The organism is Duganella rhizosphaerae, from assembly GCF_040364205.1.
Lineage (GTDB): Bacteria > Pseudomonadota > Gammaproteobacteria > Burkholderiales > Burkholderiaceae_D > Rugamonas > Rugamonas rhizosphaerae.
Genome location: NZ_BPWK01000011.1, coordinates 167,860 through 216,865 on the forward strand (window position 1 = coordinate 167,860; position 49,006 = coordinate 216,865).

Annotated in this window: 42 protein-coding genes; 31 read left to right on the plus strand and 11 right to left on the minus strand. The window is 61.8% G+C overall.

Translation table 11 applies throughout. The annotated features are described in order from the left end of the window. Positions 1-119 precede the first annotated feature (119 nt). The 3 genes from RUGAMON1_RS22415 to RUGAMON1_RS22425 all read right to left on the minus strand — a co-directional run bounded on the left by RUGAMON1_RS22415 (position 120) and on the right by RUGAMON1_RS22425 (position 2,738). Complete coding sequence (locus RUGAMON1_RS22415; protein WP_445232619.1) at positions 120-641, minus strand: hypothetical protein; 522 nt, start codon at positions 639-641, stop codon at positions 120-122. After that, positions 638-1,642, minus strand: a complete 1,005-nt coding sequence (locus RUGAMON1_RS22420; RefSeq protein WP_445232620.1) for an HpcH/HpaI aldolase/citrate lyase family protein — start codon at positions 1,640-1,642, stop codon at positions 638-640. The genes RUGAMON1_RS22415 and RUGAMON1_RS22420 overlap by 4 nt, the downstream gene beginning before the upstream one ends. Positions 1,643-1,745: 103 nt before the next feature. Next, positions 1,746-2,738, minus strand: coding sequence for a malate dehydrogenase (locus tag RUGAMON1_RS22425; RefSeq protein ID WP_445232621.1), 993 nt, complete (start codon positions 2,736-2,738; stop codon positions 1,746-1,748). A gap of 247 nt (positions 2,739-2,985) precedes the next feature. Here RUGAMON1_RS22425 and RUGAMON1_RS22430 point away from each other — a divergent pair, with 247 nt between their 5' ends. From RUGAMON1_RS22430 to gltA, 7 genes are all read left to right on the plus strand, one after another. After that, complete coding sequence (locus RUGAMON1_RS22430) at positions 2,986-3,795, plus strand: GntR family transcriptional regulator (RefSeq protein WP_445232622.1); 810 nt, start codon at positions 2,986-2,988, stop codon at positions 3,793-3,795. Between the two features lie 227 nt (positions 3,796-4,022). Next, positions 4,023-4,445 (plus strand): succinate dehydrogenase, cytochrome b556 subunit, encoded by a 423-nt coding sequence (sdhC, locus tag RUGAMON1_RS22435; RefSeq protein ID WP_445232623.1) that lies wholly within the window; start codon positions 4,023-4,025, stop codon positions 4,443-4,445. Between the two features lies 1 nt (position 4,446). After that, complete coding sequence (gene sdhD, locus RUGAMON1_RS22440) at positions 4,447-4,812, plus strand: succinate dehydrogenase, hydrophobic membrane anchor protein (protein WP_332852420.1); 366 nt, start codon at positions 4,447-4,449, stop codon at positions 4,810-4,812. 2 nt (positions 4,813-4,814) lie between these two features. Further along, positions 4,815-6,593, plus strand: coding sequence for a succinate dehydrogenase flavoprotein subunit (gene sdhA, locus RUGAMON1_RS22445; protein ID WP_445232624.1), 1,779 nt, complete (start codon positions 4,815-4,817; stop codon positions 6,591-6,593). Between the two features lie 10 nt (positions 6,594-6,603). Beyond that, the gene (locus RUGAMON1_RS22450; RefSeq protein WP_090314620.1) at positions 6,604-7,314 is read left to right on the plus strand and encodes a succinate dehydrogenase iron-sulfur subunit; all 711 of its coding nucleotides are present in this window, start codon (positions 6,604-6,606) and stop codon (positions 7,312-7,314) included. A gap of 58 nt (positions 7,315-7,372) precedes the next feature. Continuing rightward, the gene (locus RUGAMON1_RS22455) at positions 7,373-7,654 is read left to right on the plus strand and encodes an FAD assembly factor SdhE (RefSeq protein WP_070268579.1); all 282 of its coding nucleotides are present in this window, start codon (positions 7,373-7,375) and stop codon (positions 7,652-7,654) included. 62 nt (positions 7,655-7,716) lie between these two features. Continuing rightward, positions 7,717-9,018 (plus strand): citrate synthase, encoded by a 1,302-nt coding sequence (gene gltA, locus RUGAMON1_RS22460; protein ID WP_332852422.1) that lies wholly within the window; start codon positions 7,717-7,719, stop codon positions 9,016-9,018. A 76-nt stretch (positions 9,019-9,094) separates the two neighbouring features. Here the strand turns inward: gltA and RUGAMON1_RS22465 are convergent, their stop codons facing one another. Further along, positions 9,095-10,192 (minus strand): PEP-CTERM sorting domain-containing protein, encoded by a 1,098-nt coding sequence (locus RUGAMON1_RS22465; RefSeq protein ID WP_445232625.1) that lies wholly within the window; start codon positions 10,190-10,192, stop codon positions 9,095-9,097. Between the two features lie 77 nt (positions 10,193-10,269). Continuing rightward, positions 10,270-10,689 carry a hypothetical protein gene (locus tag RUGAMON1_RS22470; protein ID WP_445232626.1) on the minus strand — a complete coding sequence of 140 codons (420 nt, stop codon included), beginning with the start codon at positions 10,687-10,689 and terminating at the stop codon, positions 10,270-10,272. A gap of 135 nt (positions 10,690-10,824) precedes the next feature. On the opposite strand from RUGAMON1_RS22470, the gene RUGAMON1_RS22475 reads away from it, so the two are divergent. Then, the gene (locus RUGAMON1_RS22475; protein WP_445232627.1) at positions 10,825-11,118 is read left to right on the plus strand and encodes a ribbon-helix-helix domain-containing protein; all 294 of its coding nucleotides are present in this window, start codon (positions 10,825-10,827) and stop codon (positions 11,116-11,118) included. Then, a complete protein-coding gene (locus RUGAMON1_RS22480) occupies positions 11,106-11,396 on the plus strand; it encodes a type II toxin-antitoxin system RelE/ParE family toxin (protein ID WP_445232628.1) in 291 nt (96 codons plus the stop codon). Before RUGAMON1_RS22475 ends, RUGAMON1_RS22480 begins: the two co-directional genes overlap by 13 nt. A gap of 9 nt (positions 11,397-11,405) precedes the next feature. Here RUGAMON1_RS22480 and RUGAMON1_RS22485 read toward each other — a convergent pair whose 3' ends face one another. Beyond that, positions 11,406-11,555: a hypothetical protein gene (locus RUGAMON1_RS22485; protein ID WP_445232629.1), complete on the minus strand. Its 150-nt coding sequence runs from the start codon at positions 11,553-11,555 to the stop codon at positions 11,406-11,408. A gap of 114 nt (positions 11,556-11,669) precedes the next feature. Here RUGAMON1_RS22485 and RUGAMON1_RS22490 point away from each other — a divergent pair, with 114 nt between their 5' ends. The 4 genes from RUGAMON1_RS22490 (at position 11,670) to RUGAMON1_RS22505 (ending at position 16,931) form a co-directional block, all read left to right on the plus strand. Continuing rightward, positions 11,670-12,890: a beta-barrel domain-containing protein gene (locus RUGAMON1_RS22490; protein ID WP_445232630.1), complete on the plus strand. Its 1,221-nt coding sequence runs from the start codon at positions 11,670-11,672 to the stop codon at positions 12,888-12,890. 117 nt (positions 12,891-13,007) lie between these two features. Further along, on the plus strand, positions 13,008-13,352 hold the full coding sequence (locus RUGAMON1_RS22495) for a hypothetical protein (RefSeq protein ID WP_445232631.1): 345 nt from the start codon (positions 13,008-13,010) through the stop codon (positions 13,350-13,352). 87 nt (positions 13,353-13,439) lie between these two features. Next, positions 13,440-14,771: a hypothetical protein gene (locus RUGAMON1_RS22500; protein WP_445232632.1), complete on the plus strand. Its 1,332-nt coding sequence runs from the start codon at positions 13,440-13,442 to the stop codon at positions 14,769-14,771. Positions 14,772-14,822: 51 nt separating this feature from the next. Further along, positions 14,823-16,931 (plus strand): peptidase domain-containing ABC transporter, encoded by a 2,109-nt coding sequence (locus RUGAMON1_RS22505; protein ID WP_445232633.1) that lies wholly within the window; start codon positions 14,823-14,825, stop codon positions 16,929-16,931. Here RUGAMON1_RS22505 and RUGAMON1_RS22510 read toward each other — a convergent pair. Together RUGAMON1_RS22510 and RUGAMON1_RS22515 are read right to left on the minus strand one after the other, a co-directional pair. Next, positions 16,879-17,256: a BlaI/MecI/CopY family transcriptional regulator gene (locus RUGAMON1_RS22510; protein ID WP_445232634.1), complete on the minus strand. Its 378-nt coding sequence runs from the start codon at positions 17,254-17,256 to the stop codon at positions 16,879-16,881. The genes RUGAMON1_RS22505 and RUGAMON1_RS22510 overlap by 53 nt on opposite strands. 85 nt (positions 17,257-17,341) lie before the next feature. Continuing rightward, positions 17,342-18,205, minus strand: a complete 864-nt coding sequence (locus tag RUGAMON1_RS22515; RefSeq protein WP_445232635.1) for an MBL fold metallo-hydrolase — start codon at positions 18,203-18,205, stop codon at positions 17,342-17,344. Positions 18,206-18,309: 104 nt separating this feature from the next. Between RUGAMON1_RS22515 and RUGAMON1_RS22520 the strand changes: the two genes are divergently transcribed. Then, a complete protein-coding gene (locus RUGAMON1_RS22520) occupies positions 18,310-19,227 on the plus strand; it encodes a LysR family transcriptional regulator (RefSeq protein ID WP_445232636.1) in 918 nt (305 codons plus the stop codon). On the opposite strand, the gene RUGAMON1_RS22525 is transcribed toward RUGAMON1_RS22520, so the two are convergent. Beyond that, a complete protein-coding gene (locus tag RUGAMON1_RS22525) occupies positions 19,224-20,549 on the minus strand; it encodes a leucine-rich repeat-containing protein kinase family protein (RefSeq protein WP_445232637.1) in 1,326 nt (441 codons plus the stop codon). The two genes, RUGAMON1_RS22520 and RUGAMON1_RS22525, sit on opposite strands and share 4 nt — an antisense overlap. A gap of 330 nt (positions 20,550-20,879) precedes the next feature. Between RUGAMON1_RS22525 and RUGAMON1_RS22530 the strand changes: the two genes are divergently transcribed. The 6 genes from RUGAMON1_RS22530 (at position 20,880) to RUGAMON1_RS22555 (ending at position 28,783) form a co-directional block, all read left to right on the plus strand. Next, complete coding sequence (locus RUGAMON1_RS22530) at positions 20,880-23,735, plus strand: 2-oxoglutarate dehydrogenase E1 component (RefSeq protein ID WP_445232638.1); 2,856 nt, start codon at positions 20,880-20,882, stop codon at positions 23,733-23,735. Positions 23,736-23,808: 73 nt separating this feature from the next. Beyond that, the gene (gene odhB / locus RUGAMON1_RS22535) at positions 23,809-25,053 is read left to right on the plus strand and encodes a 2-oxoglutarate dehydrogenase complex dihydrolipoyllysine-residue succinyltransferase (protein WP_445232639.1); all 1,245 of its coding nucleotides are present in this window, start codon (positions 23,809-23,811) and stop codon (positions 25,051-25,053) included. A 90-nt stretch (positions 25,054-25,143) separates the two neighbouring features. Further along, entirely contained in the window at positions 25,144-25,455 is a 312-nt protein-coding gene (locus RUGAMON1_RS22540; RefSeq protein ID WP_445232640.1) for a PspC domain-containing protein, read from the plus strand. A gap of 14 nt (positions 25,456-25,469) precedes the next feature. Continuing rightward, the gene (gene lpdA, locus RUGAMON1_RS22545) at positions 25,470-26,900 is read left to right on the plus strand and encodes a dihydrolipoyl dehydrogenase (protein WP_445232641.1); all 1,431 of its coding nucleotides are present in this window, start codon (positions 25,470-25,472) and stop codon (positions 26,898-26,900) included. 78 nt (positions 26,901-26,978) lie between these two features. Then, positions 26,979-28,076, plus strand: coding sequence for a cell division protein ZapE (gene zapE, locus RUGAMON1_RS22550; protein ID WP_445232642.1), 1,098 nt, complete (start codon positions 26,979-26,981; stop codon positions 28,074-28,076). Between the two features lie 17 nt (positions 28,077-28,093). After that, complete coding sequence (locus RUGAMON1_RS22555; protein ID WP_445232643.1) at positions 28,094-28,783, plus strand: hypothetical protein; 690 nt, start codon at positions 28,094-28,096, stop codon at positions 28,781-28,783. Positions 28,784-28,793: 10 nt separating this feature from the next. Here the strand turns inward: RUGAMON1_RS22555 and RUGAMON1_RS22560 are convergent, their stop codons facing one another. Next, on the minus strand, positions 28,794-29,597 hold the full coding sequence (locus RUGAMON1_RS22560; protein WP_445232644.1) for a PP2C family protein-serine/threonine phosphatase: 804 nt from the start codon (positions 29,595-29,597) through the stop codon (positions 28,794-28,796). A 148-nt stretch (positions 29,598-29,745) separates the two neighbouring features. On the opposite strand from RUGAMON1_RS22560, the gene RUGAMON1_RS22565 reads away from it, so the two are divergent. Both RUGAMON1_RS22565 and yoaA read left to right on the plus strand, forming a co-directional pair. Continuing rightward, entirely contained in the window at positions 29,746-29,946 is a 201-nt protein-coding gene (locus RUGAMON1_RS22565; protein ID WP_026334267.1) for a YdcH family protein, read from the plus strand. 30 nt (positions 29,947-29,976) lie between these two features. Beyond that, the gene (gene yoaA, locus RUGAMON1_RS22570) at positions 29,977-32,013 is read left to right on the plus strand and encodes a DNA repair helicase YoaA (protein WP_445232645.1); all 2,037 of its coding nucleotides are present in this window, start codon (positions 29,977-29,979) and stop codon (positions 32,011-32,013) included. Positions 32,014-32,124: 111 nt separating this feature from the next. Here the strand turns inward: yoaA and RUGAMON1_RS22575 are convergent, their stop codons facing one another. Continuing rightward, positions 32,125-33,099, minus strand: coding sequence for an NADPH:quinone oxidoreductase family protein (locus tag RUGAMON1_RS22575; RefSeq protein WP_445232646.1), 975 nt, complete (start codon positions 33,097-33,099; stop codon positions 32,125-32,127). A gap of 179 nt (positions 33,100-33,278) precedes the next feature. Between RUGAMON1_RS22575 and RUGAMON1_RS22580 the strand changes: the two genes are divergently transcribed. The 9 genes from RUGAMON1_RS22580 to pbpC all read left to right on the plus strand — a co-directional run bounded on the left by RUGAMON1_RS22580 (position 33,279) and on the right by pbpC (position 48,883). Next, a complete protein-coding gene (locus RUGAMON1_RS22580; protein WP_445232647.1) occupies positions 33,279-33,884 on the plus strand; it encodes a toll/interleukin-1 receptor domain-containing protein in 606 nt (201 codons plus the stop codon). A gap of 9 nt (positions 33,885-33,893) precedes the next feature. Further along, a complete protein-coding gene (locus tag RUGAMON1_RS22585) occupies positions 33,894-35,858 on the plus strand; it encodes a KGGVGR-motif variant AAA ATPase (protein ID WP_445232648.1) in 1,965 nt (654 codons plus the stop codon). 69 nt (positions 35,859-35,927) lie between these two features. Further along, a complete protein-coding gene (surE, locus tag RUGAMON1_RS22590) occupies positions 35,928-36,665 on the plus strand; it encodes a 5'/3'-nucleotidase SurE (RefSeq protein ID WP_445232649.1) in 738 nt (245 codons plus the stop codon). Next, positions 36,662-37,537 (plus strand): protein-L-isoaspartate(D-aspartate) O-methyltransferase, encoded by an 876-nt coding sequence (locus RUGAMON1_RS22595; protein ID WP_445232650.1) that lies wholly within the window; start codon positions 36,662-36,664, stop codon positions 37,535-37,537. Before surE ends, RUGAMON1_RS22595 begins: the two co-directional genes overlap by 4 nt. A 29-nt stretch (positions 37,538-37,566) precedes the next feature. Further along, positions 37,567-38,505, plus strand: a complete 939-nt coding sequence (locus tag RUGAMON1_RS22600; RefSeq protein ID WP_445232651.1) for a peptidoglycan DD-metalloendopeptidase family protein — start codon at positions 37,567-37,569, stop codon at positions 38,503-38,505. Positions 38,506-38,512: 7 nt separating this feature from the next. Further along, the gene (rpoS, locus tag RUGAMON1_RS22605; protein ID WP_116987905.1) at positions 38,513-39,520 is read left to right on the plus strand and encodes an RNA polymerase sigma factor RpoS; all 1,008 of its coding nucleotides are present in this window, start codon (positions 38,513-38,515) and stop codon (positions 39,518-39,520) included. A 79-nt stretch (positions 39,521-39,599) separates the two neighbouring features. Next, positions 39,600-40,937, plus strand: a complete 1,338-nt coding sequence (gene rlmD / locus RUGAMON1_RS22610; protein ID WP_445232652.1) for a 23S rRNA (uracil(1939)-C(5))-methyltransferase RlmD — start codon at positions 39,600-39,602, stop codon at positions 40,935-40,937. A gap of 105 nt (positions 40,938-41,042) precedes the next feature. Then, on the plus strand, positions 41,043-46,784 hold the full coding sequence (locus RUGAMON1_RS22615) for an alpha-2-macroglobulin family protein (protein ID WP_445232653.1): 5,742 nt from the start codon (positions 41,043-41,045) through the stop codon (positions 46,782-46,784). Next, a complete protein-coding gene (pbpC, locus tag RUGAMON1_RS22620; protein WP_445232654.1) occupies positions 46,781-48,883 on the plus strand; it encodes a penicillin-binding protein 1C in 2,103 nt (700 codons plus the stop codon). The genes RUGAMON1_RS22615 and pbpC overlap by 4 nt, the downstream gene beginning before the upstream one ends. The last annotated feature ends 123 nt before the right edge of the window (positions 48,884-49,006 follow it).

The following is a 49,006-nucleotide window of genomic DNA, read 5'->3' on the forward strand; positions in this document are numbered from 1 at the left end:
GACCTCTCCTTCGTGGGTATCGTCTATTATTGAAGTTAAAACCGTGGTGCTGGCGCCCGTGCCGGCGCGCCCCTTTTGGAACTTATTTGGAGCTTATTTGTTACTTATTTGTAGCTAAATTAGTGGAACGTGACCTTGGTGCTGGTCGGCTCCGTGGCGCTGGTGACGACCGGTTTCAGTTGCTCGGCGTTGCGGCATTCGTTGGCCAGCTGGCGATTCTGCTTGGAGTCCAGCAGCATGCCCTTGGCCGGAATGCCGATCCAGATCAGGCCGTACATCTTGTTTTCAAAGCGCTGCGCGCCGGTGGTGGTGCCCACGCGGGTCAGGCGGTGCAGGCGCTTCTTCCAGCGCAGCGCGATGTGCGCGTCGTCGTTGACGTTGGCGTAGATGGTGATCTTGTTGCCCAGTTCGCAGTCGAATTCGGTCACGGCGTCGTCGGTGACGGCCGGTTCGTCGGCGTCTTCGTCCGGCGCCTTGGTTTCGACCGGCTTGGCGGCGGCTTTGGACTTGCCCGCCTTCTTGACGGGTTTTTTGCCCGATGCGTTGGCTGGCGCGGTGGTCTGCGCCTGCGCGCCGGCGGCCAGGGTCATGGAGGCCAGCGCGAAGCTGCAAGCGATGAGTAGTTTGGAGATGGACGTCATGGTGTTTCCAGTGTGGGGTCGGTGGGGCTGCCGTTGATCAGCGTGTTGGCGGACTCGGGCAAGCTCAGCCCGGCCAGCTTGGCGCGCTGTAAAACGGTCCAATAGTATCTGTAGCTTGCACGGTCATGCAAGCGCCCGTTTTGGGAAATTGGCCCCCATTGCTTCGCCTCTGCTTCAAGCAGGATGGCGGCCGCCTCGCTGACCTCGGACAGGCGCGGCGTGAAGGTCTTGATAATTGGTTTGATCTGGTTAGGGTGGATGCTCCACATGCGCGTGTAGCCGAATTCGGCGGCGGCGCGCTGGGCATCGTTGGCGGCGACCGCCGTGTCCTTGATCTCGGTGGTGACGTTATGCGACGGCACCTTGCCGTGCGCGTGGCAGGCGGCGGCGATCTCCAGCTTGGCCCGCACCACCAGCGGGTGCGTGAACTGGCCCGGCGTGCGCATCGCGTTGGCCGGGATCGCGCCGTAGTGTGAGGAGACGAAATCCATGATGCCGAACGACAGGCACTGCACCTGGGGCAGGGCGGCGATGTCGTAGGCTTCGCGCAGCGCGCCGTGGGTTTCGATCAGCACGTGCACCGGCAGGTCCTTGCGGCCGGCCTTGGCGGCGTGGGTGTTGATCAGCTTGATGGCGGCGGCCACTTCCTTGGCGCCGTGCACCTTGGGCAGCACCAGGTAGGCCAGGCGCTGGGCGGCGGCGCAGATGATCTCGACGTCCTGGGCGAAGAACGGGCTGGCGACATCGTGCACGCGGGCGCCGATGCGGTTGAATTTGTTCTCGTCCGACAGCAGCAGCTCCGTCACCAGGCGGGCGTGGGCTTCCTCGTTGCCGGCACTGGCGCCGTCTTCGCAATCGAGGGTGATGTCGAACAGGGGGCCAAGCTCTTGTTGCAGGGCGATCGATTTGCGCATCAGCTTTTCGGAGCCGGCGTAATGGTCGCAAGCCGGCAGCAGCAGCGGCTGGCGATTGCCCTGGAATAAAACCTCGGATGGGTGCATGCGGGAATCTTGAGTGGATACAGACACCGCGCTGCTCTCGGCAGCGCGGCGGGTGCGGCGGATCGGTGGTTTAACCGGTTCCACGTGCGGGTGGTGTCAGAACTTAGGCTGGCAGCAGGTGCTTGACGCCTTCACGCTCTTCGGTCAGTTCTTTCAGCGTCAGGTTGATGCGCTCTTGCGAGAACGCGTCGATTTCCAGGCCCTGGACGATTTTGTATTCGCCGTTTTCGGTGGTCACCGGGAAGCCGAACATGGTGCCTTCAGGGATGCCATACGAACCATCCGAAGGAACGCCCATGGTGGTCCACTTGCCGCCGGTGCCGACGTGCCAGTCGTGCATGTGGTCAATCGCTGCGTTGGCTGCCGATGCTGCCGACGACAGGCCGCGCGCTTCGATGATCGCTGCGCCGCGCTTGCCGACGGTCGGCAGGAACACGTTGGCGTTCCATTCCTGGTCGTTGATCAGGTCCTTGACGTTTTTGCCGTTCACGGTAGCGAAACGGTAGTCGGCGTACATGGTTGGCGAGTGGTTGCCCCATACGCACAGCTTTTCGATGTCCTTGACGGCGGTGCCGGTCTTGGCGGCCACTTGCGACAGCGCGCGGTTGTGGTCCAGGCGCAGCATGGCGGTGAAGTTCTTGGCCGGCAGCGATGGCGCCGATTTCATGGCGATGTAGGCGTTGGTGTTGGCTGGGTTGCCGACCACCAGTACTTTGACGTTGCGCGATGCGACGGCATCGAGCGCCTTGCCTTGTACGGTGAAGATCTGGGCGTTCGCTTCCAGCAGGTCTTTACGCTCCATGCCTGGGCCGCGTGGACGGGCGCCAACCAGCACGGCGTGGTCGACATCCTTGAAGGCGGTCATCGGGTCGGAGTGGGCGGTCATCCCGGCCAGCAGCGGGAAGGCGCAGTCGTCGATTTCCATCATGACGCCCTTGAGCGCTTTCTGGGCTTTCTCGTCGGCGATTTCCAGCAGTTGCAGAATGACTGGTTGGTCCTTGCCCAGCATGTCGCCATTGGCGATGCGGAACAGCAGAGCGTAACCGATTTGACCGGCGGCGCCGGTGACAGCAACACGCATTGGGGTTTTAGCCATGATGAATCTCCAAAGTGGGAATTAAAACGTTCTCGAAGCAGGACCGGTGCCGGTCCGGGAAAACCGTAATCATACTGCAAATTGAGTGCTTAGAATGTATGCCGAAGCGTCAGCTAATGCGTCTCGCCGGGGAGTGTAGGCCTGTGGATGGCATCTGTCAATCCTATCTTATGTCTTATATAAGACAGATAAGTTATTGCTTGTTTTTGCTGGACGGCACCGGGCATTTGTGGTGAAATCTTGGTCTATGAATTCAGTCCCGCCCAATCCGAACAGCAATTCCACTGCCGTCAGCACCGGCGGGGCTGCCGGACCGTCTGCGGGCTCCGCGGCCGCGCCGTCGCCGACTTTCTCCCCACTGTACCAGCAAATCAAGGCGCTCATCACGCAGAGCCTTCAATCGGGCGAGTGGAAACCGGGTGAATTGATCCCCAGCGAAGTGGAGCTGGCCAACCGCTTCAAAGTCAGCCAGGGCACGGTGCGCAAGGCGATCGACGAGCTGGCGGCGGAGAACCTGGTGATGCGCAAGCAGGGCAAGGGCACCTTCGTGTCCACCCACCATGAGGCGCGCGCCCATTTCCGCTTCCTGCGCCTGATGCCCGACGAGGGCGTGCCGCACTACCCGGAAAGCAAATTCATCGAAGTCAAGCGCATGCGCGCGCCGGCCGACGTGGCGCGCCTGCTGGACCTGAAGTCCGGCGACGCCGTCATCTTCATCAAGCGCGTGCAATCGTTCGACAGCCTGCCGACCATCGTCGAGGAGCTGTGGTTGCCGGGCATGACCTTCAAGGGACTGACCGCCGAACGGCTGGTCGAGTACAAGGGGCCGATGTACGGCCTGTTCGAATCCGAGTTCGGCACCCGCATGATACGCGCGACGGAAAAGATCCGCGCCGTCTGCGCCGGCGCCGAGGATGCCGAATTGCTGCACATCCCCGTCAATACGCCGCTGCTGGCGTCCGAACGGGTGTCGTTCACGTATGGCGACAAGGCCGTGGAATTGCGCCGCGGCTTGTATTCCACGGAGCGCCATCATTATCACAATGAATTGAATTGAGGAGACCCTGAAGCACTAAGAAACCGCTTCAGGCAGCGTAAACAGGGCGCCGTCACACCCCGGTAGCATTGTTGCGCTGATAATACGTTGAGCTACGGAAAGTAGCCGCCGCTTAGTGTTGCCAAACACTATTTTAGTTATATGTAACAATAGATATTGGTTATGAGTGCGAAAATCGGCGAAAATCGCAGTCTCGATATTTTTGTTTAAGCTTAGGAGGTCTTGTTATGTCAGAAGCCGTAAGGGAAACCCCAAAAAAAGAACGGCCGGAGTTCCGTAACATTCATGTTACCGAATTGTCCAACTACCGCATGCCTTTGGCGAGTATTGTCTCCATCCTGCACCGCATCAGCGGCTTCATGATGTTTGGCTTGCTGCCTTTCGTGCTTTATCTGCTGGAGCAGAGCTTGCGCTCCGAGATCTCCTTCGCCTACTACCAAGGGATCGTTTCCTATCCGCTGGTCAAACTGATCATCCTGGCCCTGGTCTGGGGTTATATGCATCACTTCTGCGCTGGCGTACGCCACCTGGTGATGGATGCCCACATCGGCCTGGACAAGGATTCGGCCCGCAAATCGTCGGCCGGCGTGCTGATCGTCAGCCTGACGCTGACCGCAGTCGTCGCCCTCAAACTGTTTGGAGTTTTCTGAGATGGCAAATAACAATGTTGGACCTAAACGCCTGGTAGTCGGCGCCGGCTACGGCATGCGCGACTGGCTGGCACAACGCGTGACCGCCATCATGATGGTGCTGTACACCGCCATCCTGCTGATTTCCTTCCTCACCGGCCAGAACTTCACCTATGAAGGCTGGGCTGGCCTGTTCGCCCAGCAGTGGTTCAAGCTGATCAGCGCCGTGACCCTGTTCGGCCTGTTCTTCCACGCCTGGATCGGCGTGCGCGACATCTGGATGGACTACGTCAAAGCCGTCGGCCTTCGCCTGACCCTGCAAATCGCCACCATCCTGTGGTTGGTCGCTTGTGCCGTTTGGTCGGTACAGATACTCTGGAGTGTGTAATCGTGGCAGCTATTAAATCTGCAATCCCTACCCGCCGCTTTGACGCGGTAATCGTCGGCGCCGGCGGCTCCGGCATGCGCGCATCCCTGCAACTGGCTGAAGCCGGTCTGAACGTGGCGGTGCTGTCCAAAGTCTTCCCAACCCGCTCGCACACCGTGGCGGCGCAGGGTGGCATCGGCGCCTCGCTGGGCAACATGGCTGAAGACAACTGGTTCTGGCACATGTTCGACACCGTCAAGGGTGGCGACTACCTGGGCGACCAGGATGCGATCGAATTCATGTGCCGCGAAGCACCGAAGGTCGTCTACGAGCTGGAACACTTCGGCATGCCGTTCGACCGCAATCCGGACGGCACCATCTACCAGCGTCCGTTCGGCGGCCACACCGCCAACTTCGGCGAGAAAGCCGTGCAGCGCGCCTGCGCCGCGGCCGACCGTACCGGCCACGCACTGCTGCACACCCTGTACCAGCGCAACGTCCGCGCCCGCACCCACTTCTTCGTTGAGTGGATGGCGATCGACATCATCCGCGACGCCGAAGGCGACGTGGTCGGCGTGGTGGCACTGGAAATGGAAACCGGCGAAACGATGATCCTGGAAGCGAAGACCACCATCTTCGCCACCGGCGGCGCAGGCCGCATCTTCGCCGCATCGACCAACGCCTTCATCAACACCGGCGACGGCATGGGCATGGCGGCACGCGCCGGCCTGCCGCTGCAGGACATGGAGTTCTGGCAGTTCCACCCGACCGGCGTGGCCGGCGCCGGCGTCCTCATCACCGAGGGTGTGCGCGGCGAGGGCGGTATCCTGATCAACTCCGAAGGCGAGCGTTTCATGGAGCGTTACGCGCCGACGCTGAAGGATCTGGCGCCGCGCGACTTCGTGTCGCGTTCGATGGACCAGGAGATCAAGGAAGGCCGCGGTTGCGGTCCGAACAAGGATCACGTCATGCTGGACCTGCGCCACATCGGCGCCGACACCATCGCCAAGCGCCTGCCGTCGATTCTGGAAATCGGCCACAAGTTCGCCAACGTCGATGCGACCAAGGAACCGATCCCGGTCGTGCCAACCATCCACTACCAGATGGGCGGTATTCCAACCAACATCCACGGCCAGGTCGTCACGCCTGGCGCCGACGGTTCGCAGAAGGTCGTCAACGGCCTGTACGCGATCGGCGAGTGCGCCTGCGTTTCGGTGCACGGCGCCAACCGCCTGGGCACCAACTCGCTGCTGGACCTGCTGGTCTTCGGCCGCGCAGCCGGCAACCACGTGGTCGCGTCCAACCTGAAGCAGAAAGAGAACAAGCCTCTGCCGAAGGACGCCGCCGACTTCGCGCTGGGCCGCCTGAACAAGCTGGAAACCTCGACCGGCTCGGAAAAAGTGCAGGGCGTCGCCAACGACATCCGCGCCACGATGCAGAAGTACTGCGGCGTGTTCCGTACCGACGAAATGCTGACCCAGGGCGCCAAGGAAATCATGGTGCTGGACGAGCGTCGCAAGCACGTGTCGTTCAAGGACAAATCCATGGTGTTCAACACCGCGCGCGTCGAAGCGCTGGAACTGGACAACCTGATCGAAACCGCAAAAGCGACGATCACGTCGGCCGTAGCACGCAAGGAATCGCGCGGCGCCCACGCCCACAACGATTTCCCGCACCGCGACGACGACAACTGGATGAAGCACACCCTGTGGTATTCGGAAGGCAACCGACTGGAATACAAAGCGGTCGTTACCAAGCCATTGACGGTTGATACCTTCAAACCGAAACCACGTACTTTCTAAGGGCTAGAACATGGCACGCACTCTCAAACTGAAAATTTATCGTTACGATCCGGACCAGGACGCCAAGCCGTACATGCAGGACGTGACGGTCGAGCTGAAAGACACCGACAAGATGCTGCTCGACGCACTGCAGCGCATCAAGTCCGACGTCGACGACTCGCTGGCCCTGCGCCGCTCGTGCCGCGAAGGCGTGTGCGGTTCGGACGCGATGAACATCAACGGTAAAAACGGCCTGGCCTGCACCACCAACCTGAACGAGCTGACCGAGCCTATCGTGCTGCGTCCGCTGCCAGGCCTGCCGGTGATCCGCGACCTGATCGTCGACATGACCCAGTTCTTCAAGCAGTACGATTCGATCAAGCCTTACCTGATCAACGATTCGATCCGTCCTGAAAAAGAACGCCTGCAATCCCCGACCGAGCGCGAAGAGCTCGACGGCCTGTACGAGTGCATCCTGTGCGCCTGCTGCTCGACGTCGTGCCCATCGTTCTGGTGGAACCCGGACAAGTTCGTCGGCCCGGCCGGCCTGTTGCAAGCCTACCGCTTCATCGCCGACTCGCGCGACGAAGCCACCGGCGCGCGCCTGGACAACCTGGAAGATCCGTACCGCCTGTTCCGCTGCCACTCGATCATGAACTGCGTCGACGTTTGCCCCAAGGGTCTGAACCCGAACAAGGCGATCGGCAAGATCAAGGAATTGATGGTCCGCCGCGCGATCTAAGCGGCACCACACGGGCGGCGGCCTCGTCGCCCGTTTTCGTATAAAGTAGCACATCCATATGACTGAACCGAACAGCTCAGCGCATCAGGCCGACCCCGCCAACCGAGCGCGCCTGCGGTGGCGTTCCCGCCGGGGCCTGCTGGAAAACGACATTATCCTGACCCGTTTTCTCGATGCGCATGAAACCGAATTGACCGACGAAGAAGTGGACGCATTCACGCGGCTCCTCGATTTGTCGGACAATGCCCTGATGGATCTGGTACTGGCCCGCAAGGAGCCGGAAGGCGAGGTCGATCTGCCGCATGTGCACGCACTGTTGCAGCGACTGCGTCTCGCGTAAAGACACACCCAGAAAAGTTTCGTTTTTTTTATTTGCCGCATCTCTCCAAGAAGGAAGAGTCCATGAACACCTCTGATAACAAAGCCACCCTATCGTTTTCCGATGGCAGCCCATCGGTAGAATTCCCGATCTACAAAGGCACCGTCGGTCCTGACGTGATCGACATCCGCAAACTGTACGCCGGCACCGGCAAGTTCACCTACGATCCAGGCTTCATGTCGACCGCGGCATGCAACTCGTCGATCACCTACATCGACGGCGACAAGGGCGAGCTGCTGTACCGCGGCTACCCGATCGAACAGCTGGCCGTGAACGCCGACTTCATGGAATCGTGCTACCTGCTGCTGAACGGCGAACTGCCGAACAAGGTTGAAAAAGAGAAGTTCGTTGAAACCGTGACCAAGCACACCATGGTCCACGAGCAGATGCAATTCTTCTTCCGCGGCTTCCGTCGCGACGCGCACCCGATGTCGGTGCTGGTCGGTACCGTCGGCGCGCTGGCGTCGTTCTACCACGACTCGCTGGACATCAACGATGCCAAGCAGCGCGAGATCTCGGCCATCCGCCTGATCGCCAAGATGCCGACCCTGGTGGCGATGGCGTACAAGTACTCGATGGGCCAGCCGTTCATGTATCCGCGCAACGACCTGTCGTACAGCGCCAACTTCATGCGCATGATGTTCGGTAATCCGTGCGAAGAATACAAAGTCAACGACGTGCTGGTGCGCGCTCTGGACCGTATCCTGATCCTGCACGCGGACCACGAGCAGAACGCATCGACCTCGACCGTCCGTCTGGCCGGTTCGTCGGGCGCGAATCCGTTCGCCTGTATCGCTGCCGGTATCGCCTGCCTGTGGGGCCCTGCCCACGGCGGCGCCAACGAAGCGGCACTGAACATGCTGAAGGAAATCGGCACCGTCGAGAACATTCCTGCCTTCATCGCTCAGGTGAAAGACAAGAACTCCGGCGTCAAGCTGATGGGCTTCGGTCACCGCGTGTACAAGAACTTCGATCCGCGTGCAAAACTGATGCGCGAAACCTGCTACGAGGTGCTGGAAGAGCTGGGCCTGCAAGACGACCCACTGTTCAAGCTGGCGATGGAACTGGAAAAGATTGCACTGAACGACGAATACTTCGTTTCGCGCAAGCTGTACCCGAACGTCGACTTCTACTCGGGCATAGTGCAGTCCGCGCTGGGCATCCCAGTGTCGCTGTTCACCGGTATCTTCGCCATGGCTCGCACCATCGGCTGGATCGCCCAGTGGAACGAAATGATCGCCGATCCAGAGCAGAAAATCGGCCGTCCACGTCAGCTGTTCGTCGGTTCGACCACGCGCGACGTCAAGCCGCTGGACCAGCGTTAATCGCCGGTCTTTGCAGCGCATAAAAAAACGGGCTTCGGCCCGTTTTTTTATGAGGAATTATCCTGTCACTGCAACTTTAGCTTTTGCGCCGACTCTTCGTCAGGCCAATGAGTCCCAGACCCAGCATCAGCATGGCATAAGTTGACGGTTCCGGCACGGCGCTGACGGACAGGAGGAAGGCGTGATCCTCGCCTGTCAGCAGGTTTCTTGCTCCGCCGACGATCGCACCCTGGTCGTTAATGCCCCACGCATCCGTCAGCACCCAGCCGGCGGCGCTGGCGCTGTTGTCGATAAAGGCGTTGAGATCGATGACCTTGCCATCGTTCCAAAGCGTTGCATGTTGAATATACGCATTGGCCAGGTTGGAGCTGCCGACGATCTGGCCACGGTTATTAATCGCGGAAGCCCATCCACCATCGCCGCCAAGCGAACCCAGATCGATGATGGCGTTGCCATCCCAGAGCGTGGCGTGCATATTGCCCTTGTCTGCGCTACGGGAAGCACCGACGATCTGTCCGTTGTTATTGATTGCCTGCGCATAGCTCGCCGTTCCGCCAAGCGTGCCGAGATCGGTAACGGTACCACCGCTCCACATGGTGGCGTGCGAGGCGGCGTCCCCCGCCAGATTTGAAAAGCCGACAGCCACGCCGTGATCATTGATGCCGTTGGCAAAGCTGGTAGTACCGCCTAACGTGGTAAGAGCTGTTGCGGTACCTCCGGTCCAGGTGGTGGCCAGTGGAGATCCGCTCGGTCCAGCCATCCAGCCTGCAAGCTGGCCGCTGTTGTTGATGGCAAGCGCGCCGCTGAGCGTTCCCGAGGCCAGTGACTGCGCGGTGCCGCTGCCTGGCTGCCAGACTGCGGCGACGGTGTAGTAGTCAAACCAGGCGGCTGTCCCTGATATCTGACCATTGCTGTTGATCGCGGTCGCCCCACTATATAAACCGCCCAGCGTTCCGAGGTCGGTCGTTGATGCGCCGTTCCATAAGGTTGCGTGAGAGCTTGCATTTCCGGCGTTTCGAGCGTCGCCAACAATCTGCCCCAGGTTATTGATGCCCCTCGCAGTGCTGCTAATCGCCGACTGGTTTAAGTCTTTGAATGTGTATGACTGGGCATGTGCGGACCCCATGAACAGCAGCGCCGAAGCCGCTGCGGCACACCACGTTTTTGTTTTCAAATCCACCCATAGTTAATGTTTGGATAATTATCTTATCAGCAATTTAGGAGGTCGTCGAATTTCAATCCCTGCGGGTGTCAGTCAGATTCAGATTGGCGGTTGAGCCGGTCGGGGCGGACCACCAGCAGCCACCACGCGATCACGCCCAATGTCGCTTGCGGCAGGTTGAACAGGAATTTGTCGATGACGACCTGCTGGCGCAGCGGCCAAGGCAGGTTTGCGGTTTCCGCGATGATGTTGGTGTGATACAGGCAAACGCCCAGCAAGAACACCATGGCGATCGCCCAGATCGACGGCAGGCTGGTGACCCGGCGGCGCAGCAGTGCCGCGACCGGATAGACCACAATAAAGCAGGCGAAATAGGCGAACAGATTGGCCATCGAATCCTGCAAACGGAAATGCGGCAGCAGGATCGGCACGGCGCAAATCGCCAATGCGAGCATGACGGCGATGACGGGGTGAGGGCGTTCGGGCCAGTGGTTGAAGCGGCTGATCATGAGTGGAACTTTGAGAATGGGGCCCCATTGTAGTTGAACTCTCCTAGGCACAGGTGAGCGGCCGTTTGATGGCGATTGAATGACGCTGAGTGGCCTATGCTAAGGTAGGAGCTTGAATTTGTTGGGGGATAGGTGATGGATACCTTGAAGTCGGCCAGTATCGCGGTGGAGGTGGACGACGCCAGTTTGCTTGAGCTGGCTCGGATGGCTGAAGCCGAAGGCATCAGCCGGGATGACGCAATCAAACATGCGATTCGTTTTTACCTGGACCATGGCAAAGGATACCGAGCCATGTTGAAGGATGGTACGGACGCCTGGAATCACTACAAGCAAACCGGCTTGCATGTTACGAATGATGAGATCGGTGAGTGGATTGACGAGCTCGAAGCTGGCAACGATAGTGCTGAGCCGCCAGCATGTCACACGTAATTTGGACTCAGGAAGCCAGGCTTGATCTGGAGCGCGTCTATCATTTTTTGGCTGCGCGCGACAAGGCGCTTGCCAAGCGAGCGCTTCGGGCGATCCACGACGGCGCAAAACTGCTGGGAAACCAGCCGCAATTGGGGCGCCCCGTCCTTAGTCAACGGCCGCCACGCAGGGAATGGTTGCTGCCGTTTGGCCGGAGCGGGTATGTCCTGCACTACTTGCTGGAAAATGACGATGTCTTGATTGTCGCAGTCCGTCATCAGCGGCAGGTGACTCGCTAAATCTGGCTGCTATTTTTCCTGATCCAGCAGCATCTGGATTTCCTCGCCTTCCTTCTTGCTGACATGGCCGCCGCGCAGTGCGGCCAGCACCAGCGCGTAGTTCATGTCGGACGCCGCCATTCCCTGCTGGTGTATTTGCTTGGCGGCGGAAATCGCCACCTTACATCTCGAATATTTATTTTCGGAAAATAATTGCGATACGGCAAAGTCATTCCTGACGATCCGATCAAAATAGCATGCAGTTATCAACGGAGTTCGGGACAGGAGGTGAGCATGAGCAGCATGCTATTCCGAGAAGAGGTCTTGGCTGCGCAGGCGCGTCAGTCTCTGGGCTCGATAGTGTTGATGCAGCCGATGTCCATGCGCTGTGCTGCGTGGGCCTCCATGTTCTTAGCCGCCTCGACAGGCGTTTTCCTAGTGACAAGCGAATACGCTCCGAGAGTGCGGGTGAGCGGGCACATCATGCCCATCGGCGGCCTCATTAAAGCGGTAACGCCGCAATTCGGTCGTGTCGTGGCCTGCCACGTTCGTGAGGGAAGCAAGGTGGTTGCGGGGCAAGTCATCTATGAGCTGTCTTCTGAGCGCAATTCGGAGAACCGCAATATTGATACGGGTATTGCTGTCGTCTTTGCCGAGAAATACAAGCTATTGGAAAAGGAAAAATCACTTCTGGTTGAACAGTTGGCAGAACGGGAGAAGGCATTGAACGAACGTCGGCGGCTCATTGATGCCGGCCTGATTCGATTTGAACAGGAGATATCTCTTCAAAAACAACGCGTGGCCATCGCCGCCCAAGTGATGACGCGCTACCGCTCCTTAAGGAACGAAGGGTATGTCTCCGAGTTGCAGATACTGCAGCACGAGAGCGAGCAGAGTGAACAGTTTGCTCGACTACAGGCATTGGAACGCGCCAAGCTGGAGTCGCAGCGAGATTTGGAGCAAACCAAATCAGAAGCAGAGCAGCTTCGTAGCCAAATCGCGATCAACAATCTTCAGATACTTCGGACTCAAGCGGTGTTGGATCATGAATCTGCTGAGCAGCTGGCACATTCCCGGATTCAAGTGGTTGCTCCGACCTCCGGCACCGTCACATCGTTGACCGCTGTGGTGGGCGAGTCGGTGAGTGCGGGGGCCTCCTTGGCCACGGTTATTCCCACGGGCAGTCAATTGGAAGCACAACTCCTTGCGCCATCACGCGCAATCGGCTTTGTCATGCCGGGTCAAAGGGTTCGACTGCGTTTAGACGCATTCCCCTTTCAGAAATACGGGTACGTGGAGGGGGCGATTGTGGCCGTTGAGCAGAGTCCGCTGTCAGCGGGAGGCTCGGAGCCCGTGTATCGAATTAGCGTTCGACTTGCACAGCAATCCCTGAATGTCATCGGTCAGCGCCAGCAGTTTAGGCCTGGGATGGGCCTTGAAGCGGACATACATCAGCGTCCACGGCGTCTAGTCAGTTGGTTGTTCGGACCGATGCTGGCGGCTGTGAAAGAGTAAGTCGAAACATATGCAGAATTTTCGGCTGTGTGCCGGAAAGATCGTGTGCCAGGCGCACGAAGACAACAAACCATTCTATGTGAATGGTCCTTTAACCAAGCTTTGGAGGTTCACATCATGCGTGCAATTACTCACCACGAATTAGTTGCTGTTGTAGGTGGAGCAGATCAGGCCGTCGTTATCACCAAAAAGAAAGATGATGGTTCCGGCGCTGGGACGCTACAGCTTGCTGTCGGTGTTCATGGCGCCAACAGTGCTGGTGCTGCTGCGGGAGGTGCTGGCGGCGGTGCTGCAGCCAGCCCCAAATACTCATGCGTCGAGACTATCGAGCAGACCTGCCAGACCGCGCAATTCACCAAATTCTCCTTCGGAGTTCAGGGCGCGACATTCGAACAGACGCCAGGCGGCTGCGTGGTAAAACAAACCAGCGTATGTACGCCAATCTCTCAAATAAGCCGATAGCTGTTTTTCCGCATGCCGATGGTAATTAGTCTGAATCGCCGGTGAGCCATTCACTGGCGATTCATCAAATTTTCGCAGGGAGGTTCTATGAAATCAGCTATCTTCGTTGAGAAATTACTATTTGGTTTTGCGATACTTCTGCTCTCGCTAGCCTCTACTGCGTTTGCAGCGGAGCACCGTCAGTTTTCGGTAGCTCAAACGGAACAAACGGAAGCGATTAACGGCCAAATTGATTGGCCCGGAGGAAAGCTTGATCGCTGGACGGGCCCCGTGGTAGCTTTTGTCTCATCGGGAAGTCCCAACGATCGCGATGGCTGGCTCGTACGGGCGATGGAAACCATCTGGGCGGATCGTCTGCCGCTGAAGGATCTATCCAGCGCTCTGGTCAGTGAGGGCGTGGCGGTGATCCGATTTGACAATCCTGGTGTCCTCCAGCCTCAACTGAAATGTAGGGAGACGATATTTAAGATTGGTCTTTCCGTCGATGTCCTACGACATAGGTGCCTGGACGCCAGGATTCTCGGCGGCTTCACCGTTGAAAAGTATCAGCGCAGCATAGAGGCGGTCCTTATGCACGTTCAGCGCATAATGCCTGCTGCTCGTAATCGACTGTTCCTGTTTGGTTTTTCGGAAGGGCTGGTTCACGCGGCCTCGATTGCCGATAGAGGGTTTGTGAGGTTGCAAGGTCTAGTCTCGATTGGTTCGCCAGCCGAATCCATGGAAACCGTAACTCGTTGGCAGGCCATTGACCGCATGGTGGAAACTCTCCCTGAATTCGATCTAAACGGCGATGGGATCGTTAGCAATAGCGAGATTCGAGAGGGCTATGAGCGAGGGATTGGTAACGTGATGGGGCTCGAGGGATGGTTCAGCAAGACTGGATATTGGACCGCCGAGAATCGGGATGTGCTGAAAACCGACCTAGAAGCAGTGTATGTGCAGTTCCGCCGAGATACCGATACGGGGACCGATGCCGGAAAACTGGAATGGAAGCCACAGAAAAACGGCGTGCTTGTTCCAGATGTGACTGACGCCTTGTGGCACTTTCATTTTTACGATCAACTTGCTTCAGCCGAGGTGATGCGACGATTGGGAATTCCGGGATTGTTTATGTGGGGAGATAAAGATAAGCAAGTGAGTGTGACTCGTCAGGTTAAATTGATTGATCAATTGAGCCAGCAGGGCAGCAGCATCCGGTATCTGCGATTCCCAGGGCGTCACCACCTGCTCTCCCAGCGTCGGGATCTGGACTGGCTTGAGCCTGGTTTCATGCCTGTTATAGCCAAGGAGGTTCGTGCTTTCCTGGATCAATGCCTGCAGACAAACACAGGAACACGGCCGCTGGTGGCTAAGACGTCAGATGCCGGCGGCGACCGACAAAACGTTGGTTCATATAAGCCGGTTGTGGAGCCACGATAACGCCGGCTAACCCTTCCAAGAACTCCGTTTCTGTCTCAGGGCTACTGCAAAATGAAAACATCTCATCTTGAGTTCGGTGCAAAACGGGTCCCTTTGTTATTGCAGACGGAGGCTGCGGAATGTGGATTGGCCTGCTTGGCAATGATCGCTACATGGCATGGTCATCGGACCGACTTGTCCGCATTGCGTGCACGCTTTCACGTCTCTTTGAAGGGCGCGAATCTTAGTCAATTGGTGGAGTATGCGAATTGCCTGCAATTAACTTCTCGACCATTGAGATTAGAGGTCGACGAGTTGTCGCAGCTTGCCTTGCCGTGCATTTTGCACTGGAACCTGAATCATTTTGTCGTACTGGTGAAGGTGGGTCGGAAAGGCATAGTCATTCACGACCCCGCAATTGGCGTGCGCCGTTTGCCTTTTGATCAAATAGGAAAATTCTTTACAGGGGTTGCATTGGAGCTGCAACCTACAGCCCATTTCAGACCTGTCAACGACCGTCGTCGAATTTCGATTGCGGCGTTGATGGGGCGGGTTGATGGCCTTTGGCATACGATCGCTCTGGTATTTGGCATGGCATTGGCGCTGGAAGTGTTTGCGCTTGTCGGACCTGTACTGAATCAATGGGTGGTAGATGAAGCCCTGGTATCGGCTGACTACAGCTTGCTCAATGTGGTGATCTGCGGCTGCGGGTTGATGCTACTGATTCAGACTGCTGTTGCGCTGGCTCGCGGCTGGACTGTGATGTATCTATCCACTCATCTCAACTTGCAATGGGCGGCGAACGTATTCACGCACTTGCTTCACTTGCCGGTCTCATGGTTTGAGAAACGATATCTTGGAGATGTCGTTTCAAGGTTTGGCTCCATCGGGGCTATTCAACATACGCTGACGACAGGCTTCGTTGAGACCATACTCGACGGGATGTTTGCTTTGTTAACGCTAGCGATGATGTTGATGTACAGCGTGCGCCTGTCCATTGTCGTAGTCGTTGCTGCTTGTTTATACGCAGTGCTCCGGGCTTTGTCATTTCAGCCACTGCGCATGGCAAACGAAGAGGCGCTGCTGCTGGGGGCAAAGGAACACAGCTGCTTTCTGGAGACCATACGGGGTGTGCGTGCGATCAAGCTATTTGGTCGTGAGCTCGAACGTCGTAGTCGCTGGGTGAACTTGTTGGTCGACTCAGTCAATCGCAGCGTGCGTACCGAGAAATTTATGCTTTGGTTTGGCATGGCGAACACCGCAGTATTTGGCGCCGAGCACTTGCTGGTCCTATGGCTGGGGGCGGGGAATGTCATGGGAGGAAGTCTGACTGTTGGAATGTTGTTCGCCTTCATGTCGTACAGTGGCCAGTTCGGCGGGCGCATGGCGGCGTTGACGAACCGCTGCGTCGAATTTCGTCTGCTGTCGGTACATGCCGAGCGTCTCGCCGATATTGTGTTGGAGCCGATCGAACAGGAGGGCCTGCCAGGTTATCGGGTGGAGGATTTGATTCCTCGAGTTGAACTTTTGGATGTCAGTTTCCGCTATGCCGACAACGAACCCTGGATTATTCGCCATCTGACATTGACGATAGAGCCTGGTGAATCGGTCGTGCTGGTCGGGCCTTCTGGATGTGGCAAAACCACCTTAATCAAATTGATACTTGGGATATTGCAGCCAACCGAAGGTGAAATGCGTTATGGCGACTGCCCGGTACAGCGTCTCGGATATGCCGCGCTGCGAAGAGTAATGGCGGCAGTTATGCAGGATGACCATCTAATGGCTGGTTCGTTGGCAGAAAACATCTGTTTTTTTGATCCGCTCCCCGATCAAGCCCGCGTCGAATCCTGCGCTCAGATGGCCGCTGTGCATGAAGACATCGTAGCGATGCCTATGGGGTACCATACATTGGCCGGGGACATGGGGACGACCCTCTCGGGCGGACAGAAGCAGCGTATTCTGTTGGCCCGTGCTCTATACAAGTCACCTCGAGTGATGGTGCTTGACGAGGCTACGAGCCATCTGGATATTTTGCGTGAGCGCGCGGTCAATCAACTTATCGGCGGGTTGGACATAACCCGGATCTGCGCGGCGCACCGTCCGGAAACGATCGCAATGGCAGGCCGCGTCATTCGTCTTGATCCAACAACGCCTGGATTTCCTCGCGTTCCTTCTTGCTGACATGGCCGCCGCGCAGCGCGGCCAGCACCAGCGCCTTGCCGGAGCCGGAGAAGGCTTTCTGGATCAGCTCTTTCAGCAGATTGGTTTGCAGCGAATCCTGCTCCTGCGCCGGCGCGTAGATGTGGGCGCGCTGGCTTTCGTCGCGGGTCAACAGGCCTTTGGTGTGCATCACTTGCAGCAGCCGCAGCACCGTCGCGTAGTTCATGTCGGGACGCGCTTCCATCGCTGCCTGGTGCACCTGCTTGGCGGTCGCCGGCCCGCTTTGCCACAGCAGGCGCAGCATTTCCAGTTCGGACGGGGTGGGCTTCGGTGGGACAGTGGTCATGATGATGATGATGATGGAATGCGGGACAATGCATCTAGAATAAAATATCTAGATGCATTTGTCTAGTTCTACCGTGTTCTTTACATCACCACTTCATTTCACCTTTGGCGACCTTGGCGCTGGTTTCCAGCGCACCGTTCAGGCCGGCGGTCGGATACAGCTCCTTCATGCGGGCGATCAGCGCGGCCGAATTGGCGGCCTTTGCAGTCTCGGCTTCGAAGCGCACCAGGTAGTCACGGGTGAAACCGATGGCGTCCGGCGTCAGCGCAGCGCCTTGTTTGAAGTGGCCCGGCACGATGGTGGCCGGTTTCAGCGCAGCGACACCGTCCAGCGTCGCTAGCCACTGCTTGCGCGATTCAGCCGTCTGCGTATCTGCGGTCCACACGTGCAGGTCGTTGAACAGCACCACGCCGCCCACCACTGCCTTGATCGACGGAATCCACACGTAGCTGCGGTCCGGCGTCGCGCCCTTCAGGCCTTCGATCTTCAGCGTCTGGCCTTCCAGCTTGATGGTGTCGCCTTGCAGCGGCTGCGGCACGATGATGCTCTTCGGTGCGTTGTCTTTCAGGATAGGACCCCAGAACGCCACCTTGGCATCCTTCTTCTTCTCGATGCCAGCGATGGTCTGCGGCGTGGCGACGATCTTCGCATCCGGGAAGGCGGCGTGGATCACGTCCAGGCCAAAGTAGAAGTCCGGGTCGCTGTGGCTGACGTAGACCGTGGTCAGGTGCTTGCCGCTGGCGCGGATCTGTTCGACCAGCTTGAGCGCTTCGCCGCGCGAGAACTGAGCGTCGATCAGCACCGCATCCCTGGCGCCGCTAACGATCACCGAGGCGACCGGGAAGATGGCGGCTTCGCCCGGATTGAACACTTCCAGTGTGAGCGGTGCGGCGGTGGCGCCGGCAACGGTGGCGGCGAGGGCGGCGGACAACAGGCTTTGCTTGATCATGATGGTCTTTCGTGTGGAGTTGGAATGACGTCATCTTAAATTTCTTTATCCGATAGAAAAATAGGGTAATCTGCACCTATTAATTGCATAAATCGGACGAATCGATGGACAGGATCACGGCAGCGCAGGTTTTCGTCAGCATCGCCGAGCGCGGCAGCATGATCGCGGCGGCCGAGGCGTTGGACATGTCGCGCGCCATGGTCACGCGCTATCTGGCCGAGATGGAGGAGTGGGCCGGCGCCCGCCTGCTGCACCGGAGCACGCGTCGCCTGAGCCTGACCGACGCCGGCGACCTCACGCTGGCGCGCTGCCGCCGCATGTTGGAACTGGCCGAGGCGATGGAAGTGGGCAGCGGCGCCGATGCCGATACGCCGCAAGGCCTGCTGCGCATCACCTGTTCGCAATCGCTGGCGCAGGCCGCGCTGGCGATCGCCGTCACGGCGTTCCTGAAGCGCTACCCGCGCACGGCGGTCGACCTGCAAATGAATAACCGCGCCGTCAATCTGGTCGAACAGCGAATCGACCTGGCGCTGCGCATCACCAACGCGCTGGAACCGAACCTGATCGCGCGCCAGCTGGGTTGGTGCGATTCGGTGGTGTGCGCGGCGCCGTCCTACCTGGCCGAGCGCGGCACGCCGCTGCGGGCCGAAGACCTGGCCGTGCACAACTGCCTGACCTACACCTATTTCGGCAAGAGCCTGTGGCAGTTTACGGAGCGGGATGGCGAGGTGGTGTCGGTGCCGGTCAGCGGCAACCTGTCGGCCAATGAGGATCTGATTTTGCTGAAGGCGGCCGAGGAGGGCGCCGGCATCGCGCTGCAACCCTTGTACAGCGCGGCGCCGCTGATCGCCGACGGCAGGCTGGTGGCGCTGCTGCCGGACTACGCGCCGCAGCAGATGGGCATCTACGGCATCTACACCTCGCGCCAGCATATGTCGCCGGCGCTGCGGGCGATGCTGGACTTCCTGCTGGACTGGTTCGCCCGCGACCCTGCCTGGATGGGAAGCGCTCAGCCGAGTTAGATGCTGAGCGCTGCGATCCGCTGTTCCACGTCCGCCAACGATGGCCGGGCGGCTGGATCGGTTTGAACACAGGCCGCCTGCAGTTCCGCCAGCGCCGCCTGCTGCGCGGCTGGCAGCGCGCACCGCGCCATCAATTCATCGAGCAGATGGCCGAAGGCCCGCACTTCAAGCCGTTGCAAGCCCGGCGCGTGCGGCGCGTCCGGCGCAAACAGCGATGCCGCGCCGAAGTCGCCCAGCAGGCTGCGGCCCTGGTCGCAATGCAGGATGTTGTGGCCATACAGGTCGCCGTGCATGATGCCGCGCCCATGCAGGTGGCGCGCCGCCGAGGCGATGCCGCCGGCGATGCGCAACAGTTCGGCCGGACTGAAGCGCTTGCCGTCCGGGTAAGTGTCGCGGGTGCAGCTGTCCAGGCTGGGCGGGCCGGCCAGGTTGCCGAAGCCGGGATCGATCAACGGCATCACGCAGCCTTTCGCGCCTTGCGGGTGACCGTGCACTTCGCCCAGTACGGGAATCAGGTTGGGATGCACGCCCGAGCTGACGCAGGCCGTCATCTCGCAGCGCGGCAAGCCGTCGCTGGTGACTGCGCCCTTGAACATCTTGACCGCCACCGGCCGTTCGTCGCCAACACCGTCGCCGGCCTCGCGCAGTACCGCCTGATGGATCACGCCGGATGCGCCTTCGCCCAGTTTCTGCTGAAAACTCAATCGATCCCAGCCGATACCTGCAATACCCGCGCCGGCCTCAGCGGCCAGTTCGTCCGCCTCGCAGAAGGGATTGCCGGCGTAGGCCAGCCAGGACAGGCGCGGCATGTCGAGCAGCCACATCGGTAGTTCGGTGAGACGGTTGGCGGCGATGCGCAGTAATTCCAGCTGTGAGCAGGCGGCCAGTTCGGGCGGCAGGGCGGTCAGGCGGTTCCCCGCCAACATCAGCTTTTGCAGCGGTGCGCAGCGGCCGATGGCGGCGGGCAGTTGCTCGATCCGGTTGTCGGTCAGGACCAGCCAGCGCAGCGCCGGCGGCAGCGCGGCGGCCGGAACTTCGCGGATCTGGTTGCTTTTGAAGCCGATCATCGTCAAAGCAGGGCAGGCGCCCAGCACCGCCGGCAGCGTCGTAAACTGGTTGGCGGAGCAGAAAATGATGCGCAGCTTGCGCAGGCGCGGCAGGTCGTCCGGCAGCGAGGACAGGGCGTTGCCCGATAAATCCAGGATCTCCAGCGTGTCGGCCAGGTCGAATATCTCTGGCGGGAAATCGGTCAGGCCGCAGGACATTTGCAGGCGCGAGATGCCAGCCAGTTGTCCGGCGCGTAACTGCTCTAAGGTGTGCATGAAGGGCGGACGGGATCAGAAAGCGCTATTCTACAACCTCCGGCACTGCGCAAAAAAGCCGTTAAAAATATGAAAACATTGCGAGCGAACCGCGCAGCCATGCGGTTTAAGTGTAAACGCGTACTGAAACATTTGTTACGCTTTTTGTCGCGGAATTGGTTGTTGGGATACAATACCGGTGCTATCCTGAATGACCGATTTTTTGAAGTACTGAAGAACTATAGCCCTTCCCCACAACTTGATGTGCAATCCGCTAACCGGTCAGGCCGTGTCGCGGAAGGTTAGATTAACCCGCTAATTCCTCGCGAAGCGCGAAGAAAGGTGAGCAAGATGATGCAACAATATACGTCCAATTCCTACCTGTTTGGTGGGAACGCACCGTACGTCGAAGAACTGTACGAGGCGTACCTCAACAACCCAGGTTCCGTGCCAGACAACTGGCGCGCCTACTTCGACGCCATGCAGCACGTGCCGGCCGTCGACGGTACCAATAAGCCAGACGTCGCCCACGCTTCGGTCATCGCCTCCTTCGCCGAACGCGCGAAAGCCGGCCCGATCCGCACCGTGGTTGCCTCCGCCGACGCTGAAATGGGCCGCAAGCGCGTCGCCGCGACCCAGCTGATCGCCGCATACCGCTACCTGGGTTCCCGCTGGGCCAACCTGGATCCGCTGCAACGCCAGGAACGTCCATCGATTCCCGAGCTGGACCCGACCTTCTACGGCTTCACCGATGCGGACATGGACACCGTGTTCAACATCAGCAACACCTACTTCGGCCCTGAGACCGCGACCCTGCGCGACCTGCTGAACTTCCTGCGCGACACCTACACCCGTTCGATCGGCGCAGAGTACATGTACATCTCCGATCCGGCTGAAAAGCGCTGGTTGCAGGAACGCCTGGAATCGATCCGTTCGACCCCGAGCTTCACGCCCGAGAAGAAAAAGCACATCCTGGAACGCCTGACCGCGGCCGAAGGCCTGGAACGCTACCTGCACACCAAATACGTCGGCCAGAAACGCTTCTCGCTCGAAGGCGGCGAAACCTTCATCGCCTCGATCGACGAAATCATCCAGCGCGCCGGCGAAAAAGGCGTGCAGGAGATCGTTATCGGCATGGCCCACCGCGGCCGCCTGAACGTGCTGGTCAACACCCTGGGCAAATCGCCCAAGGAACTGTTCGAAGAATTCGAAGGCAAGCACGGCGACGACCTGCCGGCCGGCGACGTCAAATACCACCAAGGCTTCTCGTCGGACATCTCGACCGCCGGCGGTCCGGTCCACCTGTCGCTGGCGTTCAACCCGTCGCACCTGGAAATCGTCAACCCTGTGGTTGAAGGTTCGGTCAAGGCGCGCATGGACCGTCGCGGCGACACCCTGGGCAAGCAAGTGCTGCCTATCCTGGTGCACGGCGACGCGGCTTTCGCAGGCCAGGGCGTTGTGATGGAAACCCTGAATCTGGCGCAAACCCGCGGCTACGGCACGGGCGGCACGGTGCACATCGTCATCAACAACCAGATCGGCTTCACCACGTCCGACCCGCGCGATGCGCGCTCGACCATCTACTGCTCGGACGTCGTCAAGATGATCGAAGCACCGGTGCTGCACGTGAACGCCGACGATCCTGAAGCCGTGGTACTGGCTTCGCAGATCGCCATGGACTACCGTCTGCAGTTCCAGAAAGATATCGTTGTCGACATCATCTGCTACCGCAAACTGGGCCACAACGAACAAGATACGCCAGCGCTGACCCAGCCGCTGATGTACAAGAAAATCGGCACCCACCCAGGCACCCGCAAGCTGTACGCGGACAAGCTGGTGGCGCAGACCGTCATCGCAGCCGATGGCGGCGAGCAGATGCAAGCGGCCTTCCGCGATGCGATGGACGCCGGCAAGCACACCGTCGATCCAGTGATCTCCAACTTCAAGAACAAGTACGCGGTCGACTGGCTGCCGTTCCTGAACCGCAAATGGACCGACTCGGCCGACACCGCCGTGCCGATGACCGAACTGAAGCGCCTGGCCACCCGCATCACCACCGTGCCGGAAAACTTCAAAGTGCACTCGCTGGTCGAGAAGGTACTGGGCGACCGCGCCAACATGGGCAAGGGCGAACTGAACCTGGACTGGGGCATGGGCGAACACCTGGCCTACGCATCGCTGGTCGCTTCGGGCTACGCAGTGCGCCTGACCGGCCAGGACGCCGGCCGCGGCACCTTCGTGCACCGTCACGCCGTGCTGCACGACCAGAACCGCGAGCGTTGGGATGCAGGCACCTACGTGCCGCTGCAGAACATCGCCGAAGGCCAGGCGCCGTTCACCGTGATCGACTCCGTGCTGTCCGAAGAGGCGGTACTGGGCTTCGAATACGGCTACTCGACCGCTGAACCAAACACGCTGACGATCTGGGAAGCCCAGTTCGGCGACTTCGTCAACGGCGCGCAAGTGGTCATCGACCAGTTCATCAGCTCCGGCGAAGTGAAGTGGGGCCGCGCTTCGGGCCTGGTCATGATGCTGCCGCACGGTTACGAAGGCCAGGGTCCTGAGCACTCGTCCGCGCGTCCAGAGCGTTTCCTGCAACTGTGCGCTGACAACAATATGCAAGTGGTGCAGCCGACCACCGCGTCGCAGATCTTCCACGTGCTGCGTCGCCAGATGGTGCGTCAGTTCCGTAAGCCGCTGGTGATCCTGACGCCTAAATCGCTGCTGCGTAACAAGGATGCAGGTTCGGCGCTGACCGAACTGGCCAAGGGCGCGTTCCAGACCGTGATCGGCGAAGTCGACGAGAAAATCGACGCCAAGAAAGTCAAGCGCGTGGTCGCCTGCTCGGGCAAGGTCTACTACGACCTGGTCAACGCACGCAAGACCCGTGGCCAGACCGACACCGCCATCATCCGCGTTGAACAGCTGTATCCGTTCCCGCACAAATCGTTCGCTGCCGAACTGAAGAAGTTCCCGAACCTGGCGGAAGTGGTGTGGGCGCAGGACGAGCCGCAGAATCAGGGCCCATGGTTCCAGATTCAGCACAACATCTTCGAGAGCATGGACGCAGGTCAGCGCCTGGCATACGCCGGCCGCCCAGCGTCGGCATCGCCGGCTGTCGGCTACTACGACAAGCACTACGCCCAGCAAAAAGACCTGCTGGAGACGGCGTTCTCGAAGCTCAAAGGTTTCATCCTGACCAAATAATCACCACTTACTGACGGAGCGCCCTGCTGCTACGCGGCGGGGCGCCGCAACAATAAAATATACGGAGTTTTACATGGCACAAATCGAAGTCAAAGTCCCCCAGCTGTCGGAATCGGTAGCAGAAGCAACCATGCTGACCTGGCATAAAAAAGTCGGCGACGCAGTCGCTCGCGACGAAAACCTGATTGACATCGAAACCGATAAAGTCGTTCTGGAACTGCCGGCCCCGGCCGCAGGCGTTCTGGTCAAAATCATCAAGGGCGACGGCAGCACCGTGGTTGCCGACGAACTGATCGCAGTCATCGACACCGACGGCGTCGCCGCAGCCGCCGCTCCAGCAGCCGCAGCTCCAGCCGCAGCCGCCGCACCAGCAGCCGCACCAGCAGCCGCCACCGGCGGTTCGAAAGGCGACGTGGCCATGCCTGCCGCCGCCAAGATCCTGTCGGAAAAAGGCCTGAGCGCCGGCGATGTCGCCGGTTCGGGCAAAGATGGCCGCGTGACCAAGGGCGACGCCCTGGCCGCCGGCGCCAAAGCACCAGCCGTTGCGCCACTGGCTCCAGCCGCTGCCAAGCCAGCACTGCAACAAGTTGCCACGCCGTCGGGCGCCAGCCTGGGCGATCGTCCGGAAGAGCGCGTGCCGATGAGCCGCCTGCGCGCACGTATCGCCGAGCGCCTGGTGCAATCGCAATCGACCAACGCCATCCTGACCACGTTCAATGAAGTGAACATGGCTCCGGTCATGGACCTGCGCAACAAGTACAAAGACAAGTTCGAAAAAGAGCACGGCGTCAAGCTGGGCTTCATGTCCTTCTTCGTCAAAGCCGCCGTTGCAGCGCTGAAGAAATATCCGATCATCAACGCCTCGGTCGACGGCAACGACATCGTCTACCACGGCTACTTCGACATCGGTATCGCGGTCGGTTCGCCACGCGGCCTGGTCGTGCCTATCCTGCGCAACGCCGACCAGATGTCGATCGCCGACATCGAAAAGAAAATCGGCGAGTTCGGCGTCAAAGCCAAAGAAGGCAAGCTGACCCTGGACGACCTGACCGGCGGCACCTTCTCGATCTCGAACGGCGGCACCTTCGGCTCCATGCTGTCGACCCCGATCATCAACCCGCCACAATCGGCCATCCTGGGCGTGCACGCGACCAAGGACCGCGCTGTTGTCGAAAACGGCCAGATCGTGATCCGTCCAATGAACTACCTGGCAATGTCCTACGACCACCGCATCATCGACGGCCGCGAAGCTGTGCTGGGCCTGGTCGCGATGAAAGAGGCGCTGGAAGATCCGGCACGTCTGCTGCTGGACCTGTAATTTCACTAGGCTTGACCCCGGTAGTTCGGGGTCTGACCCCGTACGGGGTCAGACCCCAGGCTTGCGGGGTTTCATCTCAGAGGGTCATCAATGAGCGTATCTGAAGAAATCAAGCGTTTGCACGAATTGCACCAGGCTGGCGCGCTGTCGGACGAAGAGTTCGCCGCTGCCAAAGCCCGGTTGCTGGACAAGGAAGCATCCTCCGGCATCTCCAACGACATCACCCGATTGCGCCGCTCGAAAACCGATCGCTGGCTGGGTGGCGTGTGCGGCGGGCTGGGCCAGATCACCGGGGTTGAAGCCTGGATCTGGCGTCTGCTGTTTGCGTTGTTTGTGCTGACCTTTGGCTTCGGACTCGCCATCTACATTCTGCTATGGATTTTCGTACCAGAAGAGAACTGATTGGAAAATAAAAAATGAGCAAACAATTTGACGTAGTAGTCATCGGCGCCGGTCCTGGCGGTTACATCGCGGCGATCCGCGCAGCGCAACTGGGTTTCTCGGTCGCCTGCGTCGACGCATGGGAAAATGAAAAGGGCGGCCCGGCCCCAGGCGGCACTTGCACCAACGTTGGCTGCATCCCGTCGAAGGCGCTGCTGCAATCGTCGGAGCACTTCGAGCACGCCGGGCACGCGTTCAAGGAACACGGCATCGACGTCGCCGGCCTGTCGCTGAACCTGCCGCAAATGCTGAAGCGCAAGAACACCGTTGTGAAGCAAAACAACGACGGCATCCTGTTCCTGTTCAAGAAAAACAAGGTCACCTTCTTCCACGGCCGCGCAGCTTTCGCCGGCGCCGCCACCGCTGACGGCTACCCGCTGGCGATCTCCGCGCCAGCGAACGAGACCATCAACGCCAAGCAAGTCATCATCGCCACCGGCTCCAACGCCCGTGCTCTGCCAGGCGCGGAGTTCGATGAAAAACTGATCCTGTCGAACACCGGCGCGCTGGCCATCGAAGGCGTGCCTGCCAAGCTGGGCGTGATCGGCGCCGGCGTGATCGGCCTGGAAATGGGTTCCGTATGGCGCCGCCTGGGTTCCGAAGTGACCGTGCTGGAAGGCCTGCCTGTGTTCCTGGGCGCGGTCGATGAGCAGATCGCCAAGGAAGCCGGCAAGCTGTTCGCCAAGCAAGGCCTGAACATCAACCTGGGCTGCAAGATCGGCACCATCACCAAGGGCGCCAACAACGTCACCGTGGCCTACGAAAACGCCAAGGGCGAAGCGCAGACCGCCGTGTTCGACAAGCTGATCATCTCGATCGGCCGCACCCCGAACACCGACGGCCTGGCCGCCGACAAGGTCGGCCTGAAGCTCGACGAGCGCGGCTTCGTGGCGGTCGACGACGACTGCAAGACCAACCTGCCAGGCGTATGGGCAGTGGGCGATGTGGTGCGCGGCCCGATGCTGGCGCACAAGGCGGAAGAAGAAGGCGTTGCTGTTGCGGAGCGCATGGCTGGCCAGCACGGCCACACCAACTTCAACACCATCCCTTGGGTCATCTACACCTCGCCGGAAATCGCGTGGGTAGGCCGCACCGAGCAGCAGCTGAAGGCCGACGGCGTCGCATATAAAGCCGGCACCTTCCCGTTCCTGGCGAACGGCCGCGCACGCGCGCTGGGCGACACCTCGGGCATGGTCAAGTTCCTGGCCGATGCGACCACCGACGAAATCCTGGGCGTGCACATCATCGGACCGATGGCTTCCGAGCTGATCTCCGAAGCGGTCGTGGCGATGGAGTTCAAGGCTTCGGCTGAAGACATCGCGCGCATCTGCCACGCACACCCGTCGCTGTCGGAAGCGACCAAGGAAGCCGCGCTGGCGATCGACAAGCGCACGCTGAACTTCTAAGCAGCACCCATAAGCGGACTGCGGGCGGACTGCGGTCCGCCCGTTTTTATTTGCGCGCCGCCACAAAGAATCGAACACATGAACGTCGAAGAGTTTTATCAGCATGCGCTGGAAGAGCGCAATTTCAAGGCCGATGCCGCCCAGCGCCGCGCGGTGGACCGCCTGCAACTGTGCTATGACGAATGGGTGGCCTACAAGGGCCAGCGTTCCAGCACCTTCAAGCGCCTGATCCACCGGCCCGACGTGCCGAAAGGCGTCTACATGTGGGGTGGGGTGGGGCGCGGCAAGTCCTTCCTGATGGACAGCTTCTATTCGGTGGTGCCGCTGGTGCGCAAGACGCGCCTGCACTTCCACGAGTTCATGCGCGGCGTGCACCGCCAGCTCGACGAGCTGACCGGCGTCGCCAATCCGCTGGACGAGGTGGCCAAGCGCATCGCCAAGAAATACCGGCTGATCTGCTTCGACGAATTCCACATCTCGGACGTGGCCGACGCCATGATCATGTACAACCTGTTGAGCGCATTGTTCGACAACGGCGTGTCCTTCATCATGACCTCGAACTACGATCCGAAACTGCTGTACCCGGACGGCCTGCACCGCGACCGCATCCTGCCGACCATCCAGCTGCTGTACGACAAGCTGGACGTGATGAACATCGACGCCGGCATCGACTATCGCGGCCGGGCGCTGGAGCAGGTCGATTCCTACCTGACGCCGCTCAACGCCAAGACCGACAGCGCGCTGCGCGAGGCCTACGCCAGCATCGCCGAGACCGCCGACGAAGATCCGGTGGTGCGCATCGAAGCGCGCGAAATCCGCGCGCTGCGCCGCGCCGGCACCATCATCTGGTTCGACTTCAACACCCTGTGCGGCGGTCCCCGTTCGCAGAACGATTACCTGGAAATCGCCAGCCGCTTCCATACCGTGATATTGTCCGGGATTCCGATGATGTCGGCCGCGATGTCGTCGGAGGCGCGGCGCTTTACCTGGCTGATCGACGTGTTCTACGACCAGGGCGTCAAGCTGCTGATGTCGGCCGAGGTGGAGCCGGAAGAGCTGTACACCAACGGCACGCTGGCCAACGAATTTCACCGCACGGTATCGCGCATCGTCGAGATGCAATCGCGCGAGTACATGGATAAAGAGCAGCGCGCCGCGGCCGGCGCGCTGGCGTGATGCAACAGGATAAAAATATGAGACCAAGTTTGAAACCGCTGGGCGAGATGATTGCGGTCGCCGCGCTGGCGGCCCTGGCGACGCTGGCCGCGCCCGCCCAAGCACAGACCCATTCGGTCGAGCAGGCCAACGCCACGCTGGCGCAAGTGGCCAAGGACCGTGCCGCGGTCCACGAGGAATTCGCCGCCAGCGAAAGCGTGTGCTACACCAAGTTCTTCGTCAATCACTGCCTGGACCAGGCCAAGGAAAAACGCCGCGCCGCGCTGGCCAGGCTGCGCGCCACCGAGGTGGAGGCCGAGCATTTCAAACGCGCCGACTCGGTCCAGAAGCGCGACGCCGACCTGGCCGAGCGCGCCCGCAAGGATGCGGAAGACGAGGCCCTGCGCGCCGCCCAGCCGCCGAAGGAAGCCAAGGTCGTCGATGAAACGCCGCGCCCGGCGCCGAACGCTGGCAAAGTGGTGGACCGCGCAGCCGAGCATGCGGCCAAGGTCAAGCTTCAGGAAGCGCAGGATGCGGCCGATGCCGGCAAGCGCGCCGCCAACGCCGCCGCGTTCGCGCAGAAACAGGCCGAGTCGGAAAAACGCCAGGCGCAAGTGGTCAAGAAGAAGGCTGAAAGCGAGGCCAAGCGCGCCGCGCATGAAGCGTCCGAGAAGAAGAAAGCGGCCGCCGCCGAGGCAGCCGCCGCAGCCGCCGCCAAGAAGCAGTAAGCGCTGCGCCTCAGACCGCGCGGCGCATTTTCTGGATGGTGTAGTTCGGGATTTCCTTGGGCTGCTCGACCAGCTTGATGATGGCCATCGAGCAGTTGTCGCCCTTGCCCTGGGCGCGTTCGCCGGCCTTGCTGATCAGGCGTTCGGCCGCCTGGCGCGGGGTGTTGCGGGCCACCGCCGCAGCGAGCTCCGTATCCTTGAATAATTGCCACAGTCCGTCGGAGCACAGCAGGAAGGCGTCGCCCGCCTGCAAGCCGTCGTGGTAGCCGGCCGTGACGAAGGGCGATTTGAAGCTGTTGCCCAGCGCGTTGTTGAGCAGCTTGGAGCTGCGGTGCCGCTTGGCCGCTTCCAGCGGCAGATTGTCCTGCTTGACCAGATGTTCGATGTAGGCGCCGTCGTTGCTGCGCATGGCGCAGGTCTCGCCTTCAAAGCGGTACACCCGCGCATCGCCGACATGGGCCCACACCGCCTGGCCGGCCGGCGTCAGCACCATCAGCGCCAGCGCGCTTTGCGGCTCGGCGGTCTTGGCGATCGGGTTCATCTTCATGACCTGGTGCGCTTCCTCGGCGATGGCACGCATCAGTTCCTGCAGGCGCGGAATGCTGGGCGTGTCGCCGACGCGCATCTCGTCGAACAAGTGTTTGCTGGTCAACAGCACCTGGTCCGAGCCGATGGCGCTGGTGTTGCCGTCGGCCAGTACCGCCATCACGTAGCCGGGCGCCTGGGCGGCCGTGAACAGGGCCACCCGGTCGTTTTGCTGGGACCGGTTTCCTATGTGCTGGGCAGTGCCTGCTTCTATTTTATATGCGCTCATATGCGACACTGTATCCTAGACGGCGGGTGAGCGATCATTATGTTGGCGACAAGCGCGCCGTAGATTAAACTATGCACCGTGTCGCAGTTTGTTTGCAATACGTTTGTTGTTCCAGTGAAACTATTTGTGTGAGTAAAGACTGAGAATTATGACTGATGTACAAGATATCCAGCGTCGTCTGATAGAACTCGACGTCGAACACCGCGATTTGGACGCGGTCATCGACCTGCTCACGCTGGACGGCCATCACGACCAGCTGCAATTGCGCCGCCTCAAAAAGCGCAAGCTGCAATTGAAAGACCATATCACTCTGCTGAAAATGCAATTAGTGCCCGACGTTCCGGCCTGAGTCCGGCTCAGCGCCACAACTAAGTTTATTTTGACCGAACCACTCTCCACGCCCGCCGACACCATCCCCGCCGTAGTCGGCGCCACGCCCGATCAGCCCCCCGGAAAACATGACGCCGAGGTCGAACGCCTGTTCGGCGCCGGCGGACCGCTGGGCCCGGCTGTGGGCGAGTACCGTCCGCGCCGCTCGCAGACCGAGATGGCCAAGGCGGTGGCGGACGCCATCGCCAACCAGACCACGCTGATCGCCGAGGCCGGCACCGGCACCGGCAAGACTTTCGCCTACCTGGTGCCGGCGTTGCTGTGGGGCGGCAAGACCATCGTTTCCACGGGCACCAAGAACTTGCAGGATCAGCTGTTCCTGCGCGACATCCCGACCGTGCGCGCCGCCTTGCAGGCGCCGGTGTCGGTGGCGCTGCTCAAGGGGCGCTCGAACTACGTCTGCCATTACCATTTGGAACGTACGCTGCAAAACGGCCGCATGACCTCGCGCGACGACGTCGGCCACTTGCGCGAAATCTCGCGCTTCCTGAAGATGACCAGTTCCGGCGACAAGGCCGAGTTGGCCCGCGTGCCGGAAAACGCGCTGATCTGGAACCTGGTGACCTCGACCCGCGACAATTGCATGGGCGCCGAGTGCCAGTATTACCAGGATTGCTTCGTCATGAAGGCGCGCAAGGAAGCGCAGCAGGCCGACGTGGTGGTGGTCAACCACCACCTGTTCTTCGCCGACGTGGCGCTGAAGGATTCCGGCATCGCCGAGTTGCTGCCGTCCGCCAATACCGTGATCTTCGATGAGGCGCACCAGCTGCCGGACACCGCCACCTTGTTCTTCGGCGACACGTTTTCCACCTCGCAAGTGCTGGAATTGTGCCGCGATGTGCTGGCCGAAGGCTTGTCCAACGCCCGCGACGGCGCCGATTGGGGCAAGGTCGTCACGGTGGTGGAGAAGGCGGCGCGCGACCTGCGCCTGACTTTCCCGCAAGATATCGTCCGTTTGTCGCTGCCGCAGATCGCGCCGTCGAGCGACTTTTTCCCGGCTTTGCAGACGCTCAAGGACGAGCTGGACGGCATGCTGGCGGTACTGGAAACCCAGGCCGCCCGTGCGGAAACGCTGGAACAATGCCGCCAACGCGGCCTGGAATTGGCGCAAAAATTAAAAGATTGGAAATTCGATCCCAAGGCGCGGGTTGAAAAAGGCGCCGAGGCGGTGTTCTGGGTCGAGGCCTATGCGTCGTCGCTGCAGCTGCATAAGACGCCTTTGTCGATCGCGCCTATCTTCAACGGCCAGCGCGAAGGCGTGCCGCGCAGCTGGATTTTCACCTCTGCGACCTTGGCAGTGAAGAATGATTTCGGCCATTTTTCCGAGCAAATGGGGCTGGAAGGGGAGCCGTCGAAGACCTGGCCGAGCCCGTTTAATTACGAGCAGCAGGGGATTTTGTACGTCCCGCAAGGCTTGCCGGACCCAAATTCCATGGGCTACACCGACGCCGTGCTGGACCACGCGCTGCCGATTATCGAAGCGGCGGGCGGAAAAACCTTCCTTTTGTGCACGACTTTGCGCGCCGTCAAGCGCGCGGCCGAGCGTTTGCGCGACGAATTCGAGAAGCGCGGCTTGCCTTATCCGCTGTTTGTCCAGGGCGACAAAGGCCGTACCGAGCTGCTGGATCAGTTCCGCAAGGCGGGAAATGGCGTACTGATCGGCTCGCAAAGCTTCTGGGAAGGCGTCGATGTGCGCGGCGATGCGCTGTCTTTGGTGATCATCGACAAGCTTCCGTTCGCGCCGCCGGACGATCCGGTGCTGGCCGCGCGCATCGAAGTGATGGAAAAACAGGGCAAAAACGGCTTCATGCACCACACTTTGCCGGAGGCGATTATTAACCTGAAGCAAGGTGCCGGTCGTTTGATCCGCGACGAAGGCGATCGCGGCGTGCTGATGTTGTGCGATCCGCGGGTGATTTCCAAGCCGTACGGCAAGCGGATCTGGCAGAGTTTGCCGTCCTTCAAACGCACCCGCGAACAAGCGGAAGTGATTGAATTTTTCAAAAACAAGAATTCAGATCAGTAACTTCCAGTAATAAATTTTGGCTTGATAGGCCAGCCCCGAAAAGCCAATCGGGGTCGGACCCCGTCCGGGGTCCGACCCCAGCGGAGCGCCGTGCGGGGTGTAAGTTTGCTTTTAAGGCAAAATCACCACCTTGCCCGTGACCTTCCTGGCCGCCATATCGTTCAGCGCCTGCGCCGTTTCCTCCAGCTTGTACCGCCCCGAAATATGCGGCTTGATCTTTCCCTCCTGCAACCATCCCATCAACTGACGCATGCCGGCCAGGTTGGCTTTCGGCTCGCGTTTGACGAACTCGCCCCAGAACACGCCGACCAGTGACGCACCTTTGAGCAAGGTCAAGTTGAGCGGCAATTTCGGAATCTCGCCGTTGGCGAATCCCACCACCAGATAACGTCCCCGCCAAGCAATCGAGCGGAACGCCGGCTCCGCATATTCGCCGCCGACCGGGTCGTAAATCACGTCCGGACCCTTGCCGCCGGTCGCCGCCTTGATCGCCTCGCGCAAATCTTCCTTGCTGTAGTTGATCAGCACGTCCGCGCCATGCGCTTTGCACACTTCCAGCTTCTCGTCGGTCGAAGCGCAAGCAATGATGCGGGCTCCAAGGGCTTTGCCGATCTCGATCGCAGCCAGCCCCACACCGCCAGCCGCGCCAAGTACTAGCATGGTCTCGCCAGCTTTTAGCGCGGCACGGTCCACCACCGCATGATGCGAGGTGCCGTAGGTGAGGGTGATCGCCGCCGCCGTCTCGAAATCCATGCCTGGCGGCATGGGCGCCAGGGCTTGCACCGGCGCCAAAAGTTGTTGTCCAAATGCACCGGTCGGAGTGAAGGCGATGACCCTGTCGCCCGGCTTGAAAGTTGTTACATCGTCAGCAACCGAACGCACCACGCCGGCCACTTCGCTGCCTGGAACGAAGGGCAATTCCGGCTTGAATTGATACTTTCCCTGGATGATGAGTACGTCCGGAAAGTTCAGGCCGGCGGCTTTGACATCGATCACGACCTGTCCCGGACCGGCCTGCGGATCGGGCAATTCCTGGACGGTGAGGGTATCGGGCAATCCCCAGCTTTGACATACGACAGCTTTCATGTGGTCTCCTTGGTTTAAAAAATAGAACGATCGTTAGATTTTTTATGATACCTGAATCCGCCACCGGTTTGCGCAAAGTTCGGTCTGCCGCACGTTTGCGTTTGCACAAAGTGTCGGCTGAGGCGATTGTTAGAGTTGGTTAAACGCTGCACCGCGATAGGGCAGCAACGGAGGATGTCATGACTATCCGTCACGGCTGCTTTTTCAGTTATGCACATGGCCAGCACGCCTACATGAGCAAGTTCAAGAACGATCTGGTCGAAGCGCTCAAGTGCTACCTGGAGCCGCACTTCGACAACGAGAACGAACTCTTTGTTGATAGCGAGCAACTCGGTGGCGGCGACGATCTCGATCAGAAGATCGCGCGCGCCATGTGTGAGAGCGCTTGCATGATTGTCATTTATACACCTAAATACGAAGCCCACGCGTACACCCGCCGCGAGTTTGCAGCAATGCAACTTATTGAAAGCGAACGCAAGCAGTGGTATCCGCTGCCCAGCCACCTGATCATTCCCGTCATCATGACCCGCCATCCGGACGGTTTGCCGCCGCAAATTTCCGGGCCGGGCATGTATGTCGATTTTTCCCGCTACACGCTGGCCAGCGGCGATTTGAAAACCAATCCGGAATTCCTTCCGGATATAGAGAAGATAGTTTTGCGCATTGCCGAGCATTACCACTACCTAAAACGATGCACGCCGCCGGGGCATGACTGTGGTCGTTTTGTCATGCCGGAGATCCCGCCTGAATGGCGTGCACATCCTCCTCCACACTTCCCACGCTAAAGGTTTGCCATGGACATCACTGCCTTGTCGCTGCCGCCGTTGACTGGAACCGGCGAAGTCGTCACTTTCTATTCTTACAAGGGCGGGACCGGGCGCACCATGGCCCTGTCCAATATCGCAGTGTTGTTGGCGCGGCAACAGAACGCCACCACGCCGGTGTTGATGATCGATTGGGACCTGGAAGCGCCGGGCCTGCATCATTATTTTGACCACCACGACGAGGGGCCGGGCGTGCTGGAGCTGTTCGAAGCTTGCCGCGAGCAACTGATGCGCCGCCGCAAGGGGGCGAACCTGCTGGACGAGGAGGAGTTGGCGCGCGAGGTGCTCGCCGCCGTCGGCTGGGAGCAATATGTGCGCCGGGTCGACCAGAGCAGCCAGTTGTACCTGATGCGCGCCGGCCGCTTCGACGACAGCTACGGCGAACGGCTGGCGGCCATGCACTGGGACGAGCTGTTCAACAGCTGCCCGGCGCTGTTCCGCTGCTTTGCCGACAATCTGGCGCGGCATTTCCGCTACGTGCTGGTCGATTCCCGCACCGGCCGCACCGACAGCGCCGGCATCTGCACGACCTTGCTGCCGCGCAAGCTGGTGGTGGTGTTCACGCCCAACCGGCAAAGCCTGGAGGGCGTGCAGGCGCTGGTCACCCGCGCGACCGCCTATCGCCGCAGCCATGAGGACGAACAGCGGCCATTATTGGTCTATCCTCTGCCATCGCGCATCGAAATGGGCGACAGCGCGCAGCGCGCGCAATGGCGGCGCGGCGACCAGCAGCAACGCATACTGGGCTACCAGCCCATCTTCGAACAGTTGCTGTGTTCCTGCTACGGCATGTCGCAGATGTCGCTGGACAGCTATTTCGACGAAGTCCAGCTGCAACAGACCCGCACCTTCGCCTACGGCGAGCAGCTGGCGGTGCGCATGGATCAGGGCGGCGACCGTTTTTCGCTGACACGCACCTTCGAAGCCTTCCTCGACTGGCTGGCCGGCGGCTATTTCCCATGGCAATCGAGCCGCGAGATACACCTGCTGGCCTCGATCAGCGATGCGCGCCGGGCGCTGGAGGAGGGCGGTGTGCGGGCGCTGTCGCAGCCGCTGGCGCGCGACCTCAACCTGCTGGGTGAACTCTACCGTCGTGAAGGTCGGCTGCGCCAGGCGCTGACGTGTTTCGAGGAAAGCATGAGCCTGCGCCAGCGCGGCTTGGGCGAAGACCATCCGGATACGCTGGCCAGCAAAAGCAATCTGGCCGGCGTGCTGCGGCTGCAGGGTCAGCTGGACGATGCGCAGTTCCTGGAGGAGTGCATCGTCGAAACGCGCGAGCGCCTGCTGGGGCGGGAACACCTCGATACGCTGGCGGCGCGGGCCAACCTGGCGGCCACGCTGGCCGAGCAGGGGCGCGCGGCCGAGGCGCTGGCCATGCTGGACGCGGTGCTGGACGCCTATCTGCGCCTGCTTGGCTCGGAACATTTGCTGACCCTGGCCTGCAAGGCGAGCCGGGCCGATATGCTGTTCCGGCGCGGCGACACCGAACACGGCCGCATCGCGCAGGAGCAGGTGCTGGCGGCGCGCAAGCGCCTGCTGGGCGCGGAACACGCCGACACCCTGCGCAGCAAGACCGCGCTGGGCTGCACCTTGCTGCGGATGCAGGAGCTGGATGCCGCCAGCAGCCTGTTCGAAGCCGTGCTCCAGGCGCAGATCCGGCGCCTGGGGCCGGATCACCCGGACACCCGCAAGGCGCGCGCCCAGCTGGCGGACGTGCAGGTGCAGCTGGGCGGGCCGGTCGGCGGCCGGATCGGCGAGCCGTCGCTGGTGCCGGAACTGCATCAGGACGGCGCCGCGGCCGATTACGACGATGCCCTGTCTCGTCCGTTGCGCCAGCGCGACCGGCCCGGGGGCAGCGATCTGTGGACCCGGGCGGCTGAAGAGCTGCTGGCCCTGGACGGCCATTTGAGCGCCACCCGGCCGCCGTCGCGCTAGCGCAAATTTATCTGGCTCGGAGGCCGCCGGCACGCGCAGTCCGGCCATTGCTTCAGGTAAAATCTCCGTATGAGAATCCTGATCAGTAATGACGACGGCTACCTGGCGCCGGGCATCAACGCGTTGGCGGAAGCCCTGGCGCCGATCGCCGACATCGTGGTCGTGGCGCCGGACAGCAACCGCTCCGGCGCTTCCAATTCGCTGTCGCTGGACCGGCCCTTGTCGGTGCAGCGGGCGGCCAATGGTTTCTATTTTGTCAATGGCACGCCGACCGACTGCGTCCACGTGGCGCTGACCGGCATGCTGGACTACAGGCCCGACCTGGTGGTGTCCGGCATCAACAACGGCCCGAATATGGGCGACGACACGCTGTATTCCGGCACCGTCGCCGCCGCCACCGAGGGTTATCTGTTCGGCATCCCCGCCATCGCCTTCTCGCAGGGCGCCCACGGCTGGGAGCACATCGAGGACGCCGCCCGTCATGCGCGTGACATCATCCAGCGCTATTATCAAACGTTGCCGGCGCCGTATCTGCTGAACGTCAACATCCCGAACCGCCCCTACGATCAGCTGACGCTCCCGGTCGCCACGCGGCTGGGCCGCCGTCACCAGGCCGAGCCGGTGATACGGGCCCAGGACCCGCGCGGCAAGGAAATTTTCTGGATCGGCCCGCCGGGCGCGACCAAGGACGCAGGCGAGGGCACGGATTTCTTTGCCTGCGCCCAGGGCCAGACCTCGATCACGCCGCTGCAGATCGACCTGACCCACAAAACTCAACTCGATGCATTGGCAAGGGCCCTGGCATGAACGACAAGAACCGTAGCTTTCCCCTCCCGCTATCCTCGGTAGTCGATAAGGGGGCCAAGAAGGCGACGGTGTTCGCGCCGGTGGCGACGCCGCAGACGGCGACCCAGAACGCGGCCCGCCACGTGGCGCCGCAGCACGGTTATGCCACGCCGCGGCCGGTGGCGGCGCCGTCCAAGTCGCACAGCTACGCGATGGAGCGGGCACAGCCGGTGGCGGCGCCGGCGCCGCGCGGCAATCCGCTGGTGTCGGACGCGGTACGCCGCGCCATGGTGCAGCGGGTGGCCAAACAGGGCGTCAAGGATGCGGTGGTGCTGGGCGCGATGGAGAGCGTGCCGCGCCATATGTTCATGGACGAGGCGCTGGCCTCGCAAGCGTATATCGACGCCTCGCTGCCGATCGGCCATCACCAGACCATCTCCCAGCCCTACATCGTCGCCCGCATGATCGAGGTGATGCGCAACGGCGGTCCGCTGCAGCGCGTGCTGGAGATCGGCACCGGTTGCGGCTATCAGGCGGCGGTGCTGTCCTGCGTGGCGCAGGAGGTGTATTCGATCGAGCGCATCAAGCCTCTGCACGAGCTGGCCAAGGCCAATCTGCGGCCGCTGCGCGTGCCGAACCTGCGCTTGCATTACGGAGATGGTATGCTAGGCCTGCCGCAAGCTGCGCCGTTCGACGGCATCATCCTGGCCGCCGCCGGCCTGGAAGTGCCGCAAGCACTGCTGGAACAGCTGACCATAGGCGGTCGGCTGGTGGCGCCGGTGGGCGTCCGCGCGCAGCACCTGGAATTAATTACACGCATCGGCAAGGCAGAATGGACCAGCGTCACGCTGGAAGACTGCCATTTCGTGCCGCTGCGTCCGGGCACGATATGACGTGCCCGTTTCATTAGACTAAGATGAGAATGACAAATAAAAGTAATTTGCTCGCCATGAGCTTTGCGCTCGCTTTATTGAGCGCCTGCAGCACCACCCCGAATCAGGCACCGGTCGTCGACCGCACCGTGCCGCCGCCAGTCAAGCCCGCCACCCCCAGCGAAACGGCGCAGATCGCCCGCGACGAGCGCGGCCTGTACACGGTCAAGAAAGGCGATACGCTGATCCGCATCGCGCTGGAATACGGCCAGAACTACCGCGACCTGGTGACCTGGAACAACCTGGCCAACCCGAACGACATCAAGGTCGACCAGGTGCTGCGCGTGCTGCCGCCCGACAGCGCATCCAACGGCGTGCAGACCGGCGCCATCGTCATGCCGCCGGCGGAGAAGACGCCGCCGCCACCGCCGGTAGTCAAGAAAACCGAGCCGAAAGGCGAGAAGAAACCGTATTCGGACAGCGCGCTGGCCGAGTTGCAACGCGCCGACAGCAATGGCAACGGCAAGGCCGAAGGCAGCGTCAGGCCGGCCCCGGCGCCATCGCCGGCCGTGGTGGCGGCACCGCCGGCCGCCGCCAGCGCCGCCGCCAGCGTCGACGAGGAAAAACTGAGCTGGATGTGGCCGTCCGAAGGTCGCGTCGTCGCCACCTTCGACGAGGGCAAGAACAAGGGCGTGGATATCGCCGGCAAGGCGGGCCAGCAAGTCGTGGCTGCCGGGGCCGGAAAAGTGATGTATGCCGGCAGCGGCATCCGTGGATATGGTAATCTCGTTATTGTGAAACACAGTAATAGCTTGTTGTCGGCCTACGCCCACAATCGTACTATTGTGGTCAAGGAAGGCCAGAGCGTGACCAAGGGACAAATGATTGCTGAAATGGGCGATTCGGATGCCGATTCCGTCAAGCTGCACTTTGAAATCAGGCAGCAGGGCAAACCGGTGGACCCGTCCAGATTCCTGCCTAACCGCTAGCTGAACCATGACACAGACGCCGCACGACCCGATGGATGACGACTCGGCCCCGGACGAATTCCCGGACGAGAGCAATGATGACGTCGCCATCGAATCTGCGGATGGCGAGGCGGAAACCGTCGAGCCGGGCGCGGTGCTGGAAAGCGTCGATGAACTGAAAAAGGTGCTGGCGGCCGAACTGTCGACCGACACCACCCAGCACTACCTGAACCAGATCGGCACCCGGCCGCTGCTGACGGCGCCGCAGGAAGTGCACTACGCCACCTTGGCCAAGTCCGGCGACTTCAGCGCCCGCCAGACCATGATCGAGCACAATCTGCGGCTGGTGGTCTCGATCGCCAAGCACTACATCAACCGCGGCGTGGTCCTGCTCGACATGATCGAGGAGGGCAACATCGGCCTGATGCGCGCCATCGACAAGTTCGAGCCGGAGCGCGGCTTCCGCTTTTCCACTTACGCCACCTGGTGGATACGCCAGAGCATCGAGCGCGCCATCATGAACCAGGCCCGCACGGTGCGCCTGCCGGTGCACATGGTGCGCGAGCTGAACCAGATCCTGCGTGGCAAATACCATCTCGAAGCCCAGCACCACAACGGCAAGGACGCCACCGCCGAGGACATCGCCGAGCTGGTCGGCCGCCCGGTGGAGGAGGTGCAGGACATCCTGGCGCTGTCCGAGCACGCCACCTCGCTGGACGCGCCGCTGGACAACGATCCGCAATCGTCGCTGATGGACATGCTGCCCGGCGACGCCGACGACAGCCCGGACGCCCGCGCCGAGCACCACGAAATGACCTTGCTGGTGCGCGACTGGCTGACCAAGCTGCCCGACAAGCAGCGCATCGTCATCATGCGCCGCTTCGGCCTCGACAACGACGATCCGGCCACGCTGGAAACGCTGGCCGAGGAAATGGGCGTGACGCGGGAGCGGGTGCGCCAGATCCAGCAGGAAGCGCTGGTCAAGCTGAAACGCGCCATGGCCGCGCGCGGCGTGGTGCGCGATTCCCTGCTGTAGTTCGTTCCCATTCTGCTATCATGTCGGCCCCGGCATATGAGTGCCGGCGCTAGCCATTGCCAATCCAACATTGAACGTTATGCAAGAAAATACAATCTTCATCAAGTCGCTCGACATGGACGCCCGCGGCGTCGGCCATCTGGAAAATGAAGACGGCTCCCAGGGTAAAGTGGTGTTTGTCGAAGGCGCGCTGCCTGGCGAGACGGTGAAATTCACCACGTTCAAGAAGAAGAAAAACTGGGAAATGGCCCGCATGGACGAGCTGCTGCACGAGTCCCATATGCGCGTGAAGCCGCAGTGCGTGCACTTCGACATGTGCGGCGGCTGCTCGATGCAGCACCTGGAGCCGACCGCGCAGGTGGCGATCAAGCAGCGCGTGCTGGAAGATAACCTGCGCCATATCGGCAAGGTGCGTCCGCTGACGGTGATGCGCCCGATGTACGGCCCGACCTGGGGCTACCGCTACCGCGCCCGCCTGTCGGTGCGCCACGTGGCCAAGAAGAACACGGTGCTGGTCGGCTTCAAGGAAAAGAAAACCATCTTCGTGGCCGACATCCAGAGCTGCGAGATCCTGCCCAAGCATGTGTCGGACCTGCTGCTGCCGCTGCGCGGTCTGCTCAGCTCATTGACCCTGTTCGACCAGATTCCGCAGATCGAAGTGGCGATCGGCGAAGGCGTGACCGCGCTGGTGCTGCGCATCATGTCGCCGCTGGGCGCCGGCGACGACGCCAAGCTGAAGGCCTTCGCCGACCTGCATCAGGTGCAGTTCTGGCTGCAAACCAAGGGCCCGGAAACGGCTGTGCCTTACTACCCGCTGGACCAGCAGCTGTACTATCAGCTGCCGGAATTCGGCATCAAGATGCCGTTCAAGCCGGTCGACTTCACGCAGGTCAACCACTACATCAACCGCGTGCTGGTGGTCAAAGCCCTGCGCCTGCTGGACGTGCAGCCGGAAGACCGCGTGGCCGACCTGTTCTGCGGCCTGGGCAACTTCACGCTGCCGCTGGCGACGCAGGCGCGCGAGGTGGTCGGCATCGAAGGCCTGACCTCGCTGACCGAGCGCGCGCTGGACAACGCCAAGGCCAACGGCCTGTCGGACAAAACCACCTTCTACACCCGCAACCTGTTCGAGATCACGGCCGATCACCTGGTCGAGCTGGGCAAGTTCGACCGCATGCTGATCGACCCGCCGCGCGACGGCGCCATGGCGCTAAGCGAAGCGCTGGTGGCCCTGAGCCAGACTCGCGCCGACCTGCTGCCCAAGCGTATCGTCTACGTCTCGTGCAGCCCGTCGACGCTGGCGCGCGACGCCGGCATCCTGGTGCAGGCCGGCTATGTGCTCGACAAGGCCGGCGTGATCAATATGTTCCCGCATACGTCGCATGTGGAATCGATGGGCGTATTTAATCTGAGTTAATGCGCTGGCTTGATGCGCTAGCCTGATGTTTTTCTTGTAATGTTGTTGACATTGCCGGGGGCGTTTGCAACACTGGTCTGATTCCCCATCAGCACCGGAGTTGGCATGCGCCTCCTGTCCCGCTTTATCGGCATGGCCGCCTTGTGCAGCCTGCCGCTGGCCGTCCTGGCCCAGACCTCCGTCACTTCCGTTACCTCCTTTTCTCCCGCCGGCGTCGTCAAAGGCGTGCGCCAGGCGACTGCGCGCTTCAGCGGCCAGATGGTCCCGCTAGGCGACATGCGCCTGGGCGATCCGTTCACCGTCGATTGTCCGGAAGAGGGCAAGGGTCGCTGGATCGACGGCAAAAACTGGAGCTACGATTTCGCTCGCGACCTGCCGGCCGGCGTGGCATGCAGCTTCACGCTGAAGCAGGACGCCAAAGACCTGGCGGGCAAGCCGCTCGCCGGCGAACGGCGTTTCGCCTTTAACACCGGCGGCCCCGCCATCGTGCAGTCGATGCCGCGCGAGGGCGCGTCGGATATCGACGAACAGCAGATCTTCATCCTCGGGCTGGACGCGCCGGCCAGCGACGAAACCGTCGCCGCGCGCACATGGTGCCGCGCCGAAGGCATCAACGAAAAAATCGGCGTGCGCGTGCTGGCCGGCGCGGAGCGCGAGCAGATACTGGCGCAGCGCAAGTCCTTCATGGATCGCTACCTGACCGTCTACTTCAAGGCGCGCGGCGTGGTGTGGGGCGCGACGGCGACGGTGCGCGGCAAGCGACTGGAAAAGCTGCCGCTGGCGGTCCTGCAATGCAAGCGCCGCCTGCCTGCGAATGCTGAAGTGTCGCTGGTCTGGGGCGCGGGCATCGCGGCCGACAGCGGCATCGCGACGACGAAGGAACAGACCTGGTCGTACAAGACGCGGCCTGAATTCACCGCCAAGTTCAGTTGCGACAGGCTGAAAACCGACGGCGGCTGCATCCCCTTCCTGCCCGCCCGCCTGGAGTTCACGGCGCCGATCCGCATGGCCGATGCCCTGGCCATCAAGTTGACCGGCCCTGGCGGCAAGGTCTTCAAGGCCAGCGTCAACAAGGAAGAAGCCAAGGCCGATTACGTCAACTGGCTGACCATTGAGGGCCCGTTCCCGGAGAAGTCCAAACTGATGCTGTCGCTGCCGGTCGGCTTGAAGGACGACGCCAACCGCCCCTTGCTGAATCAGGCGCGCTTCCCGATGGCGGTGCAGATGGACGTGCAGCCGCCGCTGGTCAAGTTCCCGGCGCGTTTCGGCATCATCGAGGCCAAGGGCGACCGGCTGCTGCCGGTCACGGTGCGCAATGTCGAAGGCAGCCTGGCGGGGCGCAAGTCGCGGGTCGACGGCGCGGCCCTGCGCGTCAACGACGCCGGCGTCGCACAGGATGAGCAGGACCGGCAGGTCATGTCCTGGCTGCGCCGCATGTCCGGCTATGGTTGGGAACCGCGCGAGCTGTATGGCGACGCCCTGTATCAGCCGCTGCTGGGCGAGAGCAGGAAGGCGCCGGTGGGCACGGTCGAGCGCTTCACCATGCCCAAGCCGGGCGGACGGCAGGCCTTCGAGGTGGTCGGCATCCCGCTGCGCAAGCCGGGCTTCTATGTGGTCGAACTGGCCAGCCCCAAGCTGGGCGCGGCGCTGAACGACAAGCCATCCACCGCCTACATCAGCACGGCGGCCTTGGTGACCAATATGGTGGCCCACTTCAAGCGCGGCGCGCAGTCGTCGCTGGTGTGGGTGACGTCGCTGGACAAGGGCAGGCCGGTGCCGCAAGCGCAGGTGACGGTGCGCGATTGCGCCGGCAAGCAGATATGGCAGGGCGTCACCAACGGCATGGGCGTGGCCAGCATTGCGCAGGAGCTGCCGGAGGGCAGCTGCGAATCCAGCGGAGGCTACTTCATCAGCGCGCGCAACGGCGCCGACATGACCTTTACGCTGTCCAGCTGGACGCGCGGTATCGAGAGCTGGCGCTTCAACCTGCCGACCGAAGGCAGCAACGCCGACAACGTCATCGCCGCCACGGTATTCGACCGCACGCTGCTGCGCGCGGGCGAGACGGTACATATGAAGCACTTCCTGCGCCGCCATGTCGAACGGGGCATCGCGCTGGTCGTCGCGAACGATGCGCGCAAGGCGCGGCCGGGCAGCATCTTCGTCATGCATGAGGGGAGCGAGCAGAAATATGAACTGCCGATCGGCTGGAACGCCAACGGCAGCGCGGAAAACCAGTGGGTGATACCGGCCGACGCCAAGCAAGGCTGGTACTCCGTCATGCTGGGCGGCCGCACGGCGGGGCGCTTCCGCGTCGAGCAGTTCCGCGTGCCGACCATGAAGGCCATCCTGCAAGGACCGAAGACGCCGGCTATCCAGGCGCCGACGGTGGATCTGGATGTGCAGCTCAGCTACCTGTCCGGCGGCGGCGCCGGCGGCGCGGCCGTGCAGCTGCGCACCGTGGTGCAGGACAAGGCGGTCAGCTTTGAAGACTATGCGGACTTCACCTTCAGCGCCGGCGACGTCAAGGTCGGCGTTGAGCGCAGCAACGGCGCTTTCGATGAAGACGAAGGCATGTTCGAGGAAGGCGAGGCCGATGCCGACGCCAACGGCGGCGCGGTCAGCGGCCCGTCCGGCATCAAGACCCGCAGCCTCACGCTGGACAAGGCCGGCGGCGCACGCGTCACGCTGGACCAGCTGCCGGCGGTGCAGACGCCGCACGACCTGACGGCCGAAATGTCCTACCAGGACGCCAACGGCGAAACGCTGTCCGTGTCGACTCGCATTCCCCTGTGGCCGTCCAGCTACGTGATCGGCATCCAGCCGGACGGCTGGGTGTTGAGCAAGGACGCGCTGAAATTCCAGGTGGTGGTGCTGGACCTGCAAGGCAAGCCGGTGGCCGACGCGCCGGTATCGGTGGACTTCTTCCAGCGGCAGTCGTACTCGCACCGCCGGCGTTTGATCGGCGGCTTCTACGCCTACGAGAACAACAACGAAGTCAAGGCGCTGGGCGCCGCCTGCGAAGGCAAGACCGACAACAAGGGTCTGCTGATGTGCCAGGTCAAGGCGCCCGCATCGGGAAACCTGATCCTGCGCGCCAAGACGCAGGATGGCCAGCAGCGCGTGGCGATGACCAACCGCGAAACCTGGGTGGCCGACGGCGCCGACTGGTGGTTCAACGCCACCGACAACGACCGCATCGATCTGCTGCCGGAGAAGAAGCGCTACGAGCCGGGCGACACGGCCAGCTTCCAGGTGCGCATGCCGTTCCGCGAAGCGACCGCGTTGATCACCGTGGAGCGCGAAGGCATCATCGATACCTATGTGCGTGCGCTGTCGGGCAGCTCGCCGGTGTTCACCATCCCGGTCAAGAACAGCTACGCGCCCAATGTGTACGTATCGGCGCTGGTGGTGCGCGGCCGCGTGGCCAGCGTGCAGCCGACCGCGCTGGTCGACCTGGGCAAGCCCGCATACAAGCTGGGCATCGCGCCGCTGCGCGTGGGCTGGTCGGCCAATGAGTTGAAGGTGCAGGTCACGGCCGACAAGCCGGTCTACAACATCCGCGACAAGGCCACCGTGGCGGTCAAGGTCACGCGCGCGGACGGTTCGGCGCCGCCCGCCGGCGCCGAGGTGGCGCTGGCGGCGGTCGATGTCGGCCTGCTGGAGCTGATGCCCAACACCAGCTGGGACCTGCTGGAAGCGATGATGCAGCAGCGCAGCCTGCAAGTGGAGACGGCGACCGCGCAGATGCAAGTGGTCGGCAAGCGCCACTTCGGCCGCAAGGCCGTGCCGCACGGTGGTGGCGGCGGCAAGGGGGCGGGACGTGAGCTGTTCGACACGCTGCTGTTCTGGAAGGCCCGCGTGACGCTGGACGCCAATGGCGAAGCCACGGTGCAGGTGCCGATCAACGATTCGCTGACCGCTTTCCGCATCGTCGCCATCGCCAGCGCCGACGCCGATTTGTTCGGCACCGGCCGCACCGAGGTGCGCAGCTCGCAGGATCTGATACTGCTGTCAGGCTTGCCCGCGCTGGTGCGCGAGGGCGACCGCTTCCGCGCCGGCTTCACGCTGCGTAACACCACCAACGCCGCCGTCAAGGTGGCGCTGACCGCCAATGCGGGTGGCAAGACGCTGGCGCCGCAGCAGGTGTCGCTGGAGGCGGGGCAGGCGCAGGATATCGGCTGGGATTACCAGGTGCCGTTGTCGGTCAGCGCGTTGGCGTGGGACGTGGGCGCCAGCATCGTGGCGGAAGGCGAGGGCGGTGCGGCGACGCGCGACCGGCTGAAGGTCAAGCAGAAAGTGGTGGCCGCGGTGCCGGTGCGCACCACGCAGGCGACCCTGCTGCAGCTGGATGGCAAGCAGTCCATGCAGGTGCGCTTGCCGGACGATGCGTTGCCGGGACGCGGCGGCGTGCAGGCGCAGTTCAGCGCCAAACTTGGAAGCGACCTGCCGGGTGTGCGCGACTACATGAGTGCTTATCCATACCGCTGCTTCGAGCAGGTCAGCTCGCGCGCCATCGCGCTGCATGACAAGGCGATGTGGCAGTCGGCGGTCGATACGCTGCCGGCGCACCTGGATGCAGACGGCTTGGTCAAGTACTTCGCCAGCATGCAGCAGGGTTCCGATACGCTGACCGCCTATGTGCTGTCGGCCTCGCAGGAAGCCGGCTACGCCATTCCCGATGAACTGAAGGGCCGCATGGAGAGCGGACTGATGGCCTTCGTGCAGGGCAAGGTGACACGTTACTCGTCGCTGCCGACCGCCGACCTGGCGATCCGCAAGATGGCCGCGCTGGAGGCGCTGTCGCGTTCCAACGGCATCTTGCCGGAAGCGCTGGAGTCGTTCTCGGTCGAGCCGAATCTGTGGCCGACGTCCGCCGTCATCGACTGGTACCTGGTGCTCAAGCGCTCGCCCAAGCTGCCGCAGCACGCGCAGCGGTTGGCGCAGGCGGACCAGATCCTGCGTTCGCGCCTGAACCTGCAAGGCACGACGATGGGCTTCTCGACCGAACGCACCGACGACTGGTGGTGGCTGATGGCCTCCGCCGACAGCAACGCCAACCGGCTGCTGCTGGCGATGGTGGACAACCCGGCCTGGAAGGAAGACATCGGCCGCCTGGCGCGCGGGGCGCTGGGACGGCAGAAGAAGGGCCGCTGGGGCACCACGGTGGCCAATGCCTGGGGCACGCTGGCGATCGACCGCTTCTCGCAGAAATTCGAGAACGTGGCGGTGACCGGCACCAGCAGCGCCACGCTGGGGCAGGCCAGCAAGAGCATCGCCTTCGGCGGCGCGACCAAGGGCGGCAGCGTGCTGCTGCCATGGCCGCGCGGCAGCGGCGAGCTGGAACTGGCCCACGCTGGCACGGGCAAGCCGTGGGTGACGGTGCAGACGCTGGCCGCGCTGCCGCTGAAGGCGCCGGTGTCGAGCGGCTACAAGATCGCCAAGACCATCACGCCGGTGGAGCAGAAGAAGGCCGGCGTCTGGTCGCGCGGCGACGTCTATCGCGTGCATCTGGATCTGGAAGCGCAGTCGGACATGACCTGGGTGGTGGTGGACGATCCGATCCCGGCCAGCGCCACGGTGCTGGGCTCCGGCCTGGGACGCGATTCGCAGCTGCTCAGCAGCGGCAACAAGAGCAGCGGCTGGACGTTGCCGGTGTTCGAAGAGCGCACCTTCGAGGGGTATCACGCGTTCTATCAGTTTGTCCCGAAAGGCAAGTGGAGCGTGGAGTACACTGTGCGCTTGAATAATCCGGGCCAGTTCAACCTGCCGACCACGCGCGTCGAAGCGATGTACAGCCCGGAGATGTTTGGCGAAGCGCCGAATGCACCAATGAGCATTAAATGAAACTGATTGCAGCAACCCTACTGGCGCTGGCCGGCGCGACGCAAGGAGCCGAGGTTTTCAGCGTGCCGACGCCGGAGCAGGTGCGCGCCGCCTACCGCTCGTCGGAAGCCGAACTGCTGGACCGCCACGGCCAGCCGGTGCAGTCGCTGCGCATCGACATGAAGGTGCGTCGCCTGCCGTGGGTGGCGCTGGCCGACATCTCTCCCAGCCTGCCGGCGGCGGTGCTGCAGGCCGAAGACCAGCGCTTCTACGAACACGGAGGCGTCGACTGGAGCGCGGCCACCAAGGCCGCCTGGGATAATCTGTTTCGCGGCCGGCCGCGCGGTGCCTCCACCATCACTATGCAGTTGGCGGCGCAGTTGGATCCGCATCTTCAGGCATCGGCCAAGGGCCGCAGCTGGGGCCAGAAGTGGGACCAGATCAAGGCCGCCCGCCAGCTCGACGCCACGTGGACCAAGCAGCAGATCATGGAGGCGTATTTGAACCTGGTGTCCTTCCGCGGCGAGTTGCAGGGCGTGGGCGCGGCGGCGCGCGGCTTGTTCGGCAAGGCGCCGTCGGGATTGAACCTGACCGAATCGATGATCCTGGCCAGCCTGCTGCGCGGACCGGGCGCGGCGCCCAAGGTGGTGTGGCAGCGCGCGTGTGCGCTGTCGCGCGAGCTCAAGGCGCCGGCCACCTGCAACGAGATCGAGCTGCGGACCTTGGTCGCGATGGGACGTCCGTTGCTGGCGGCCGAGCTGCCATCGGCGCCGCAAGTGGCGCAGCAGCTCTTGACCGGCGCCAGTGGCGGTCAGGCGGTGCGCAGCACGCTTGATGGCGAGTTGCAGCGTTACGCGCAAACGGCCTTGCGCCAGCAGCTGATGACGCTGAGGGAGCGCAACGTCAACGACGGCGCGCTGGTGGTGCTGGATAACGCCAGCGGTGAGATCCTGGCCTACGTCGGCAACGCGGGCGTCGGCGAGGTCGATGGCGTGGCGGCGTTGCGGCAGGCCGGGTCCACGCTCAAGCCCTTCCTGTACGAGTTGGCGCTGGAGCGCAGGCTGATCACGGCGGCTTCGGTGATGGACGACACGGCGATCGATATCTCCACGCCGTCCGGCCTGTACATTCCGCAGAACTATGACAAGGACTTCAAAGGCCACGTCAGCGTGCGCACCAGCCTGGCCAGTTCGCTCAACGTGCCGGCGGTGCGCACGCTGGTGATGACCGGCATGGAGCGCTTCTACGAGCGCCTGCACGACGTGGGACTGAGCAGCCTGACCGAGGCGCCGGAATTTTATGGCTATTCGCTGGCGCTGGGTTCCGCCGAAGTGTCGCTGCTGGAGCTGACCAACGCCTATCGCGCGCTGGCCAACGGTGGCATGTACGGCGCGGTGATATTGGCGCCGCGCGCCGGTGCGGCGCCAGCGCCCGCGTCGCGCCGCGTGCTCGATGCCAGGGCTGCCTTCATCGTCGGCGATATCCTGTCCGACCGCGCCGCGCGCAGTCTGACCTTCGGCTTGAAGAACGAGCTGGCCACCACCTTCTGGAGCGCGGTCAAGACCGGCACCAGCAAGGACATGCGCGACAACTGGTGCATGGGTTATTCGGACAAATACACGGTCGGCGTCTGGGTCGGCAATTTCGACGGGCAGTCGATGTGGGACGTTTCCGGCGTCACCGGCGCAGCGCCCGTGTGGCGCGATGTGATGGACTACCTGCATCGCGGCCAGGCCAGCCGCGCGCCGCAGCCGCCGACGGGTGTGCTGCATCAGCAGATCGTCTACCAGCCGGCGCTGGAATCGGCGCGCGGCGAGTGGTTCATCGCCGGCACCGAAACCCCGGTCATCGCGCTGGTGCAGGACACGCAGCGCGCGCCCAAGATCCTGTATCCGGGCGAAGCCAGCATCATCGCCGTCGACCCCGACATCCCGGACGCCGTCCAGCGCGTCTTTTTCCAGGCCCAGGCGGGGAAGGGTCTGCACTGGCGTCTGGACGGCGCCGACCTCGGCCAGGCCAACGCCGACTACGCCTGGCGTCCCGTCACCGGCCCGCACCAGCTGGCCCTGATCGACGCCAACGCCCAAGTCGTCGCCACCACCCGTTTCCACGTCCGCTAAAAAACGAAAAAACGGGGTCAGATACCGTCTTGAATGACAAGCCCTTTCGATAGGTAATTGGGATCGAAAGGCTTGTCATTGTGTATCACCCCATAAATTAAGTGGGCCAGTTTGTGCATAACC

Coding starts and splice junctions, on each gene's coding strand:
- RUGAMON1_RS22575 (WP_445232646.1), bottom strand. CDS start 33,099: ATGAAAGCTGTCGTATGTCAAAGCTGGGGATTGCCCGATACCCTCACC.
- RUGAMON1_RS22510 (WP_445232634.1), bottom strand. CDS start 17,256: ATGACCACTGTCCCACCGAAGCCCACCCCGTCCGAACTGGAAATGCTG.
- surE (WP_445232649.1), top strand. CDS start 35,928: ATGAGAATCCTGATCAGTAATGACGACGGCTACCTGGCGCCGGGCATC.
- rpoS (WP_116987905.1), top strand. CDS start 38,513: ATGACACAGACGCCGCACGACCCGATGGATGACGACTCGGCCCCGGAC.
- RUGAMON1_RS22530 (WP_445232638.1), top strand. CDS start 20,880: ATGATGCAACAATATACGTCCAATTCCTACCTGTTTGGTGGGAACGCA.
- RUGAMON1_RS22515 (WP_445232635.1), bottom strand. CDS start 18,205: ATGATCAAGCAAAGCCTGTTGTCCGCCGCCCTCGCCGCCACCGTTGCC.
- RUGAMON1_RS22525 (WP_445232637.1), bottom strand. CDS start 20,549: ATGCACACCTTAGAGCAGTTACGCGCCGGACAACTGGCTGGCATCTCG.
- RUGAMON1_RS22595 (WP_445232650.1), top strand. CDS start 36,662: ATGAACGACAAGAACCGTAGCTTTCCCCTCCCGCTATCCTCGGTAGTC.
- RUGAMON1_RS22425 (WP_445232621.1), bottom strand. CDS start 2,738: ATGGCTAAAACCCCAATGCGTGTTGCTGTCACCGGCGCCGCCGGTCAA.
- RUGAMON1_RS22600 (WP_445232651.1), top strand. CDS start 37,567: ATGACAAATAAAAGTAATTTGCTCGCCATGAGCTTTGCGCTCGCTTTA.
- lpdA (WP_445232641.1), top strand. CDS start 25,470: ATGAGCAAACAATTTGACGTAGTAGTCATCGGCGCCGGTCCTGGCGGT.
- pbpC (WP_445232654.1), top strand. CDS start 46,781: ATGAAACTGATTGCAGCAACCCTACTGGCGCTGGCCGGCGCGACGCAA.
- RUGAMON1_RS22475 (WP_445232627.1), top strand. CDS start 10,825: ATGGATACCTTGAAGTCGGCCAGTATCGCGGTGGAGGTGGACGACGCC.
- gltA (WP_332852422.1), top strand. CDS start 7,717: ATGAACACCTCTGATAACAAAGCCACCCTATCGTTTTCCGATGGCAGC.
- RUGAMON1_RS22500 (WP_445232632.1), top strand. CDS start 13,440: ATGAAATCAGCTATCTTCGTTGAGAAATTACTATTTGGTTTTGCGATA.
- RUGAMON1_RS22580 (WP_445232647.1), top strand. CDS start 33,279: ATGACTATCCGTCACGGCTGCTTTTTCAGTTATGCACATGGCCAGCAC.
- sdhC (WP_445232623.1), top strand. CDS start 4,023: ATGTCAGAAGCCGTAAGGGAAACCCCAAAAAAAGAACGGCCGGAGTTC.
- RUGAMON1_RS22505 (WP_445232633.1), top strand. CDS start 14,823: ATGAAAACATCTCATCTTGAGTTCGGTGCAAAACGGGTCCCTTTGTTA.
- RUGAMON1_RS22495 (WP_445232631.1), top strand. CDS start 13,008: ATGCGTGCAATTACTCACCACGAATTAGTTGCTGTTGTAGGTGGAGCA.
- RUGAMON1_RS22540 (WP_445232640.1), top strand. CDS start 25,144: ATGAGCGTATCTGAAGAAATCAAGCGTTTGCACGAATTGCACCAGGCT.
- RUGAMON1_RS22560 (WP_445232644.1), bottom strand. CDS start 29,597: ATGAGCGCATATAAAATAGAAGCAGGCACTGCCCAGCACATAGGAAAC.
- RUGAMON1_RS22555 (WP_445232643.1), top strand. CDS start 28,094: ATGAGACCAAGTTTGAAACCGCTGGGCGAGATGATTGCGGTCGCCGCG.
- RUGAMON1_RS22615 (WP_445232653.1), top strand. CDS start 41,043: ATGCGCCTCCTGTCCCGCTTTATCGGCATGGCCGCCTTGTGCAGCCTG.
- RUGAMON1_RS22565 (WP_026334267.1), top strand. CDS start 29,746: ATGACTGATGTACAAGATATCCAGCGTCGTCTGATAGAACTCGACGTC.
- rlmD (WP_445232652.1), top strand. CDS start 39,600: ATGCAAGAAAATACAATCTTCATCAAGTCGCTCGACATGGACGCCCGC.
- RUGAMON1_RS22585 (WP_445232648.1), top strand. CDS start 33,894: ATGGACATCACTGCCTTGTCGCTGCCGCCGTTGACTGGAACCGGCGAA.
- RUGAMON1_RS22520 (WP_445232636.1), top strand. CDS start 18,310: ATGGACAGGATCACGGCAGCGCAGGTTTTCGTCAGCATCGCCGAGCGC.
- zapE (WP_445232642.1), top strand. CDS start 26,979: ATGAACGTCGAAGAGTTTTATCAGCATGCGCTGGAAGAGCGCAATTTC.
- RUGAMON1_RS22450 (WP_090314620.1), top strand. CDS start 6,604: ATGGCACGCACTCTCAAACTGAAAATTTATCGTTACGATCCGGACCAG.
- RUGAMON1_RS22470 (WP_445232626.1), bottom strand. CDS start 10,689: ATGATCAGCCGCTTCAACCACTGGCCCGAACGCCCTCACCCCGTCATC.
- RUGAMON1_RS22480 (WP_445232628.1), top strand. CDS start 11,106: ATGTCACACGTAATTTGGACTCAGGAAGCCAGGCTTGATCTGGAGCGC.
- odhB (WP_445232639.1), top strand. CDS start 23,809: ATGGCACAAATCGAAGTCAAAGTCCCCCAGCTGTCGGAATCGGTAGCA.
- sdhD (WP_332852420.1), top strand. CDS start 4,447: ATGGCAAATAACAATGTTGGACCTAAACGCCTGGTAGTCGGCGCCGGC.
- RUGAMON1_RS22430 (WP_445232622.1), top strand. CDS start 2,986: ATGAATTCAGTCCCGCCCAATCCGAACAGCAATTCCACTGCCGTCAGC.
- RUGAMON1_RS22420 (WP_445232620.1), bottom strand. CDS start 1,642: ATGCACCCATCCGAGGTTTTATTCCAGGGCAATCGCCAGCCGCTGCTG.
- RUGAMON1_RS22455 (WP_070268579.1), top strand. CDS start 7,373: ATGACTGAACCGAACAGCTCAGCGCATCAGGCCGACCCCGCCAACCGA.
- RUGAMON1_RS22415 (WP_445232619.1), bottom strand. CDS start 641: ATGACGTCCATCTCCAAACTACTCATCGCTTGCAGCTTCGCGCTGGCC.
- RUGAMON1_RS22490 (WP_445232630.1), top strand. CDS start 11,670: ATGAGCAGCATGCTATTCCGAGAAGAGGTCTTGGCTGCGCAGGCGCGT.